This is a genomic window from Mycobacterium sp. ACS4331 (assembly GCF_001667265.1).
Classification (GTDB): Bacteria; Actinomycetota; Actinomycetes; order Mycobacteriales; family Mycobacteriaceae; genus Mycobacterium.
On sequence record NZ_LZHW01000006.1, the window covers coordinates 1 to 57,671 of the forward strand.

The window sequence follows — 57,671 nt, forward strand, 5'->3', positions numbered from 1 at the left end:
CTCGGGGGTCTCGATCGCCCTGGCTTCTACCTTCGCCTCGCCCGTCGCCCTCCGGGTGCTGGAGCACGGCACGGTGGGGACGCTGGGGTTCGTCCTGGTGGTGGCGATCGGCCTACCGGGTTTGGTCGGCTACCTGATGATGAAGCGGGAGTTGGCGCGGGATGCAGCAACACTCGTTCATGCGGTGATTCAGCGCCGGTCATCCAGCCGGACTGGCCTGGCACGGGCGAAGTCGGTGGGCTGGCAGGTGGCCGCTGGATCGGGAGAGGAGTTCAGAACTACGGCACCGGAGCCCCCGCTGCCCTAGTTCCCCCGCGCTCAGAAGAGGCTCCTGAACAGCCCACCTGGGACTTTGTGTTCGGCAGGCTCTTCTGGGCGCCCGCCTGGCTTCAGCCCGACACGATCAGGTTGATCACCGAGCCGATGATCACCGCACCGAACAGGTAGGACAGCAGGGCGTGGGTCAGGGCGGCCTTGCGCATCGCCGCCGTGGTCAGGTTGGTGTCGGAGATCGCGAAGCTCACGCCCACCGCGTAGGCGACATAGGCGAAGTCGCTGTACTGCGGCCGGTCCGGTTTGGTGGCGCTGTTGAAGTCGATCCCTGCGGGCTCGCCGCTGAAGTACAGCTTGGCGTAGGTGAGTGCGTAGAGCGTGTGAATCGCGAACCAGGAGATCACTACGCTGGCCACGGCCACCCACTCCGCCGCGGCCCTGGAGTGCCCCGGCCCGGAGTTCGCCAGCAGCATTCCGACACCGGCAAGGCTGGCCACCGCTCCGGTCCCGACGAGTGCGAACACCAGGTCGACGGGCGGCTCCTCACCTCCCGCATGCTCGGCGGTCTCCTCCGGTGTCATCGTCCACAGCGAGCCCCAGGTCAACACCATGTATGTCACGGCGAGGACATCCCAGCCGAACAGCAATACCGCCCAGTGCCATATGCGGGCCGCTGCGCCGGCGATGGCGGCGCCCCCGAGCACCGCAGCGATGAGCAGCCGCAGCTTGGGGTGGCCCGCAAACGGCAGCCGGAACCGGCCTCGCTCTGCCATGCCCCCAGTCAAGCAGTCATGTGCGTGTCACGGCTCAGTCTTCGCCGTCCCAGTTGTAGTCGTGGCAGCCGATTTCGGCGCTGTACATCCACGGACCGCCGAAGAACTCCAGGGTTCCTGTGGTTCGCACGATGACACGAACGCGGTGCACCTCGTCATCGTCATGGACCCGCTCCATGAAACGTGCGAGGTGCGCAAGCTCCCAGCCGCTGACGACCAACTCCATCAGCACATTAGTGATGAATCCCGGCTCCGGCTCCGGCTCCGGCTCCGGCTCGTCAAAGCTGACCGTGCACCTCGCGGTATCCGGCCCTCCCTCACAATCATGTGCACCGCCCAGCCACGAAAAGTGTGCGACCGCACGGCACCTGCCGCAGACCGGCCATTGGATGAGTGACGACGACAAGCAACCCCCCGGTGTGTTTGACCACCCCCATTCTACCGGTGCATTACGACACATCTGATTCTCCGCCAACGGTTTTGGGCTCGGAACAACCGTGGATGGTCTCGAACCGCCTCGTCAGTGCGATGTCCATCCGCCCGGCACCGCTAACACCGAAACCGGGTTACCGACGACGCTTCCAGACCCCCAGACCGTCACGATCCTCGACCCCGAGGCAGGCCACCGCCTCCGGTGTGCATATGCTCAACGGCCGCACAACGCCTTGACGTGCACCTCCACACGCCTTGACTAGTTGCGCTAATTAACCTTTCGTGTCACACAGGTGATTCACAGTAACTCCGGCAGCCTTTGCCGCGGACGACTTTCAGCAAACTCACGTCAGACAGTGACCGATCTGACATATTCCGGCTTGGAGGCCCGGCCGGACCTTCGGACGCAGGAGTGTCCCCTTACTCCACCTGGAGATGTGCTCATGGAGGGTGCAAAGAACGTTTCGCGATTGAGTGGCCTGACTCTGGCTGTCGGACTGGGTATCGCGGTGTCAAGCGGCCAGGGCGTGGCTAACGCCGAGACCGATTCCACCGACACCGGATCTCCGGGTTCGACGGCATCGTCGCGATCATCGGATACCGAATCATCCACTCCCCCAGACGCATCGCCGGGTGACGAGCAGAAGCGCAGCGTCACGAGTCGCCTGCGCACCCGCGATGCCACAGAATCGACCGAAACGACTCGACCCTCGCCTCGCGACCTGTCACCACGGCGACTGAAGCTCCGTGAGGACATCCGCCTGGCACTCACGCGTGCGACAGCGGCCACCGACGCCGAGCCCACGCAGCCGGCGGACTCCGGCTCGGGCACAACGACTCCGGGCGGGGACACCGGCAGTCCCGCATCCCCTGCGCCTGAGCCCGATCTCGAGATTCCGGACGCCGAACCGAACACTGCGCCGATCGACACATCGGCGCCGAGTCCCGACCCGGCAACCGTGATGGAGCTCGCCCTCGGCGACCGGACGGCCGTCACGGCATCCACTCTGGCGACACGGCGCGCCGACCTCGCCAGAATGAGAGGCACCGACCCCGGCAGCGCGGCGCGGGTGCTGAGCGAAAGGTTCTCGGCCCTCACGGTGAACACCGTGGCGCCTGCGGTGTATTCGGCGGTGCCGCAGGCCACCGCGCAGACTCAGACCACCTCCGACCCGATCACCGTGACCAGCAGCCCGAAGCTGTCGCCCATCGCTGCGGTCATCGCGGTGCCGGCGCGCATCGTGAGTGGCCTGTTGGCGTTGGTCGGCCTGGGCCCGACCGCGGCACCGGGCGCCCCCGCGTCGCCGATCACCAAGCTCGTCGAACTCGCCTGGGTGGCACTGCGCCGGGTCAACAGCTTCTTCTTCAACTCCACACCCACCGCGACGGTCACCCTGGTGGACCCGTCGGTGACGGGCGTCGTCACCGGACAGGTCGTCGGTCACGATAAGGATGGCGACCGGCTGGAGTACCGGGTGGTCGAGGATCCGACGAACGGCACCGTCGAACTGCACGCCGACGGTTCGTTCACCTACACCGCCACCGTGCGACCGGACGGCACCCTCGGCGGACCGGACACCTTCCGAGTCGCGGTCGTCGACAAGGGATTCCATCTGCACGGCCTGCTCGGATTCCTCAAGCCGTTCGGCGGCCACGCCACCGTCGTCAGGGTCGATCTCGATGCCACGCCGGTCAACGAGGCTCCCGTCATCGAGCTGATCGGAACACATGTCCCAGCGAACGGCGGAGTGATCACCGGTACCGTCCGAATCACCGACGATGGCGCAACGCTTCCCACAGTGACTGTCACACAACCGGACCCACAACTCGGCACCGTCACCATTGACCACGTCGACGGTGACACCTGGCAGTGGAAGCTCACACCGGACCCGGCCCTACCCGCGTCGGAGACTGCCGTCTCGTTCGCCATCACTGCGGATGATGGACGGGCCACCACCACGCTGCCCGTCGAGGTCACGATTCCCGCGCCGACTCCCATCGTCGTCGACATTCAGATCATCTATCTGCCATCGATCGTGGTGACCCCACCTGCCCCGCCGGCGACAATTGAACTGCCCGAGGGACAGCTGCTGGTGACCCTGAACACCGGTTCGTTGTATATCCCCGGGCCATCCACCAGCCAGACCATCGATCTGACGTCGGGTTCACTCGTGTACCCGCCGCCGGCAGGTTCTAGCGACTTGCTGGTGCTCAACCCGGATCTCACGATCAGCACCGGCGCCATCGTCGGCTCGCAGTTGCAGCTGACCGGAACGGGTATCACCCTGAATGAGACACCGACCTCGCTGACTTTGGTCGGCGGGAACCTCACTACCGGTGGAGCCCTGGTCACCACCTCCGGGTCACAACTGACCGTACAAGGGATGAACGATTTCCCGGTGATCGTCAACGGGGTTGAGGTCTTTACGGCGGACGCCGCCTTCAAGGAGGTCGTGGTGGTCGGGTCAACCAACACTGTCGCCGCGACGAGTCCATACGCGATGTCATTCCTTCAGGTGGGGTTCAACCTCGGCTCGCGGGCGGCGCTGAGCGACGCACCGAGTTCGCGCATCAGTGTTGAGGTGATCGAGGTCGTCGACTTCGATGGCGGTCTCGTGGGCAAGCTCGCCACCCATGGGAACTCAACCTTCGTGACGGTCACCTACGACGGCATCACGTATCTGAAGAAGTACGACGATACGTGGTACTCGACTGAGCTGGAATTGCCAGGCGCCGTGAGCAGCATTGCCATCAGTGAGGACGGCACCCGTGGTTACCTGGTCGACGACGCGGCGGGCACCGTCACGGTCATCGAAATCATGGAGCACTACTACGGGATGAACGTGATCGACACGATCCACACCGGGCCCGGACACGTGTCGGCACTGTCGAATGGACGCTTTGCCGTCACCAACCCCACAACCGGAACCGTCACGATCGTTCAGCTGGACTGAGATCCGCAGTGCCTGGCCCGTCGCCGCTCAGATCCCCAGGCGCCGGGCCAGGTCTGCTCCCCCGACTTCACGGATGAACTCCGGGTCACCGCACACCACGAGTTGGTCACGCGCACGGGACAATCCGACGTAGAGCCGTTCCCGGGACCGGTCGAATCGGCTCTGCTCGTTGACCACCAGCACCACGCAGCGCCGTTCCAGACCCTTGAACCCCAGGACATGTCCGTAGAACACCTGGTCGGTGTCCCAGAACGTGTCCCAGTAGGCCTTGTTGCCCTCGCGTTGACGTTCGGCCTGTTCGGGGTGGCGACTGCCGGTGGTCAGCAGCGCGATGTCCTCGGGACGCCACCCCTCGTCGAACAGCAGCTCGACCTGATCGTCACCGACGCCCAGGGCCTCGTCCCGGTCGCAGGCGACGAACTTCACCGCAGGCCCCTCCCCGCCCAGGAACCGCATCGGGTGATCGACCAGCGGCTGAAAGGCGTTGGCGATTTGGCGGGTGTTGCGCAGGTTGTGGTCGAGGATCAGCGGCACCAGCGCCACCGGCGGTGAGCCGTGCCGGTTGAACACCCGCTGGCCCTCGTCGCTGAACACATACAACCCACCCTCCAACGGGTCGCGCAGCGCGCCGAGCAGCGGGTCCCACCACGCGTCGGCGAAGTCCTGCGACTCGTCGACCACCACCGAGTCGAAGCGCTGGCCGGGCTCGAGTTGTGCTGCCAGATCTGCCATTTGGCTGGGCAGGTCGTGCTCCCAGAACTGCACGGTCTGCTCGTTGCGCAGCGCCTCGTCGGGCCCTTCCGGTGCACCCCACTGCACGCCGAGGGCATGGAACTCGCCGACGTAGGCGGGCTGCTGACGGCGGGGCCAGGTCGCGGTGATGCGCTCCAGGTACGACGCCAGCCCGTGCGAATAGCAGACCAGCGCGACCCGCTCACCGCGCTGCGCCAACCGGCGGGCCTGCTCCATCGCCAGGAAGGTCTTGCCGCTGCCCGCGCCGCCGCGCACCTCGATCCGGGTGAGCAGGCGGGCCGCGTTGAGGATGACGGCCTGGTGTTCGGTGAGCGCGTCGGCGGCGTCCTCGTTGGCCAGGGCGCGGGCGACGACGTCGCGTTGCGGCAGTCCCCGGCCGCTGAGCGCGGTCCCGAGTTGGTCGATGCCGTCACGGGTCAGCAGCGGGCGGTCGAGTTTCTGCCTGAGAAGCAGGTCGCGCAGCTTCTCGACGAGGGTCGGCAGATCGTTGCGGTCGATGACCTTCCAGCGCGGGCACTCGGGAAGGCCGAAGTCCTCGGGCAGCTCGGTGTTGGGCAGCACGACGACGTGGTCCCAACGCAGCCTGCCCTGCGTCCAGCGGGGATCTTTCTCGACGAAATCCCGCAGCGCATAACATGCTTCGCGGGCCTGGCGGACCGGCTCGATGGTGAACTGACGGCCGCCGCGGATCTGTCGCCAGCCCTCGCCGTCGTGCCACACCTCACCGCCCTTGACCTCCAGGCACACGATGCCGGCACCCTCGAGCCCGACGACGAAGTCGACCTCGTGGTCCTTGAGGTGGTCGGTGACCCGCTGCCCTGGCACGACAAGGTCATTCGGCGCGAGCTGATCGACAAGCGCCTGCCAGGTGCGACGTTCGGCGGCGTTGGCCAACCGAGGCGGTTCGTTGGTTGTGACGGTCATGCATGCTCCCCCGTGAGCGAATCTGCTTTCGGGCACGGTAACCGATGGGGTCGACAATGGACGCGAGGACTTGTCGGTGTGGCCTGTCATCATGCATCGAGCAGGCCGAGGGGCCGCACGTAATGGAGGGGGAATCATGAGGGTTCAGTCGATGTCGGTGGTCGCGGCGATGGTGTTCGGGGGCGCGCTCGCGCTGGCACCGGTCGCGGCGGCCGATTCGTGGACGATGCCGAATCTGATCGGCTCGGATCTCCAGGGCGCGCAGGACGCCATTCAGTCGCTGACCGACGACAAGGTGTGGTTCAGCGACTCGGTCGATCTGACCGGCCAGGACCGGATGCAGATCAACGACCGCGCTTGGGTGGTGTGCAGTTCCACCCCGCCGCCCGGGGCGACGTTCACCGAGAGCACCGCGGTCACGTTCGGCGTGGTGCGCAAGGACAGCGAGCAGTGTCCGGCCCGGTGAGTGGGGTGCCCCAGAGCCGGTGCGCGTCGTTGGTGATCGTCACGCCCCGGCCTGCCCCGTGACCATCAGATCGAGTCCGCTCAGGATGCCCGGTTCGGCCGCACACACCGCGGGGACGGCGTTGATCACGCGGGCCGCGGTGGCCACTGAGCCGGGAAGCTGACCGCCCTTGAGCGCGAAGTCGACCTCCACCGGTGGCTCACCATCGACGGAGATGCGGGTGAGCCGGCGGACATCGGAGCCGGGCGGGATCATCGGAGCCCAGTCCTCGATCGCCTCGTCGACCATCGACCAGACCGACGAGAACTGCACGCGCACCCGCCCGTCCACGAGGCCGCTGAACGTCATTCGGACACTGCCGATGGTGCCGGCCGGGATGTCACCAACCTCGAATCGTCGGTCCCGGTCGGTCACCGCGACATCTCGACGCTCCTCCACGCTGTCCAGCTGCAGCCCGATGCCTGCGGCCAGCAGACGCATCGGCGTGCCGAAAGCCGCGACCATCGCGCCCGGCGGATACACCTGCGCGTCCTGCTCGGGGGTGCGGCCGAACCCGAGCATCGCGAAGAACCCCGGTACGTTGTACGCCCCGCAGAGGATCCGCTCTGCCACTGTGACTTTGGTTGGCAGCGCGCTCATGCTGGCCGCGTGCACGGCCAGCATGTCGGTCGCGAATCCCGGCGCGATGCCGGTGGCGAAGATCGAGGACCGGCCCCGCGCGCAGGCCTCCGACAGCCTCTGCTGTGACTCGTCGTCCAAGGACGCCGGATGGAACAGCGCGTGATAGGACGGCGTGACGATGTTGGTCCCGCTGGCCAGCATCGTGCACAGCTGGTCGACGACATCGTCCGGCGACCGTTCGGAGGTCGCGCCGAAGTACGTCACGCAGTCCGCGTCGAGGGCCAGGAAGTCCTCCAGGCTGTCGGTCGCGATGACTCCGGCCGGCGGTGCACCCACCAGTTCACCGGAGTCGCGACCCTCCTTGCCCGGGGTGGTGACGAGATGCCCGACCAGTTCCAGCCGAGGCGAGCGCAGAATCTGCCGCAGCGCGATCGATCCGGTGTAACCGGTGCCGACGTGCGCCACCCGGTACTTCTCTGCCATGTCGACGAACCTCCCCCGTGGCCGATACGACATCGGCCAGCCTACGGACACGACGGGCCCGCCGACGCCGATTCGCCGTCGCGGCGCCGGGCATCGTGTTGGATGGCGGTGTGTCACTCGCAAGCCGCAGCCTGGTGATTCCCGCGACGGTGCCGGCCATCTGGGAGGTGCTGGCCGACTTCGGGGCGATCAGCGCGTGGGCCGGGGTCGACCACTCGTGTGTGCTCAACGCCCGCCCCGAGATGCTGGGCACCACCCGCCGCATCCAGTTCGGCCGCAACACCGTCGTCGAGCGCATCACCGACGTCGAACCACAGCGCACCCTGGCGTACGCCGTCGAAGGCCTGCCTCGGCAGATGGGCGCGGTGAGTAACCGGTGGACGCTGGAACCGGTGGGCGATCGCACGAAGGTGACGGTCACCAGCAGCGTCGAGGCCGGAACCGGACCGCTGGCGCGGCTCGTCGAGCGGATCGCCGTGCGGGGTATGGCACGCAAGTCGGAGACCATGCTGGCCGGGTTGGCCCGCACGATGGGAGCGAAAGCATGACCGATCGACCCGACATCATCATCGTGATGACCGACGAGGAGCGGGCCATCCCGCCCTACGAGTCCCCCGAGGTGCTGGCCTGGCGGCAGCGCACGTTGGCCGGGCGGCGCTGGTTCGACGAGCACGGTGTCAGCTTCACCCGGCACTACACCGGGTCGCTGGCGTGCGTGCCGAGCCGTCCCACGCTGTTCACCGGCCAGTACCCGGACCTGCACGGCGTCACCCAGACCGACGGCATCGGTAAACGCTACGACGATTCGCGGCTGCGGTGGCTGCGCCGCGGCGAGGTGCCGACGCTGGGCAACTGGTTCCGCGCGGCCGGCTATGACACGCACTACGACGGCAAATGGCACATCTCGCACGCCGACCTCACCGACCCCAAGACCGGACAGCCGCTGGCCACCAACGACGACGACGGCGTGGTGGACGCACAAGCGGTGCAGGCGTATCTGGATGCCGACCCGCTGGGGCCGTTCGGCTTCTCCGGGTGGGTGGGACCGGAGCCGCACGGAGCGGCCATGTCCAACAGCGGTTTTCGGCGGGACCCGCTGTTCGCCGACCGGATCGTGGCCTGGCTGGAAGACCGCTACGCGCGCCGCCGCGCGGGCGACCCGGCGGCGCTGCGGCCGTTCCTGCTGGTGGCCAGTTTCGTCAATCCGCATGACATCGTGCTGTTTCCGGCGTGGGTGCGCCGCATGCCGCTGGCACCCTCCCCCGCGGATCCGCCGCACGTCCCCGAAGCCCCGACCGCGAACGAGGATCTGCGCGGTAAACCCGCCGCGCAGATCGCCTTCCGCGAGGCCTACTACTCGGGCTACGGCCCAGCGCCGGTGGTCGAACGCACCTACCGCCGCAGGGCGCAGCAGTACCGCGACTTCTACTATCGGCTGCACGCCGAGGTCGACGGACCACTGGACCGGGTGCGCCGCGCGGTCACCGACGGCGGCTCCGAGAACGCCGTGCTGGTGCGGACTTCCGATCACGGCGATCTGCTCGGCGCGCACGGCGGCCTGCACCAGAAGTGGTTCAACCTCTACGACGAGGCGACCCGGGTGCCGTTCGTCATCGCCCGGATCGGGTCCCAGGCGACCAGCGCGCGGCAGGTCGAAGCGCCCACCTCGCACGTCGACCTGGTGCCGACCCTGCTGGGCGCGGCGGGTGTCGACGTCGAGGCCGCGGCCGCGCAGTTGCGCGCGTCGTTCAGCGAGGTGCACCCACTGCCGGGCCGTGACCTGATGCCGGTGGTGGACGGCGCGTCCGCCGACGAGCACCGGCCCATCTATCTGATGACGCGCGACAACGTGCTCGAGGGCGACACCGGGGCGTCCGGTGTGGCGCGCAAGCTTGGCCGCGACACCAATCCGCCTGCGCCGCTGCGGATCAAGGTGCCCGCGCATGTCGCCGCCAATTTCGAGGGCCTGGTGCTGCGGGTCGAGGATGCCGATGCGCCCGGCGGCTGTGGGCATCTGTGGAAGCTGGTGCGCACGTTCGACGATCCGGCGACGTGGACCGAGCCCGGCGTGCGACACCTGGCCGCCGACGGCCTGGGCGGCGAGGCGTATCGCAGTGACCCACTGGATGACCAGTGGGAGCTGTATGACCTGACCGCCGATCCCATCGAGGCCCAGAACCGTTGGGCTGACCCGGCACTGCATGAGCTGCGTGCGCATCTTCGGATGCAGCTCAAGCAGGTGCGGGCGGCCTCGGTGCCGGAGCGCAATCAGCCCTGGCCGTACGCCGACCGTCGACCGCCGGCTGAGGGGCAGGGGCCAGTGGGCCGGATCCGGCAGCGAATGGGGTTGTGACGTCTCACCCGGCCAGGTCCAGCACCTCGTCGAAACCCGCGACCAGGCATTCGTGGAAGACGTCGAAATCCGGTATCGCGCCGGTGTCGACGTCGATGCCCAGCGAGCATGTGTCGACGTAGCTGAGCAGCGTGACGTTGACGGCCGCGCCGACGGTCGGGCCGAACGCGTACTGCATCACCAGCTTCGCGCCCCCGAGGAACACCGGCACCGGAATGCCGGGGACGTCGCTGGCCAGGAAGTCGACGTTGCGCAGTATGGAGCCGATGTACCAGCGCGGCATCAGGTTCAGCGCGCTCGCGATCCACTCGGTGTAGGGCAGCGACCGCTCCCGGCGCACCTTGGCGGTCTGCCGGTGAATCGCAGCGATGCGCTCGGCCGGGTCGGCGACACCGACCGGAACATCGAAGCGCATCAACGTGATCCGGTTGCCGCCCATCGCGTCGCCCTCGGCACGCAGGCTGATCGGCATGGTCAAGTGCAGATCACCCACCGCGACGCCGTGCTTGTCGTGGTAAATCCGCAGCCCCCCGGCCAACCCGGCGACGAACGCGTCGTTGAGGGCACCGCCGCTGCGGTGCGCCGCCTCCCGCAGCGCACCCAGGGGCACCTGATGCACGCCGAGGCGGCGGGTCAGCGAACGCTGCGTCATCAGCGGGGACCCGGTGCGGGTCACCGGGCGCACGGTGCGGTAGACCGACGCTGCGGTCGCCAGCGCGGATCCGACGGCAGCCCGCGGTCGGCGGACGCTGCGGTACAGCAGTCCCGGGGTCGCCGCCAGTGCTCCCGCCATCGTTGCCGCGGTGAGCTTCACGTCGTGACCGAGCACGCTGCGGTACTCACCCCACCACGGGGTCGCGGGCACCACCTTCGCGGGCAGCAGCGGTTCGGTGTCCGTGGACTCCGCGGAGGTGTCGAACATGATCATCCCGATCTGCACGCCCCCGACACCGTCAGTGAGGGCGTGGTGGAATTTGCACAGCACCGCCGCCCGGCCGTCGTCGAGACCGTCGATCAGCGTGACCTTCCACAGCGGGCGGGCCCGGTCGAAGTCCTCCATCGCGGCGACCCTCGCCAGTTCCAGCACCCCGTCGAGGGTGCCGGGCGCGGGCGCCGCCACATGCCGGATGTGGAAGTCGAGGTCGAAGTCCGGGGCGTCCTCCCACCGCAGGGACCCCGGCAGCGCCGACTCGACGACCCGCTGCCGGAACATCGGCAGCCTGCGACTGATCAGATCCATGCGGGCGCGGACGTGGTCCCAGTTCGGCGACTTCTCCAGCAGCAGAACGGTGACCACCGTCGACCGCAGGCGTGGATCGCTCTCCATCGCCCAGGTGAACGCATCGCTGCTGCGCATGAATTCGCTCATGGTGCCCTCCCGGGCTCGAATCTACGGTCAGAGTCCCCCCGAGAACAGGGGCCAAAGTGCTCTTTTGGCCCGAATGTGGCCCTAGTCTCGGCGATGATCGCCGCCGCCACCACCGGCACCGCCGCCGCCACCTCCGGGGTCAGTCCGACTCCGTGCCCGCAATCCGCGACGTCCACGGTGTAGAGCACCACTCGGGAGGGGTTGCGGCGCAGCACCTCTCCCAGTCGCAGGGCGGCGGCGACGCCGACGCCGTGGGAACTGGTCGTATGTGTGGTCGCGACGGCGTCGGGGGTCACGCGCCGAACCCGGCCGGGTGTCCCGGCTGGGCTCATGGTCGCATCGACGATCACGGCCAAATCGGCCCCCACCCACAGGTCCAGAAGCTCGGAGGGATCCCGCACACCCGCGAACACGCGGACCTGTGGTGGTGCGGTCCGGGCGATGTCGTCGGCGATGAGGAGGCCGACGCCGTCGTCGCGGCGATGGGCGTTGCCCAGGCTGATCACCACCGCGCGCGGTGTCATCGGCGGTCGACCGTCAGGGTCAGGAAGTGCGCGGCACAGGAGATGCACGGGTCATGGTTGCGAATGCCGCGCTCGCACAACGCCGTCAGCGCCGCATCGTCGAGGTCGGCGTTGCCATCGATCAGCCGCCGCAGGTCATCCTCGATGGCGCCCTGGTTCTGGGCGGTCGGCGGGATGATCTGCGCGGTGCGGATCAGCCCGTCGTCGCCGATCTCGTAGCGGTGATACAGCAGCCCCCGGGGTGCTTCGCTGACACCGTGCCCCACCCCGGCCCGCGCCGGCACGTCCTGGAACGGCCGCGGCGGCCGCTGGTAGTCGTCGATGATCCGGATCGCCTCTTCGACCGCGTACACCACCTCGACCGCCCGAACGACGATGCTGCGAAACGGGTTTCGACACTCCGCGCCAAGCCCGGCCTCGGCGGCGACCTGGCGGACCAGCGGAGACAGCAGCGCCGAGTTCAGCGAGTAGCGGGCCAGCGGTCCGGTCAGGTGACGACCGCCGTCGAGAGTGGACTGCAGCGCGGTCGAATGCGCCACCTGCTCCTCAACCACGTGATCGGTGAAATCGGCCACCGCGAAGGGGGTTCCGGCGCTACGCGCGATGACGCCCTGTTCGATCGCGTACCGGTCCGGCCGGCTCAGCGCCAGAAACTCGTGGTCGACCTCCAGGTCGGGAAAGTCGAATCCCGACACCCACTGCGCCGTGGCCAGTGCGTCGTCGAGGGCGCGCCGCAGCAGTTCGCGCAGCGGCCGCAGGTCGGCCCGCTCGGGCACGGCGTAGAACCCGCCGAGCCGGACGTTGACCGGGTGGATCGCACGCCCGCCGAGGTGTTCCATGAGCTGGTTGCCGACCTTCTTCAGCGCCAGACCGCGTTCGACGGCCTCGGGGTGTTCGCGGGCCAGGCTGATCACGTCGGGATGGCCGAGGAAGTCCGGGGCGTGCAGCAGGCAGATGTGCAGCACGTGGCTGTGGATCCACTCCCCGCAGTAGAGCAGCCGGCGCAGCTCCTGCAACCGCGGGTCCAGGGTGATCCCACAGGCGTCTTCGAGCGCGTTGCAGGCACTGACCTGGTAGGCGACCGGGCAGATGCCACAGATCCTGGCGGTGATGTCAGGTGGTTCGGTGTGGGCTCGGCCCCGCAGGAACGCCTCGAAGAACCGGGGTGGCTCGTAGATGTTGAGCTCCACTCGTTCGACGGCCGCGCCGTTGAATCGGATGTGCAGGGCGCCCTCGCCTTCGACGCGGGTGAGCGCGCCGACGGTCAATGTGCGGTCTCCACTTGTCATTCGGCTGACCGTTCGGCGGTGAACTGGGTGACGTTGAAGGTCGAGAAGCTGCGGTCGACGTCGGCCTCGGACATGCCGTCGCGGCGCAGCAGCGGAATGAAGGCCGGCATGTTGGGAGTGGCGGTGGGACCGAAGCATCCGTAGCAGCCGCGGTGCACCGACGGACACAGCGCGCCGCAGCCGGCGTGGGTCACCGGGCCCAGGCACGGAATCCCCTCCGCCACCGTCACACACGTCACGCCGCGCCGTTTGCATTCGGTGCACACCGTCGCGGCCGGCAGCCGCGGTTTGCGTCCGATCAGGAGCGCGGAGAGGGTGTCGAGCAGTTGGTGGCGATCGATCGGGCAGCCGCGCAGTTCGTAGTCGACGGTGACGTGGGCGGACGCCGGTGTGGAGGTGGCCAGGGTGTCGATGTAGTCCGGTCGGGCGTAGACGATGGACGCGAACTCGGCCACGTCAGCGAAGTTCCGCAGCGCCTGGATGCCGCCCGCGGTCGCGCAGGCGCCGATGGCCACGAGGGTCTTTGACTGGTCCCGGATTTCGTGGATGCGGCGTTCGTCGGCGGCGGTGGTGACCGAACCCTCCACCAGCGACACGTCGTACGGGCCGCCGACCATCGCGCTCGAGGCTTCGGCGAACGTCGCGATGTCGACCTGCCCGGCCAGGGTCAGCAGTTCGTCCTCGCAGTCCAGCAGGGTCAGCTGACAGCCGTCGCACGAGGCGAACTTCCACACGGCCACGGTCGGGTTCGCCATCTACAGCTCCCTCACCCTCAGCAGCGGTCCCGCGGCGTCCCAGCCCACCACCGGGCCGTCGCGGCACAGCAGCAGCGGGCCCAGTTGACAGTGCCCGCACCAGCCCACGCCGCACTGCATGTTGCGTTCCAGCGAGACCCGGATGGCGTTGGGCGCCAGCCCCTTTTCCAGCAGCACCTGGGCGCTGCTGCGCATCATGGCCTCCGGGCCACACACGAAGGCCGTGGTGTGCCGCGGGTCGAGGGTCAATCGCCGCAGCGGCTGGGTCACCAGCCCGGTCTCCCCCGTCCATCCCTGCACGGGCACATCGATCGTCATGTCGACCTCGATCAGGCCTGCGTGCGCCCATGCGTCGAGTTCAGTGATGAACAGGAAGTCGTTGCGCGCGCGGGCGCCGACGATCAGCACCACGCGGCCGTACCCCTCCCGGTCGGCCAGCACGTCGAGCACCACCGGTCGCAGCGGTGCCAGGCCGACTCCGCCGGCGACGATGACGACGTCACCCCCACAGGCGCGGTGCAGGTTCCATCCGGTTCCGAAAGGCCCTCGGACACCGATGATGTCGCCCGGGCTGGCGGCGTACAGCGCGTGGCTGACGGCCCCGACATCGCGGATGGTGTGGGTGATGGTGCCGTCGGGCTTCGACAGGTGGCCGCTGACCGAGATCGCGACCTCGCCGACGCCGAAGGCGTAGAGCATCATGAACTGCCCCGGTTGCGGGGTCGCGATCCGTTGCCGCACCGGCGTGAGTTCCAGCGTCGCGGTGTCGCGGTTCTCCTGCACCCGGGAGCTGACCCGGTGCGGGACCGGGTCCATCGCCGAAACAGGTGCTGCCACAGACGTTGTCACGGTGTCAGTCATGGTCGTCCGGAGTCTGGGCGGCCGGGGACAGGTCGGCCAGGGTGGCGAAAGTGGCCATCTCCTCGGTGATGTCGATGCCGGTGGGACACCATGCGATGCAGCGGCCGCAGCCGACGCAGCCGGAGGTGCCGAACTGGTCGTGCCAGGTGCCGAGTTTGTGGGTCAGCCACTGGCGGTAGCGTGCCGCACCGGTCTGCCGCACCGGTCCCTCGTGCAGCAGCGAGAAGTCGAGTTCGAAGCAGGACGCCCAGTTCAACCATCGTTCGGCGTGCTGTCCGGTCAGGTCGGAGACGTCCTCGGTGCTGGTGCAGAAGCAGGTCGGGCAGACCATGGTGCAGTTCCCACATGTCAGGCAGCGGCTGGCGACCTCCTCCCAGTGCGGCGATTCGCGGGACTGCACCAGCAGGTTGCGCAGGTCCCGGTCCGGCATCTGCCGTCCCATCTTCTGCGCGGCGGCGGCGACTTCGGCTCGGGCACCGTCGATCTCGTCTTGGCGCGCGGTGCGGTGCGAGACCGCGGCGAGCACATCGGCGCCCGCCGGGCTGCCGACGTCGACCAGGTAGTGGCAGTCGGCGCCGTCGATGCGTTCGGTGAGCGCCAGGTCGTAGCCCGGGCCGACGTCGGGGCCGGTGCCCATGGAGGCGCAGAAGCACAGGCCGCCGGGTTCGGTGCAGTTGACGGCGACCACGAAGAGCCGCCGGTGCCGGTTCTGGAACCCGGTGTCGGGGTGTGCGGCGCGGCCCAGCACCCGGTCCAGGGTCGCGATCGCGGCGAGGTCGCAGCCCCGCACGCCGAGGAAGGCGTAGGCCGGTTCGAGTGGCTCGCCGTCCACGGTGTCGGCACCGGCCGCGGTGCCGTCTGTTCCGCCGCCTGGGGTGCCTGACCAGATGCGCTGCCGGGGTGGGTGCAGGAACTGTTTCCAGGACTGCGGACCGGCCGAGTGGCCGAAGCAGGCGTCGTCGTCGCGTCGGCGCAGCCGGTAGTGCCCGGGTGCGGTGTCGACGCCCCAGCCGTAGGGCAGGTCGTCGGCGGAGTCCAGTTCGGCCAGCACGATCGCGTTGTCGCGGCGAACCGGTCCCACCACGCGGTAGCCGCGGTCGTGCAGTGCGGCCACCAGCCCGCGCAGACCCGCTCGGTCGAGCACAGCCTGGTCGCCCAACGTTTGACTCATCGTTCGATGGTCGAACCCGCAGGTCGCGGGCACAAGGGTATTTAGTCAGCAGCGCAAACCGGCTGGAGTCCGGTGCCCAAGATGGGGACTTTCGTCCCTAGTGGCGTTTCCGGGCTCGGGAAAACATGTGGAGGTATTTCAGACACCGGACTGGGGAGGACGGTAAATGGTGGCAGCGCGGGGTGCCGACGACACGGTGCGCGAACTGGATGTGATCGCCGAGGGGTTCCTCGGCTCGGAGTTCGCCGAACCCAACTACGCCAGTTGGCCGATCGAGCGTCGCCTCGACGCGTATCTGCGCCACATTCGTCGTCTCACCAGCGTCGATCACCACAACGGGTCGGTCTGTGAGGCACTGCTCGAACGCGTGATGACCCATATCGGGCGAGCCCGCCGAGCAGGGCCCAGAGCCGCCGGCAGCGGACTTGGGGGGGCCCGCGGCCGGCGGCACCCGACTACTGGGCGTTGGCGTTCGCGGCCGGTTGCGGCAGGGGGTAGGACAGGTCGATGTCGTGTTCGTCGTAGGCGCGCAGGATCGCCGCGCGCAGCCGCCGCTGCACCGACCACTGGGCGTTCGGCCGGGTCTTGACGGTCATCCGCAGCGTGACCAGGCCCGGCGACAACTCCTGGACGCCGAGCATTTCGGGTTCATCGATCACCTTGGCGGCCAGCGCGGGATCCTTGACCGCGTCCTGGGCGGCCTCCAGCGCCACTGACTCCGCCAGGCTCAGGTCCGCCGACATCGCGACCGGCAGCTCCAACCGGGCGACCGCGAAGTCCTGGCTCATGTTTCCGACTCGGGCGATCTCGCCGTTGCGGACGTACCAGAGGGTGCCGTCGACGTCACGCACGGTGGTGACCCGCAGTCCGACACTCTCGACCTCTCCGGAGGCGTCGCCGAGGTCGACGATGTCGCCGACGCCGTACTGGTCCTCCAGCAGCATGAACACGCCCGTGACGAAGTCGCGGACCAGGTTCTGCGCACCGAAACCGATGGCCAGACCGACCACCCCGGCCGAGGCGATGAACGGCGCGATGTCGACCCCCATCACGTTGAGCACCGTGAGCACAAACCACACCAGCAGCACGATCGACACCACGGACTTCAGCACCGAGCCGATGGTCTGGGCGCGCTGCTGACGCCGCGCCGCGGCGCGGGCGGCGCTCGCCGGCGAGGGCACCCGCTCACGCAGGGTGCGCAGCAGCGCCGGTCTCTTCTCCACGGTCTGCGCGTCGTCGTCGGCGGCGCGTGCGCGTCTGGTGGTGGCCCGGTCGATCATCCGGTGCAGCACGTAGCGCGCCACCAGCACGACCAGCAGGTACGCCGTGACTCTGATGGGGACCTCGATCAGCCAGTGCCGACTTGTGTCGGTCCATTCGAAGGCCAGGGTGTAAACATCCATCAGGGCCGCGTACCCAGGACCAGTGGGGGGCTAATCGGACTACGGTGGATCTCGGAGATTGAGGGGGTGGGTCAATGATCGAGGTGCTGACCGATCTGCCGGAGGGTGTGAGCGGGATTCGGGTTTCGGGCCGGCTCAGCGGTGACGATCTTCGGGCGTTCGAACCGAAGATGCAGGATCTGCTGGGGACGGGTGAGATCAGGTTCGTCGAGGTGATCGACGACTACGCGGGCTTCGGCCCGGGCGGGCTGGCAGAGGACATGAAGCTGGGCTTCGGTCTGCTGTTCAAACACCACGCGGCGTTCAAGCGGATCGCCGTGGTGACCGACACCGACTGGATCAAGCACACGCTGCACGTGATGGCCTGGATGGTGCCGGGCGAGCTGAAGCTCTTCGGGCTCTCCGAGCTGGAGCAGGCCGCGGCGTGGGCCGCGGGCTGAGTTCAGTCAACGTTACCCAGGAATAACCTCCACGGGCCGCGCGCTGTGTCCCAGCGGAGGTGCCGCCATGCCTGAGGTGATCCCGTTCTCTGGGGTGCGACTTCGTTACCCCAGTTCGAAGAACTTCGACGCGCTCCTGGCAGCGCTGCACGCCGCGGTGGGGTCCGAACCCGCGCCGGTCGGTGAAATCGCCGTTCAGGCCTCTGACTGGGACGTCTTCGAGCGCTCCGTCCAGCGTTACGTCGGACCGTTCGGATTCATGGTGTTCACTGCGATCGACCATGGGGCGTGGATCGAGAAGGCCGGCATCGACCGCAAGGTGCTGCGGGTGGTGATCGGCAACCCGCTGATCGCGATCACGATGCTGCGCCACGATGTCACGGCCGGCTTGTTCGCTCCCGTGGAACTGCTGCTGACCTCCGAGGCGTCCGGCAGTGCGCTGACGTATGTGGTGCCGTCGTCGTTGATGGTGGTTGCGGACAACCCGGCGTTGTTGGAGGCGGCGACGGCGTTGGATGAGAAGTTGGCGGCGTTGGCGGTCGCGGTGACGGAGTAGACGCTCGTCGGTGGGACCGCCGGGGCGGCAACTCACCTCTCACCGAGGGTGATTCATGTCGAGCGTGTGGCGCTGAGGTGGACACCCTCCGGCTGCGCGGCGTCATCATCTGTTGACGCCAGGTGTTCGCCCACCCACGTACAGAGCTCGGGCCGCGGTGCTGACGACCGGTCAGCGCGAACGACTATATGGCGCAACCACATCAGACCAGCCACGTTCCTACGTCTGAGATCACGATCGCCGTCTCCACATATGACGCGGTGGACATCGTCCGGACGGGATCCTCGGCCACTGCCGCTTCCAACAACTCGGCGTCGGGCTCGTCGGTCAACATAGCGAAGAGGGCAGGTGTGATGACCATCAGGACGGCAGCCCCCGGTCGTCGTAAGCCGCGATCTCCTCCGCCGAGCGGTCGTCCACCAACGGCAACGCTGCACAGCGACGACGGATCGCGGCGAGGTCCTCACGCAGCAGGACGACCTGGGCACGGCCCGCCGTCCGCGCCAGCCGCTCACGCAGTGCCACCACCACCGCCTCAGTCAGCGTCTCCCCCGTCCGCGCCGCCAGTTCTCGGGCCAGCCGGTCGGCTTCGGGATCCTTGATACTCAGAGCCATTTCTCGATCATGGATACTTGTCATGATTCTAGATAGCTGCTGGTCACACCACCTATATCGCGGATTCCAGCACATCCGCCAATGGTGAGGGAACCTTCGGGTACGCCCGACGCGCGCTGAGCCAGATCCTGTCGCGCACAAGTTTGGACACACTGCCGGTCCGCCTCGTGATATCTGTCTGTGAGGTTGTAACACGAGGCACCGACATGGGAGTGGCGTGATGGACGCATTCGACCCGCTGCTGCTCGGGCAGCGCGTCGTCGCGATCCTGGAGACCGGGATGCGCACCGCCACCTACAAGCTCGCGACGTTGATGGCGCTGATCGAGCACTGCGTCGAGAACCTGCCCACCGATCCGGATGCCACGCTGGACGTGCCCCTCCCCGCCCTGGCGCACCGCGTTCTGGAGATCTACTGGCAGCAGGTGCGTCCCTTCGACGGGCACGAGCTGCGGCAGTCCACGCAGCCGAAGGCCCGGATTCTGGCCGCCACCATGGCATTACGGGACGCTTCCGCTTCACGCGGTGGCGCCACGACGCAGCGCAGTGGGTTGTCGGTCGACATCGCGCGCCTGCGCGCGCCCGAGGCGTATCAGCGCGCGATCGACGACATCACCCTGTGCCTGGCCCAGCAGCCACTGCACCGACTGCAGAAGCTGCCGGGGGCGTCCGCCAGTGATGCGTTCCTCTACGACGACTCGTTCCTGCACGACCAGGTGAGCCGCCGGACACTGCGTTCTCATGGTGACGCGATCGTGCTCAATCCTGGTGTCGCCCATGGATTGGCGCGCCTGGCGGGGCTGCTCAAGCCTGCGCTGGAGATCATGTGGGTCGAGGACGTGCGGCGGATGAACCGGTTCCTCGACGCCGAGGTTCCCGACGTCGCCGGGCACCTGTTCGGACGTGAGCGCACCGCAATGGCGGTGGTGCGAGAGCCGTTCAAGGAGGTTTTCGGCCCGCACTGCTTCTACTGTGGGACACACCTTCCCGCCGACAACCCCATCGACCATGTACTGCCGTGGTCACTGGTGGGCATCGACGGACTCGCGAATCTGGTGCTCGCCTGCGTGCGGTGCAACGGCGACAAGAGCGGTGCGCTGCCGGCGGTGACGATCGTCGACCGCGTGCTGGAGCGCGACCTGGCGGTGCTCGAGCAGGTGGCGTCGAGTCTGCAGTGGCCGACGCAGCATTCGCGAGTGGTCGCCGCGGCGCGGGGCATCTACCGCGGTCAGCCCGCCGGGGTGCCGACGTGGGCGGGATACCGGCGACGGGAACGGTTGGACATCAGCTTTCCGCCGTGGTGGGTGGGGCCGTAGCGTTCCTGCGCGGTTCTTGTCGGTGGGGTGTTCTAACCTCTGACGCGTAAGCGCGATCCAAGGGGGGGAATCATGCGCGGACGTGTCCTGATGGCTGCTGTTTCGGCGGCGTGCGGGTCGGTGGTGTTGGCCGGTCCGGCGACTGCCGACCAGTACGACTTCATCTCCGATCTCGACAACTCGGGCGTGTGGTACGAGTCGATGTCCGACATGATCGACATCGGCAAGGAGCTGTGCCATGAACTGCGGCATGGTGTTTCGCCGGGGCTGGTGTTCGGCAAGCTGGTCAACACCGGCTTCGCACCAGGCGAGGCAGGCATCGTGTTGCTGTCAGCGGTGAACAACATGTGCCTGGACGTCAAGCCCGATGTCGTCGGATGGGTTCGGGACATCGGCTACACCGGTCCGGTGTGAGGAGAACCGGCGCTTGTCCGCCTCGTGGGTTACCCTGTGGGAGCTTCACGAGACGCCGTCGACAAGCTCCGACTGGATGGCGCGCCAACCCCACGCTCGTGGGTGGCTCGGATGACGAAGTGACCCGCACCAGCCGGTGCCGGTAAGAGCGCCTCCGTGTGGAGGCCCGGACCCCCGGGAGGTTTCTGATGAATCTGACTGCGATACAGCGCGACCGAGCTGTGGGCGTGCTGCTCGGCACCGCCGCCGGCGACGCCCTCGGAGCGGGATATGAGTTCGACCGTCCGCTCGCCGCCGATCAGCCGGTGGGCATGATCGGCGGCGGACTCGGCCCGTTCGCGCCCGCTGAGTGGACCGACGACACGTCCATGGCGATCGCCATCGCCGAGATCGCCGCCACCGGCGCCGACCTGCGGGACGAGAAGTCACTCGACTGTGTGGTCGAACGCTGGGAGAGGTGGTCGCGCACCGCGCCCGATGTCGGGGTGCAGACCCGGTCAGTGCTGTCCACGGCGGCCGCACAGGGCATCTGCGCGCGGACCGCGCGCGAGGCGTCCGAGGCGCGACATCTTCAGACCGGTCGCGCTGCCGGCAACGGGTCGTTGATGCGGACCGCTCCGGTGGCGGTGGCCTACCTCGACGACGAGGCCGCGTTGGTGGACGCCGCCCGCACGGTCAGCGAACTGACCCATTTCGACCCAGACGCCGGCGACGCCTGTGTGCTGTGGTGCGCGGCGATCCGTCACGCGGTGCTCACCGGTCAGATCGATGTGCGAATCGGGTTGGGGCACATCACCTCTGACCGCCGCCGGCTGTGGGAGGCCCGCCTGGCCGAGGCCGAGAACTCACCCCCGTCGGCGTTCACCGGCAACAACGGCTGGGTCGTCGCGGCGTTGCAGGGCGCCTGGTCGGCGATCAGCACCACCCCGGTGCCCGTACACGATCCCGGCGCAGGCAGTTTCCGCGCGGATCATCTTCGCCTGGCATCGAAGGCCGCGGTGCGCGGCGGCGGGGACACCGACACCGTGGCCGCGATCGCGGGCGCCCTGCTCGGTGCCGCCCATGGAGCGTCTGCGGTGCCGTCGCAGTGGCGGCTGATGCTGCACGGCTGGCCCGGACTGCGGACCCGCGGTCTGGTGCAGTTGGCCGACCGCATCGTGAACAAGGGTGAGCCGGATCGGTTCGACCACACCTACGCGGTGGGACGTGGAACGCCTCAGCCCGTGCGCCATCCGCACGACGACAAGGTGTGGATCGGCGCTGCGCACTCACTGCACAGCCTGGACACCGACATCGACGCGGTGGTGTCGCTGTGCCGAGTCGCCGACGGGCACGTCCCGGCGGAGGCGACCCATCTCGATGTGCGGCTGATCGATCAGGTCGGTGAGAACGCGAACCTTGATTTCGTCCTTGTGGACACGGTGCGGGCCATCGAGCATCTGCGCGCCGAGGGGCGCACCGTGTTCGTGCATTGTGCTGCGGCGCAGAGCCGTACGCCGACGGTGGCTGCGCTGTACGGGGCTCGACGTCAGGGCTTGCCGATCGATCAGGCGCTGCGCGAGGTGTGCGCGGTGTTGCCCTTGGCTGAGCCGAATCCGGAGTTCCGGGCGGCGCTGCGACGGTTGGACGCTGCCGAGGCGGTGCGGTGAGCAAGCCGAAGTCGTCAACGGTGTGGTCGGGGGCCGTCCCCCATGCGGCGGGATGAAGTGTGCGGCAAAGCTTACGTGGCTAGCCTGTCGGCATGGGGGGAACCAAGGGCGAGTCGTCTCCTGAGCCCGGGACGCCCTGATGATGCTCTACGACTCGGTGCCCGCCGCTGTCGCGGCCGAGACCGACGACTTCACCACGCTGCCCATTGCGCGATTACCGGAATGGCTCACCGCCGTGAACCGCTCTCGTGGTGTTGAAGGGCGACGGAGCGGGCAACTGGTACGTACTGACGGGATACATGGAGCCATGAACGACGACGCAGTTTCCGAAACGATTCGGCAGTTCTTCGGCGGCAACTTCCACCAGGACTGGGACCTGGTGGCCGCCGAATGGGAAGGCGTCGTCGACCAATACGCCGCCGGCAAGAGCCCGACGCGACTGTCGGCCTTGGCCCGAGAAATTGACACTCTGCGTGCCACGCACGACGAAGAAGCCCTCACAGTGTTGATGCCCCGTCAAGCGCTCTCCGCCTACGCTCCTCTGCCGCCAACCACTTACAAAGAGTGGTTGGGACAAATCGCCGACCGCTTGCGGGTGCACGCTCGCGCGGTCGAGAGTGGCGGTACGCCAGAGCTCTGACCGCCGGATCGACTGGATAGCCAAGATGGCCCAGAGACCATTAGCGACGGCTGAAATCTGGCGATCAAGCTCATCGCATTCCCCCAGGGTCCGGAGATCCTCGGCGGAGGACAGAAAGGACTGATCACGATGTATCCCATTGCGGGCGGGAGCGGAGTGGTGGAGATCGAACCGACGTGGACCTGGACGCCGCCATGGGTGAACAACAATGTCCCCATCAACTGAGCCCACCCAAGCAGAGCGCACGCTCGCTGCCGATGTGCTGCAGAAGCTGCTGCGGCACATCGCGATTGAGAACGTGAAGAACGCGAAGAGTCGCCGTCCGGGCCACCACGTCTTTGAGGTGTCTCACGCCTGGACCGAGGGAGCGACCATGTACCTGCTGTACACGACCCCGCCCTCAGACATCACGTGGGGTCTGGTCCGCGACACCAGGAGGTCACTGATCGACCCGGGTCCGTGGAACGACACCGATGATCCTGCCCTCTACTACTACCTGCTCGACCTCGAGGAGGAGTGGCCCGGCCACGTCGCCCTGCGGCCGGGCGACGATCCCGACACCATCCGGTGGTCGGGGTATCCACTCGAAGGTCTCCCAGAACGCGTGTCGGACATCGCTGAGCGATACCGATATACGCCGCCCGTGACGGCTGAAGCGGACACACCGCAGACAGCCCCGCCAGTCATCGAACCTCGCCGGTACGCAGACCCTATGTAGCGGCATCGTCAACGGTCGATCACGGTCTCAGGGTTAATGCGCGATCGGGCGAGATTGACCATAGCCAGGCATATAACGGGGCGTACGCCGCATTTGCCGCTAACCTTCACCATGGCGGAGCCCTGATCACTGTCAGCCAACAGGTGAGTGAATGAACAAGCGCAAGCCCGACATCGCCTGGCACTCCGAGACGCCGGCGGTGGGTAAGCCGCGTCTGGCATTCGTGCACGACATACTGCGCTACGCACAGGGTGCGAATCAGAGTGACGTCGACGTCGACGGGTACGTCAACTACCACTGGCTGACGAGTCCGGAAGCACTTGGACGTCCGAAGATCATGCTGGAAGCGGGCATCAATTCACCAGCGGAAGTGGTGGGTCCAGATGGCTCTCGGCGGCCATTGATCGCGATCCGGTCGAGCCCGTGGAAGGCGGGCCACGAGACGAACCCTTGGCACGATGAGTTCGATCTGGACCACGGACATGTCCGGTATTTCGGTGATCACAAGCCGTCCACGGTCGGACTCCCCGGGGCGACCAAGGGCAACAGGCTACTGCTCGAAGCGGCCCGGCTCCATGCAGGGACGACCCGGGAGGAACGGCTGCTCGCACCTCCGCTGCTGATCTTCAGAGCTGTCACGATTCGCCGAGACGGCAAGACTTTGGTGAAGGGCCACGTGGAATTCTGCGGTGCCGCCCTCATCGAACGGTTGGAGCACGTGGTGCAGCGCGACCCGGAATCGGGTCGCAGCTTTCCGAACGTCTCACTCGATCTTGCCGTCATCTCGGGCGGAGAAACTGATGGGATCGACTTCCGCTGGGTGGATGACCGCAGGAATCCTGAACTCACCGCTGAGGAAGCCCTCCGCTACGCCCCTGAGGCCTGGAAGCAGTGGGTGAAGAAGGGGCGCATCGCCATCCCTGCAATCCGTCGGCGAGTTCTCGCCAGCACCGTTCGCACCAGCAGGGAGCAGCAGCCGGAAAGCGGTTCCCCGGAGGCGGACACCCTCAGTACGCTCTACCAGTTCTACGACGGTCGGAAGCACGCCTTCGAGTTGTTGGCCGCCCGGGTCGCCGCGGAGGTCTTTCGCGAGTCGGGTGCCCGATACAAGGAGGGTTGGCTGTCCAGGTCCTCCGGTGACGGCGGGGTCGACTTCATCGGCCGGCTCGACGTCGGCCCACTCAATGGGAGCACCCCCGTTGTCGTACTCGGACAAGCCAAGTGCATTCAACCGAACTCGTCGATCTCTCCCGAGCAGGTCGCCCGCGTCGTGGCGCGTCTGCGCCGGGGGTGGATCGGCGTGTATGTGACCACGGGATCGTTCTCACGCCAAGCCCAGGTCGAGATCATCGATGACCAGTACCCGATGGTGCTTGTTGCCGGCGGAACGCTCGCGGCGACTGTTCGGCGGATGGTGCAAGCGAACTATGGCGGCGATATCGAGGCCTTGCTGTTGTCCACAGTCGACGAGTACAGCGCAGCCGTGACGCACCGACGGCCAGAAGAGGTCATCTCCATGTGAAGTTAAATCGACCCATCGGCCAGACGTCCAAAGACGACCAGGATTGCGTGCGGCGACCTCGTGTTTCTTCACTCGTCGAGTGTGTGTAAGGGGCAAGTTGAGCGGCATCAGCTGACTCTTCATTCTCAGATCCGGGCACACAACCAGCTTGCCGTGGTGATCCGCAACATCCCGGACAAACGGACTTCCGCTTGTGTCGCGCCTACCCAGTCGCCTCGATGACCGAGCCGACAGCGCAGATTCGATCTGGAGACGGCCCCCGACACGACACGAAGGGTGCTGACGGCTAGCTAGTGACCCAGTGTCGTCAGCACCGCCCCAATGAGCGCAGCCGGCTCGTCCTCGACAGCCGCAGCGCCCGCCGCTTTGAGCGCGTCTCGCCTCTGGTCAGCGTTGATTGTGTAGACGACAACCGGAAGGTGCGGACGCTGGGCGGTGATCTCTTCCACCAATTTCTTCCCATTGTCCGGATCACCGCCACGGCCCAAATCGGTGATCACCACGTCGAATTGGGTCTGATTCAAGTAACGTCGCGCTGCCGCGTTCGAAGTTGCGGTAGCTATGAAGCATCCGGCCTCAATCAAGGCGACAGACTCGTACACATTATTGTCCGGCTCATCGTCCACCCACAGCACCTTCCGAAGCCGGACACGCGACAACGACTCCACGTTTGTGCGTACCTGCTTGGAGGCCATTCGAGCCGACTCGCCGCGCTCCTCAGCAGCTTTCCCGGCGGCATCGACGACTTTGGCCTTCTGAGCAGGGTCGAACTCGAACTCGAGCTTAATCAGCGCCCCCACACTCAGTTTCGATTTGGTCGACACCCCTTTGGCGACCGCAAAGAAGAGAAGCGCAAATACGAGCGCAATAAGGACTATGGCAAGAAGCATCTCTCCAGAACTCAAGGTTGCCATCCTTCATCTACATCGCACGCCATGCGAGGGTCTAGTTTCAGAATGCACTGGCAGTCATCCGACCACAACACGGCCAAGCGTCAATCGCAATACGTGCGATCTGAGACGCATAAGTTTCGTGTGCCGTAGCGGTTCGGCATGAGCTGAGCTGTCCGGGACGGCATACTTGACTGGTGGCATCGAGCCGGTCATCGGCGAAGTCCATCGAGTCCAGTCGGCGGTGGTGGAGATGCAGCGGGGCAGCGGCGCTGGCGCCCGCGGAGCCAATATCATTGGCCCTGCTTCACACAGCGATGACTTCATGCCTCGATGTCGATGCGGTCAAGGGCGGAGCGCTGGTTCGGCGAGAGTCGGATTCAGCCGCGGAATACGTCTCATCGACCTGATGAAGCAGCGGCTGATTCACGAGTTAAGACGCCGAAACAATTCGCACGGACGCCCTCGTCGTCCCGACGTGGTGACGCCGGTATCGCTAGCCTGCAATCCATCGAACGCCGAAATGGGTCCCGTTGCAACGCACTCCCATCCATGGTTCACCGCCCTGCTTGCGCAGGCTACGGGTCGGCGACCTTCTCCAGGACAGTCGGGCGCTGTTGCAGCACAGCGACATCGGGAAACTGGGCGAGCAACGCACATACGAAGGCCGACCGCTTGACGTTGAGTTCCTTGAGTAACTCGACCTGGCTCAGGTTTCCGCGCTCGCACAGGCGCTTCCATGCGGTCACGATCATCCACGCGGGGACTAACTGGGGTCCTGAGCGCCGGGCACGCGACCTCTCCGTCTCCACCCACACCCCACCGCGGTCGACCGACGATATCCAGTTGGGTCGCTTGATGCTCAACGTCGGTATCTCGTGACTTACCTCGGCCACGGAGGTGATCCGGTCCAACAGATCGTCGTCGAATTCGATCGAGGTCACGTTCTTCCTCCGGTCCGCTCGTCGCGGTGCGCCGCGCCCCCATTTAGGAGTGTGTCCTGAGCTTCGCACCAACCGCGGCACGCTGGGACGACTGCCCCGCAGTCAATTCCATCGAGGCCGAGTTGCGAAAGACCAAGGTGATGACGGTTGAGGCAGTTCGCCTCGATTACCAGCGCAAACGAGCCTCTGGCGATGCAACGATTGCTCAGGCTGGCACAAATTTACAGCAGAGTGAAGACGCCCGTTTGGACGCAGAGCGCAACCTCGTCCGGTTCCAGTCGGTGACGTTCTCCAACTTCATCAGATCGTAGAAGAACGGCGGCAGCAGCTACATCCACTCAGAGGCTCCCGCGACTCACAACTCCCAGACCTGATCCGGATCATCAAGTGCCGCGCGGATTTTGCTTAAGTCACCCAGGTCTGCAAGCGGTGATGTCTTCGCGATGTCGACGATGCTTTTGACCATGAGATGTACGGTCTCGCCGTCTTGAGCCTCCAGTGCGTCGTCGAGGCGAGTGAACATGGCTTCGAAATTCGACCGACGTTCCGCGAAGACTTGGGCGAAGTAGTCGCGCAGAATCGATTCGGCCGCCTTGATGCGCTGGACCTCGGTTGCTTCATAGGCCGCAATCCGCTTGCGCTTCGTGCTTTCCACCTGGTGCACTGCGATGCATTCGTGTGCAGCGTTGACGATCTCGTTCAGCGCGTTGAAGCCCTGCAGCGCAGAAACAGCACCACCGCTCCGGTTCATGACCTTGGTTGTGTGCACTCTCTGGTTGTCAGACATCGTCGCCCTCCTCCACCATCGGCCGATACTTCACGGTGACTTCCTCACTGCTGGCGGTCAGGTCGCCGGTCTCGTCGACAATTGGTGCCGCGGCGACGTCTCGGACAGCGACCGCCAAGGTCATTGCATGCTGGAATCGGGACGCATGTTCGGCGGGTTCGAAGGGTTCTGATTCAAGGAGATCCAGTGCAGCAACTGCACGTTCGCGCAAGGCCGTCAAAACGTCGCGCAACTCCTCGGTCCTCGAATCAATTGCCGACAGCTTGGCATCCAGCTCATCCAACTCGGCAATAGCCACTGCGATTCGGGCGCACTCCTCGCGAGCCTTCGTCAACGCTCTGTCCCCCTGGGTATGGGCGACAAACCCTCCCACGAGCAGAGCAGGGCCGAGCGTCACGAAGTTGAGGGCTGTCGCCCCCAGTGCCATTCCACCGCCACCAGACGCCAGACTTCCTCCACCGAGAAACGCCATCGTGGCGTTCTGTGCCGCCACGCCGGACAAACCCGATATTGCCGTGCCGGTACTGGCGACCCCCAGCATGCCAGCGGCAGCGGTGACGCCAGAGCCCGCACCAACGGCCGTTGCCGCGGAGCCGACTGCGCCTGCGATCCACGAGGCAGCATTGACATCCAGCCCCGCCAAGCCCGGAATCTGGTTCATAGTTGCGTCGAGCCCCTCGACCAACAAACGTTCGTTCTCACGAACCTGTTTTTGATGGCGCCGCAGAAACTCAGCCATCCGCACAACGACGTCGGTCAGCGCCTGCTGCTGCTCCTGACCAAGATCCGCAAGCGACTCGTTGGTCTCGGCAACTCGTGCCTCAGACTTCGCCCGGCAGTCCTCGTAACGCTTACCAGCGTCCTTGAGCTGCGACTGTGCCTTCTTGAAATCTAGGGCGGCTTTGCCCCCGAGCGCCAGTCCGCTGCCGCCAGTGACCGCTCCAATCGCGATCAGCGCGACCGGTATCAACGGCAGAACCATCAACTCCCCCTAACCTACGAACCGATAGTGTCACATCAGTCAGCCGATGGCGCCACGAAACTTTCACTTTGAAAAGACAAACGCGCACGCACCCGCCTGAATCGTCGTGCACGCGGGACACCCCCGATCCGTCGCTTACAGCTTCGGTTTCGGCTTCGATGTCGCGCTCAGTTGTACATTCGCCATGGCACAATGAACACGAGCAGATGGGCGTCGACCTGACCATCACCGACTGGATGCGCCGACCGGGGCCGGTTGCACCAGCGACTCGGATCGGCCGTCCCCAGCAGGCATGGAACCGTAGTGTGGCGAAATGGCACTTGTCCGTTCGTTGAAACCCGATAAGCACCCAGCTCGCCCGCCTCGCACCGAGGCCGATTGTCTGTACACCACACTCCGGACTTCGTCGGGGATGAAACTGCTCCGTCTGGCGACGTTGGGCTCCGATGACCGCAAGTCTCATCCAAAGCCCAGCCAGATCATCGAACTGAACGAGGTGATCGCCGAGCAGCTCGTGCATGTGATTGCCGAGACCTTCCCTGGAATAGCAATTTCAAAGAAGACGATGTGACGAAAGAGGGGCTCTCAGTCACCGAAGAGCAATGAGCCCTTGGCGATGCTTGCGCATTCAACGGAACGCATCACCGGAATCATCCTCATGGCAGTGATTTTGGACCTTCAGCCCCACCCAGACAAAGGCTCCACATGGCGAGACGCCGTGTAAGGCCGCCTCCGCCCAGCGTTTGATTGAAACTATTGACAGAGTCCATCTGGCCAGAGAACATCGGAACTTCGGCGCGAGCACAGCCGGGTACCCGCTCGGAATGTGCGCCTTGGGCCGCACCAATTTGGATGGCGACTGAAGCAGCCAGTCACCGCGTTTCGCACTTCCGAATGTCGGTTACCACCAGTATGGTCACCTACGTTTTGAATTTGACGCGCTCGACAAGGGGGACAATCGGTGGACGCGTTCGGTGTCCTGCGGGAGGTGTTGGACGACTACGAGAATTTCGTCAAGGGCTTCCTTGAGATCAAGGACGACCAGATCCGCAGCAAGGTCGAGGCAGAGATCGATGGCGGTCTCCTGTGGCCCGAGCCGTGGCTCGCCCTCAACCCTGCATTCGAACCAGGCGGCTCCGTCAGCGATCTCGTGAAGCAGAGAACCCTCCACGCAGAAGCACAGAACATCTTCCGCACCCGGACTGACCTTGATCCGACCGGTCAGGAGATCACGTTCCATCGCCACCAAACCGATGCCTTCCAGCTGGCCGCAAAGCAGGAGTCCTACGTCCTGACCACCGGCACCGGCTCAGGCAAGTCGATGTCCTACATCGTGCCGATCGTCGATCGCGTGCTGCGCGAGGGGTCGGGCAAAGGTGTCCGCGCCATCATCGTCTATCCGATGAACGCCCTGGCCAACAGCCAGCGCAATGAGCTGGAGAAGTTCCTGGGCAAGACGAACCCCAAGGTCAGCTTCGCCCGATACACCGGTCAGGAGAACCGGGAGGAGCGTGAGAAGACCCTTGCCTCTCCCCCGGACATCCTGCTGACCAACTACGTCATGTTGGAACTGATGCTCACCCGCCCGAAGGAGCGCAAGAACCTCATCAGCAGCGCGGCGAACCTGTCATTTCTGGTTCTCGACGAGTTGCACACCTATCGCGGCCGGCAGGGCGCCGATGTGGCGATGCTGGTGCGCCGGTTGCGCGGCGCCGTCACATCGAACGACATCCAGTGCATCGGGACCAGCGCGACCCTCGCCGGCCCGGGCACCAAGGCCGAGCAGCGCCAGCAGGTCGCCGAACTGGCGACCAGAATCTTCGGCATCGAGATCCCCGCCACCAACATCGTTGGGGAGACCCTCCGCCGCGCGACGACCGGCGACACCGATTCCGCCGCGCTCACAGCCCGCCTGGCACAACCGACACCGACGGACTGGCAGGCACTGCAGTGCGACCCGCTGGCCATCTGGACCGAACAGCATTTCGGCCTGCACACCGACGACGAGGGCAAGCTCGCCCGACGCCCGCCGTCCAAGCTCAAAGACGCCGCCCAGAAGCTGCACGAGGAGACCGGCGTTGACGGAGCGACCTGCGAGCAGCGGTTGCAGGAGCTGCTGCTCGCCGGGTCGAAAGCGCGCGATCCGCGGGGCCGCGCCTTGTTCGCCTTCAAACTGCATCAGTTCATCGGCAAAGGCGACACCGTCTACACCACGTTGGAACCCGCCGAGAAGCGATACCTCACCACGCAGTATCAGCGCAGCGCACCCAACCGGCCCCTCGGCCAGCCCCTGTTCCCGCTCGCGTTCTGCCGTGAGTGCGGTCAGGAGTTCCTGGTCGTCAACCTCGAGCGTGGCGGCGAGAACTTCAGCCCCCGCATCCCCAACTCCGATCTGGTCGAACACCCCGACGCCGAAGGCCTGTTGTTCCTGACGAAGGAGCCGTGGCCGGACCCGAGCGATCCTGCCCTGCTCGAGCTGGTACCGGAGGACTGGGTCGTGTCCAGCGGGTCCGGCCAGGCGCTGGACAAAACCCGGGTTTCCAAGTTGCCCAACTCATTACGTGTCGACGAGTTCGGCACCATCACCGGTGACGGGATGCCGGTGGCTTTCTTTGAGCGCCTTGAATTCTGCCCATCATGCAAGACCAGTTACGAAAGTACCCGCCAGTCTCAGTTCTCCCGCGTGGCCAGCCTCGGCACGGAGGGGCGCGCCAGCGCCGTGACGGTGCTGTCCCAATCTGTCGTACGAACCCTGCGCGGCGAAGACGATCTCGATGCGGAAGCTCGGAAGTTCTTGGCGTTCAGCGACAACCGCCAGGATGCAAGCCTGCAGGCCGGCCACTTCAATGACTTCGTTCTGGTCGGCCTCATCCGCTCGGCTCTCTACCGCGCGGCGGCCGACCACCAGGAACGCGAGGGCGAACCCCTCACCGATGAGAACCTGGGCCCCGAAGTCGTCAAAGCGCTCAGTGGGCAGGGATTGAAGTTCTTCGCCCGCGACGAGGACACAGCCGACGAGCCCATCCCCCGCAAGAAGATCGCCCGAGCGCTGCGCGATGTGGTGACCTATCGATTGTGGGCCGACCTCAAACGCGGCTGGCGCATCACCATGCCCAACCTGGAGCAGACCGGGCAGCTACGCCTGGCCTACGAGGGCGTCGACGAGCTCGCCGCCAACGACGACAAATGGGCAGGCTGCGGGGAACCCCTAGCCAGCGCCGGCACCGAGACGCGACGTGAAGTGATGCACGTCCTCCTCGACGAACTGCGCCGAAACCTATGCATCGACACCGAATTCCTCACCGACGAGAAGTTCGACGCCGTCCGCCGGGCCAGCCGGGAATGGCTGAAAGACCCGTGGGCCATCTCCGATGAAGCCGGGATGTACAGCGGCCTGGCCTACCCCGGTGGCCGGCCCAAGAACGTGGCTGGTATCGGGGCGGACCTGCACCTGTCCGGCTTGGGCGCGTTCGGGCGCTGGCTGCGCCGCCCCAACCGCTTCCCCGCATTCCAGCATGCACTGAACACCGCCGACGCCCAGGCGATCATCGAGCACCTGATGGAGGTCATGGCCAAGGTAGGCATTCTGGTCCGCATCGCGGTACCCAAGCGGCCCACCGGCTACCAGCTGCGCGCTGATCTCATCGCCTGGCATCCCGGCGAAGGTCGGCACCGGGCACCGGACCCCATCCGCAGCAACCAGACCGAAGGCCGCGTCAACCCGTACTTCAAAGCCCTCTATGCCGAGACCGCCAAATCACTCGTCGGCTTGGAGGCCCGTGAACACACCGCGCAGGTCGAGCCGTCGAAGCGCCAGAAACGCGAAGAAGAATTCGGCGAGGCCCGGCTGCCGGTGTTGTACTGCTCCCCCACCATGGAACTCGGCGTCGACATCAAGAGCCTCAATGTGGTCGGCATGCGCAATGTTCCACCCACCCCGGCCAACTACGCGCAGCGTTCCGGACGGGCCGGCCGATCCGGCCAGCCGGCGATCGCGCTGACCTACTGCGCCACCGGCAACGCGCACGACGCCTACTACTTCCGCCGCAGTCAGGACATGGTCGCCGGAGCGGTGGCACCCCCGCGGCTGGAGCTGGGCAACCAGGATCTGGTACGCGCCCACGCCCACTCCATCTGGCTGGTGAAGTGCGGCCTGGACCTCAAGGCCAGCATGGTCGACCTATTGGAGATCGACCAGCCGGGACAGCCGTTACGCGCAGAAGTGCTCGCGACCATCGAGTCGAAATCCAGCCGTGCCGAGGCGATCACTGCGATCACCGCAGTGCTGGAGGCCGCCTCCGAGGTCACCAGCGCCCCGTGGTGGACGGACACCTGGGTCACCGACACCGTCGACAAAGCACCGGCCCGTTTCAACAATGCCGCCGACCGCTGGCGCGGTCTGTACAACGAAGCGCAGAACGAGCTCGACCAGGCCAACCAGACACTGAAGACCATCGGCGCGTCGGAAGCCTCCAAACAGCGTGCTCGCGGACGGATTTCGGAGGCGCGGGCCGCACTCGACCTGCTCAAGGGCCAGGTCGACGACGTGCTGCAGGGCGACTTCTACACCTACCGCTACTTCGCGTCGGAAGGCTTCCTACCGGGCTACTCCTTCCCACGACTCCCGCTGTCGGCGTTCATCCCGGCCGAACGCCGCACCCGCAGCGGCGGGGAGGGCGATTTCATCCAGCGCCCACGATTCGTGGCGATCAGCGAGTTCGGGCCCGGCGCGTTCATCTATCACGAAGGCGCCCGGTACGAAGTGAACCGGGTCAGCCTGCCCGCCCGCGAAGACGGCACCGGTGTGCACATCAGCGAGATCAAACGCTGCGGCGCCTGCGGGTACCTGCACGAGTCCACCGAGCCCGACCTCTGCCAGCATTGCGGCAGCCCGTTCGGCATCGAGGCCACCATGGGCAACCTGATGCGGCTGCTGTCGGTCAAGACACGCCGCCGTGACCGCATCAGCGCCGATGAAGAGGAACGCCAGCGCGCCGGTCACGAGATCGTGACGACCATTCGCTTTGTGCCACACGGGGTTCGGGCCGGACAACTCACCAGCACCATCACCGAGGACGGGCACGAACTCGGCACCATGACCTACGGCGACACCGCGTTGATCCGCCGGATGAACGTCGGCCTGCGCCGCCGCAAGGACAAAGATGTCCGAGGTTACGTGCTGGACACCGTCGAAGGCCGCTGGTGCAAGGAAGCCGACCTGGCCAAGAACGTGCACGGTGAGGCGCCGCGGTACCAGCGGGTGATCCCCTATGTCGAGGACCACCGCAACGCCCTGCTGCTCCATCTGGATCCCTCGATCGGGACCGATCAGCGGATGGCCGCAATGTATGCGCTCAAGCGCGGCATCGAAGCCGTCTACCAGCTGGAGGGCTCCGAACTCGCGGTCGAAGCCCTGCCCTCCAACACCGGCGACGACGCGTGGTCACGACTGCTGTTCTTCGAAGCTGCCGAAGGTGGGGCCGGCGTGCTGCGACGCTTGGCCGCCGAGGACGGGCAGCTCACGCGGGTGGCACGAAAAGCACTGGAAATTCTGCACTTCGATCCCGACACGGGGGAAGACCGCAAACGCGCCCCCCACGCGACCGAAGACTGCGCGCAAGCGTGCTACGACTGCCTGCTGTCCTACAGCAACCAGTGGGACCACCAGCACCTGGACCGACACTGCGTGCGCGATCTGCTCAAGCGGATCGCCGTGTCCACCGTCGCCGTCGGGGCCGGCGGTGAGGCGCCGGACACTCAACTCGAGCGACTCGAGCAGGCCTGCGACAGCGAGCTGGAGAAGAAGTTCCTGGCATTGCTCGTCCAGCATGGCTACCGGCTGCCCGATCACGCCCAGCAGATCGTCACCGGCTTCTACGTCCGGCCCGATTTCGCCTACCACGTCGACGGTATGGACGTCGCCGTCTTTGTCGATGGCCCCCATCACGATGCAGCCCATCAGCAGGAGAAGGACGAACAGGCGCGCATGAAGCTCGAAGACGAGGCCGGTTGGCTGGTGCTGCGGTTCCACCACCAGGACGGCGAAGCTGGCTGGCTCACGACGATCGCCGAACACCGCGGCATCTTCGGCGAAGCCAAGGCCAACGCATGACGCCGCTCGACTACCCGGCCGGCAGCCTGGTCAATGCCCGTGGCCGCGACTGGCTGGTGCTGCCCGGCTCCCCCGAGGGAACACTGCTCGTCCGCCCGCTCGGCGGACACGAGCACGAAACCACCGTGCTGCTGCCCGACATCGACGACTTCGCCGCCGCCACCTTCGAACCACCCACGGTCGACGACCGCGGCGACGCCGGGCGGGCCCGCCTGCTGCGCGACGCACTGCGGCTCTCCTTCAGTGCGAGCGGCGGCCCGTTCCGATCGTTCGCTCGCCTGGCCGTCACCCCCCGCAACTACCAGCTGGTTCCGCTGATGATGTCGGCCAACCAGGACGTCACCCGGCTGTTGATCGCCGACGGCGTCGGCATCGGCAAGACCGTCGAGGCCGGACTGATCGCCGCCGAGCTGCTGGCCACCGGCGAAACGCAACGATTGGCGGTGCTGTGCTCTCCGCAACTGGCCCCACAGTGGCAGAGCGAGCTTCGGCACAAGTTCGGCATCGACGCGAAGCTGCTGCTGCCGTCCACGGTCAACCGGCTGATGCGCAGCGTCCCATTCGGCTCCAACCTCTACCAACATCATCCGCATCTGGTGATCTCCACCGACTTCATCAAACAGAAGACCCGGCGCGACGAGTTCGCCCTGCACTGCCCGGAATTGGTGATCGTCGATGAAGCCCACACCTGTGTCGCAGCGGCCGGGGTCGGCACATCAAGCCAGGCCCACCTGCGCTACGCCCTGCTGCGTAAACTCGCCGACGACAAGGACCGGCACCTGGTGCTGCTGACCGCGACCCCGCACAGCGGCGACGACACCGCGTGGCAGTCGCTGATCGGTCTGCTCGACGACCGGCTCGGCGACCTGCCGGCCGACCTCTCGGGGCGTGACCGCGAAGATGACCGCAAGCTGCTCGCCAGGTACATGATCCAGCGCCAGCGCGCCGACATTCGCGAGTACCTCAACGAGGACACCCCGTTTCCGGAGCGGGAGACCACCGAATCCGCATACAAGCTCACCGCCGGATATCGCCAACTGTTCGACGACGTGATGGATTACGTCCGTGAGCAGGTCACCGACCCCAAGCTCAGCGCGGTGCGCCAGCGCGTCCGCTGGTGGTCAGCGATCGCGCTGCTGCGGTGTCTGGCGTCCAGTCCGGCCGCAGCCGAGCAGACGTTGCTCAACCGCTCCGCGGTCGCCACCGCCGACGACGAGCGGGAGGTGGACGCCTACGCCGAACCGCGCGTGCTCGACACCGACCTTGACGACACGGCGGAAGCCGAGGACGTCACCGTCGGCGCCGACACCGGCGACAGTGACGAGACCGACACCAAGGCACGGAAGCGCCTGCGTGAGTTGGCCGCACAGGCCGCGGCTCTCAAAGGGCCACGCTCCGACGCCAAGCTCAAGCGCCTCATTCCGCTGCTGAAGGAACTGATTGGCGAGGGCTACCATCCCATCGTCTTCTGTCGTTACATCCCAACCGCCGACTACCTCGCCGAACACCTGGGCACGGCACTGGCGAAGATCAAGGACCTCAGGATCGACGCGGTGACCGGGACGCTTCCGCCGGAGGAACGTGAGACCCGCGTCGACACCCTGAGCGCCCACGACGGCCCCCGGCTGCTCATTGCGACCGACTGCCTGTCGGAGGGCATCAATCTGCAGGACGGTTTCACCGCCGTCGTGCATTACGACCTGGCGTGGAACCCGACGCGCCACGAACAGCGTGAAGGCCGCGTCGACCGGTTCGGCCAGCAGGCACCCACCGTGCGCACTGTGACCTACTACGGCGAGGACAACGGCATCGACGGCCTGGTGTTGGAAGTCCTGATCCGGCGCCATGAGAACATCAAGCGCAGCATCGGCGTCGCGGTGCCGATCCCGGTCGATTCCACCACCGTGATGAAGGCGATCTGGGAGTCGCTGCTGTTGCGGGGCAAACAAGCCGAACAGCTGACCCTGGACTTCGGCGCGGCCACCTCCCAGTCACTGGCTGATCAGGTTGAGGTCGAATGGACCAACGCCGCCGAACGGGAGAAGGTGTCCCGCTCGCGGTTCCGCCAAGCCGGACTCAAACCCGACACCGTCGAAGCGGCTCTGACCGAGGTGCGACGCGCACTCGGCGGGCCGGCCGACGTCGAAACCTTCACCCGCACAGCGCTGTCGCTGTTGGGCGCACCGATCAACGACACCGATGACGGGTTCACCGCGGTCATCGGCACCCTGCCGGCGGCAGTACGCGACCAACTCCCACCGGCCAAGGGGGGCCGGCTTCATTTCCACCGTTCGCTGCCGGTGCCGGCCGGGCACAGTGTGCTGACCCGGACCGATGCGACGGTGGATGCGCTGTCGCGGTATGTCCTCGACGCCGCGCTCGACTCCCGGCTCGACCCGGCCGCCCGGCCCGCGCGCCGCGCCGGGGTGATGCGGACCCGCGACGTCGGCAAGGTGACGACACTGCTGATGGTGCGCCACCGGCTGGAGATCACCCTCCCGGGCTCGGCCACCACCGTCACCCAGGTCGCTGAGGAAGCCAAGTTCTTGGCGTTCACCGCGACCGGGGACACCCTGACCTGGTTGCCGCAGACCGAGGTCGACGCACTGTTGACTCTCAAACCATCTGGCAACGTGGATGATTCGCTGGCGCGGATGCAGTTGGGGCGTGCCCTGGGCCGTTTGGACGCGCTCACCGAGCACCTCACCACGACCGGTCGGGAGGCGGCGAAGGACTTGGTGTCCGAGCATCAGGCGGTACGCAGCGCCTCCAAGGCCGGCGGCCGCGCGCCGACTGTGCGGTTCCTACCGCCCGCGGATGTCCTCGGCGTCTACGTGTTCCTGCCGGAGGCGGGTGCCCGATGAGCGCGCTGAACGTCTTCAAGGCTGTCCGTACGGTCGGCACCGCGCTGCCCGCCGAGGCGGTCCCGCGCGCCAACGAACTGCGGATGCCCGGTCAGACCGCCGAGGCCTATCAACTGTCGCCGGGGATGGCGGTCAACGGTGCCATCGCCCGCGCCTGGGAGGCCATGCTGGCCGCGCACCGCGCCTGGCGCGCCGCGCTGGAGCGGCTGCCCGAAGGGGATGCCGCCACAAAGATCACCCGGGACAAGTGGCTGTTGCCCCTGCTCTACGAACTCGGTTGGGGCCGTCCCGATGTCATCAGCGGCGGGCTTGCTGTGCCGCCCGGGCTCGGCGAGACCGAGGCCCCGCACTTCCCCATCTCCCATCGGGTCGCCTGGCCAGACGCTGCCAGCGCCGCAGCCTGGGTGCCGCTGCATCTGGTCGGTGCGGGCGTGGACCTGGACACCAAGACCGCCGGGGTCACCGCACGCGCACCGCAGGCCATGGTGCAGGACTACCTCAACCGCGAAGACCGCGCCCTGTGGGCGATCGTGTCCAACGGACACCAGCTGCGTCTGCTGCGTGACGCCTCAAGCCTCACCCGGCAGTCCTTCGTCGAATTCGACCTCGACGCCATCTTCACCGACCAGCTCTACGCCGACTTCCGGGTGCTGTTCCTGACCGTGCATGCCAGCCGGTTTGCGCCCCGCCTCGATGACAAGGCGGCCAAGGCCATAACACCCGACGCCGACAGCGACGGCTCTGCCGAAGACGCCGACATCGAGGTCACCGAACCCAAGCTGGACAACTGCTGGCTGGAGCGCTGGCGCACCACCGCCATCGACGACGGCGCCCGCGCACTGCTGAACCTGCAGCACGGCATCGCCGCCGCACTGCAGGAGCTCGGAACCGGGTTCGTCGCGCACCCCGCCAACGTGGCACTGCGGGAGACCCTGGCCGCGGCCACCGACGCCGACCGCGACCTGCAGCGTGCCCTGCTGCGCATCGCCTACCGGTTGATCGTGCTGTTCGTGGTCGAGGACCGTGACCTGCTGCACCGCTCCGATGCCCCAGAGAGCGCACGCACCCTGTATGCGGACTATTTCTCCACGGCACGGTTGCGCCGGGTGGCGGCCGAGCCGATCGGCGGCTGGCACACCGACCTGTGGGAAGCGCACCAGATCGTCACCGACGCACTGGCCGGCGACGGCCTGCCCGCCCTCGGACTGAGCGGTCTGGGCGCGAGCCTGTATTCACGGGACGCGCTGAGCATTCTCGATGGCGCGAAACTGCCCAACCGGGCGTTGTTGGCTGCGGTGCGAGCACTGGCCCAGATCGACGACCCGGTCACCGGGCTGCCGCGCCCGGTCGACTACCGCAACCTCGACAGCGAAGAACTCGGCGGCATGTATGAGGGTCTGCTGGCCTACACGCCGCGCTATCATGCCGACGAGCGAACCTTCACCCTGGACGTGGCGACCGGCAACGACCGCAAGAAGTCCGGCTCCTACTACACCCCCTCCGAGCTCATCGCGTTGGTCCTCGACGAGGCACTCGACCCGCTGATCGACGAGGCCATCCGAGGGGCCGATCCCGAGCGGGCGCTTCTCGATCTCACGGTGGTCGACCCAGCGTGTGGCAGTGGGCATTTCGTGGTCGCCGCGGCACGGCGCATCGCCGCCGCCCTGGCTACCGTGCGCACCGGCGAGACCGAACCCACCCCCGCCGCGCTGCGGGCGGCCACCGCCGATGTGATCGAGCGCTGCGTCTACGGCGTGGACCTCAACGACCTGGCCATCGAGATCACCAAGGTGGCGCTCTGGCTGGAAGCGTTCGACGCCGACCGTCCCTTCCCCTTCCTCGACGCGCACTTTCGGGTCGGCAATGCGCTGCTGGGCACCACGCCGGAATTGTTGCGGCACAACATTCCCGACACCGCTTTCGTCGCTCTCGGAGATGACGACAAGGACTGGACCAAGAAGCTCAAGGCCCGCAACAAGGCCGAACGCCTAGCCGACCAAGGTCAACTTGCGTTGAGTTTCGGCTCCGAAACCCTCAACGTCGAAACCAGCCAGTTCACCAAGGCCGCGCACGACGCCGACACCGGCACTGTCGCCTCCGTCGCCGCACTGCGTGCCCGCGCCGACGCCTGGCGCCGCCTGGAGGCCGACCCGGAACTGGTGGCCGCCAAACTGGTGGCCGATGCCTGGTGCGCGGCGTTCGTGCAACCCAAGACCGGTGCGACCACCTCCGGGCAGGGCATCACCCACGCCACCATGCGTGCACTGTCCGAAGCCCCGGAATCCGTACCGGACACCCTCGTCAGCCAGATCGATGCCCTGGCCCGGCAGTACCGGTTCTTCCACTGGCACTTGGAGTTCCCCGGCATCTTCACGGTCCCCGATGACGGCAGCGCCGACCCAGACACCGGCTGGACGGGTGGTTTCTCCTGTGTGGTCGGCAACCCGCCGTGGGAGCGGGTGAAGATCCAGGACAAGGAGTTCTTCGGAAACGCGGGCCGTCCCGACATCGAAAGCGCGGCGACCGCGGCGATCCGCAAGAAGATGATCGACAACCTCGCCGACACCGATCCCGATCTGTACCGTGCCTACCGTGCCGCGCTGCGGCAATCGGACGGCACCGCGCACCTGCTGCTCAAGAGTGGCCGCCACCCGTTCACCGGTCAGGGTGACGTCAACACCTACAGCGTCTTCGCCGAAACCATGCGCACCGTCACCCACCCCGAGGGTGCGGCCGGCATCATCACCCCGACCGGATTGGCCACCGACAAGACCACTTCGCCGTTCTTCGCCGACACGCTGAGCAATCACCGCCTCTATGCGTTCTACGATTTCGAGAACGAAGCCAAGATATTCCGAGATGTCCACAATCAGTTGCGATTCGCCGTCACGACGATGACCGGAGTGTCGCGCAAGGTCGAGCGAACGCGCTTCGCCTTTTACACCCGCTACATGTCCGACGTTCCCGAGCGCAGATTTGAACTCGCCGCCAAGGAAGTTCTGGCTCTCAACCCGAATACCGGCACCTTGCCGATGTTCCGAAGCCGGAAGGACGCCGACATCACCCTCGGCATCTACTCGCGTCATCCCGTACTAATCCGTGATGACGACCCCGACGGCAACCCGTGGGGACTATCCTTCGCGACGTTATTTCACATGGCCAACGACTCCGAGCTGTTCCACACGCCGGACGACCTCGCTGACGCCGAATTCAACGGCTGGTCCTACACCCGCGGCAACAAGGAGTACGTGCCGCTGTACGAGGCGAAGATGCTCAGCCACTTCGACCACCGATACGCAACCTATAAGGGCGCGACCCAGGCGCAGTTGAATAAGGGGACTCTGCCGCGGCTGACCGATGAGCAGCACGACGATCCGGAGCTTGAATCGCTGGCGCGGTATTGGGTAGGGCGCTCCGAAGCGGACGCCAAGCTCGTCGACCGTTGGGATCGCGGTTGGCTGCTCGGCTGGCGCGATATCACTAACGCAAGTAACGAAAGGACATTCGTGCCGTCTGTGCTACCTACATCTGGTGTCGGCCATGTCTTTCCGGTGGCGTTCCCTCATGATTCGGTGACCTCGGTCCGGCTTCACGGACTCTGGTCTAGCGCTGTGTTCGACTTTGTTGCACGGCAGAAGTTGAGCGGAACACACATGACCTACAACATCGTGAAGCAGCTTGCGTGCCCGTCTCCCGAAGTGTTCCAGAAGCCGACTCCCTGGCGCCACAGTAAGCATCTCGAAACATGGTTGAAGCCCTACGTTCTCGAGCTTTCCTACACGTCACGCCGGCTGGCGCCATATGCTCAAGACCTCGGAGACACCGGTCCGCCATTCCGCTGGGATTCCGAGCGCCGTGCGCTCCTCCGCGCAGATCTCGACGCGGGGTTCCTTCACATCTACGTCTTGGATCGAGATGAAGCCGAGCATGTCCTCGACTCGTTCCCCGTCGTCCGCAAGTACGAGGAACGCGACTTCGGCGAGTACCGCACCAAGCGCCTGGTGCTGGAAGCCTACGACCGCATGGCCGAGGCGATCGCCAATGGCGGCACTGGCTGGAATCCGCTCGCGGACCCGCCCGCCGGTCACGGACCTCGCCATCCCGAATAATCAAGCAAGGGAACAATATGCCAAACTTCGTCCTCAACGTGGGCCTAGTGAACGGTGTAGACCAACTCAAGGAACTCGGCCGCTATCGCTTCGCCGAGGTACTCGGCAAGTTCGGCGTCGCGATTCCCCCGAACAGTCCGGATCGCAAAGATATCGCACCACCCGATTGGATCGACGCGTCATGACCGAAGCTGGCGCAAGCCCTCCTGAGTGCAAAATTCAGTTCCCGAACGAGTACTTCCACTCGGTGTCAATCAGAATGCTGTGGCATCCCGACGGCGGCGTCAACCCGGACAAGGTTGTTAACCCGGCAGACGGCAGCCTGCGGCCTGACGTCCGGCCGTGTACGCAGGGCACCGGATTCTTCTATCGTTTCGACGGGAGGAACTATCTCGTGACGGCCCGGCACTGCTTCACAGATCGGGCCTGGCGCACAAACGAATACCTGATACCTCCTGTAACTCCGACGCACCTAACCATGACCTTGCGCACCAAGCCGCACTCCGACATCTTGGACGCCAACCACCTCGGCGTCGTCGACTTCTGCCTCAAACTGGTCGATGAAGACGAGAACCCGTTGTGGCTCGAACACCCCCGCGGCTATCAGATAGATATCGCAGCTCGCCCACTCGATGACCTCCCCGTAGACGAATTGCTGTTCCTCCCGCTTGAGCCGAAAGACGCTGCCTACGGAACCGACCCGCGGTTTTGGGTTACCGATGACGTCTACACCGTTGGATTCCCATTCGGTCTAGACCACGGATTCCTCTGGCCCATATGGATGCGCGGCACGGTAGCGTCCGAGCCTACGCTCTACTTCCCGTACAAGGGAGAAGAGTATCCGCTTTTCTTGGTGGATGCTCGCACCCGTCCGGGACAATCCGGCTCACCCGTGTTTCTGCGCAGGCGCCATTTCACCGACATCGCCTCCGATGATCTCCTACCTCGTCTGCGGCTCGTCGGGATCTACTCAGGACGCCTGAACGAAGAATCGGAGCTCGGATTCGCTTGGCATGTAGGAGAACTCGACAAGCTGTGCAAAGCCAAACAGTACGCGACGAAGAGCAAGTCTTAGTTCGGTTGGGAGAGCAGAATGCCACTTGCCATCGATAAGGGATTCATCACCGACCTCGCCAAGCTGGAGAAGCCTGTCGCGAAGCGGGTTGCCGAGGTGTTCGATGAGTTCGACGCCGCCACCCACACCGGGCTGCATCTGGAGAAGATCGCCAACGCCCGCAACCCGCGGTTCCGCTCCATCCGCATCGACCAGGCGTGGCGCGGCATCGTGCTCGCTCCCGTCACCGGGGACGTCTACACCCTGCTGAAAGTGCTGCACCACGACGACGCGTACGCCTGGGCGCAACGCAGCAATGTCTCCGTCAACTCCGCCACCGGCGGCATCGAGATCCGCGACGAAGCCGAACTCGACCGCCAGATACCCGAGATGGAACAGGCCGCCAAGAGCGCCGGCACCCCGATCTTCGCCCACATCAAAGACGGCGAACTCACCAAACTCGGCATCGATGACAAAGTGCTGGCCTTCGCGCGCACCGTCACCGACGCTGCCCAACTCGATGCCGCGAAATCTTTTCTCCCCGAAACCCAGTGGGATGTGCTGTTCGGGCTCGCCGCCGGTTACACCCCGGAAGAGGTATGGGCTGACTTGGGTGCGCAGATCCTCAATGAGCCCGTCGACACTGAGGACATCGACGCCGCCATCCTGCGCAGCAACGGCCGCGTCGTCCTGGTTTCCGGCCCCGACGAACTGATGGACGTCTTCGCCTACCCATTCGCCACCTGGCGGGTGTACCTGCACCCCACCCAGCGCGCCGTCGTCGACGCCAGCTATAAGGGCCCGGCCCGCGTCACCGGCGGCCCGGGCACCGGCAAGACCGTCGTCGCCCTGCACCGCGCGCACATGCTCGCCAAACGCGGCGACGGCAAGGTCCTGGTCACCACCTTCACCTCGACACTGTCCGAAACTCTGCAAACCGGCCTGGACATGCTCATCGATGATGAAAACGCCGAGGCGCGGATCGCGGTGTCGCACGTCGACCGGATCGCGCATCGTGTCTTCCGCAAGGTCCACGGCGCACCGCACCTGCTCGGCGCCGAGGACGAGAAGGCGCTGTGGGCCGGGCTGATCGGCGAACTCGGACTCAGTTTCACCCCGGTGTTTTTGTCCGAGGAATGGCGACAGGTGGTGCTGGCCCGGCGCATCAGCACCGCGGACGAATATCTGGCTGCCAAGCGGACCGGCCGCGGCCGCGCCCTCGGACCGGCCCAACGAGCTCAGGTGTGGCAGGCGATCTGGGAGTTCGAGCAGACACTGACCCAACAGGGCGTCTGGACGCATGAGACCATCCGGCGAGAGGCGACCAGACTGCTCGAGGAATCGTCAGAAAAACCGTTCCGCCACGTCATCATCGACGAAGCCCAGGACCTCAGTCCCGACCAGTGGCGGCTGCTGCGCGCAGCCGTCGCCGAAGCTCCCGACGACATCTTCATCGCCGGGGACACCCACCAACGCATCTACGACAACCGGGTCAGTCTCCGCGAGGTCGGCATCAACATCGCCGGCCGGTCCTCACGCCTGAACATCAACTACCGCACGACCGCCGAGATTCTCGGGTGGAGCCTGGGCCTGCTGCGCGGCGAACCGATCGACGACATGGAAGGCGGTTTGGACTCGATCGCCGGCTGCAAGTCCTATGTGCACGGACTCGCGCCGGCACTGAGCGGCAATCCGAGTGCAGACGCCGAAGCGCAGTTCATCGCCACCAGGGTCCGAGACTGGGTCGACGGCGGCGTCGCACCATCGGAGATCGGAATCGCCGTGCGCTCCAAATGGCTGACCTCCAAGATCGAAAGCGCGCTGCGCAAGGCCGGTGTGGACGCCATCGACCTGGCCAAGGCCTCCGATGACGACGACGCGGTTCGGGTGGGGACGATGCACCGCGTGAAGGGCCTGGAGTTCCGCTGCATGGTCGTCGCCGGTGTCGGCGACAAGCTCGTCCCCGCCGTCAACGCCGTCACGCCGATATCGGATGACCGGCAAACCCATCAACTAGACCTGGAACGGGAACGCTGCCTACTCTTCGTGGCCTGCACCCGGGCCCGCGAGGAGTTGCTCGTCACCTGGCACGGTGAGCCCAGTCCGTTTCTGACTGCCCTCGACAAGAACTGAACAGGAGTGCCCGCATGACCCGACTCTCGACGCTGCTCGACGAAATCGACTCCGGCGTAGTACTTCTCCCGGAATTCCAACGCGGCTACGTTTGGAACCGCGACCAGGTCCGCGGTCTCATGCGCTCGCTGTACCGCGGCTACCCCGTCGGCGGGTTGCTGGTGTGGGAAACGACCTCGGACGACATCACGGTGCGCGGTGCTACCGGCGGCAGCGGCACCCGGCAGCTTCTCCTCGATGGCCAGCAGCGGGTCACGTCGATGTATGGCGTCGTCCGCGGTGCGCCACCGCCATTCTTCGAGGGCGACAAGAATGCGTTCACCGGGTTGCACTTCAATGTGGAAACCGAGTCCTTCGAGTTCTACGCGCCGACGAAGATGGCCGGCGACCCGACCTGGGTCAACGTCACCGAGCTCTTCCGCAAAGGCCCCTTCGAGTACCTGACCGCATTCCCCGATGTCGAACGCGAGGTGCTCAATACTTACCTTGAGCGCCTGAACCGGATCAAGGAGATCGAGAACCGCAACTTCAACTCAGAGAAGATCACCGGGGCGGGTAAGACGGTCGAGGAAGTCGTCGACATCTTCAACAAGGTCAACTCCGGCGGCACCAAACTGTCCAAGGGCGATCTCGCGTTGGCGAAACTCTGTGCGGAGTGGCCGGACGCCCGCAAGGAGCTGCGGGACAGCCTGGATCGGTGGAAGAAGGCCGGCTTCCGGTTCTCTTTGGACTGGTTGCTGCGCAATGCGACGGCGGTTGCCACCGGCCGGGCGCTGTTCTCCTCGTTGACCGACGTGTCAGCCGTTGAGTTCGAGTCGGCGCTGGGAAAGTCGGTGAGCCACATCGGCACGTTCCTCGACGCTGCATCCGGTCGCCTCGGCCTCGACCACGACCGGGTTCTCATGGGCCGCTATGCCACTCCTGTCATCACCCGACTGCTTCAGTTTAATGGCGGCGGATTCACCGACAGCGCGCACCGCGACAAGGTCTTGTACTGGTATGTGCATTCGGCACTGTGGGGCCGATTCAGCGGCTCGACGGAAACCTACCTACAACAGGACTACGACGCCGTCGAACGTGGCGGGGTGGACGCGCTGATCTCCACGCTGGAACGCGTCCGCGGCGGCCACCTGGCGGTGGGCCCCGATGACTTCTCCGGCTCGACCCGCGGGTCACGGTTCTATCCCCTGCTGTACCTGCTCACTCGTGTCGACGGTGCGCGTGATTTCGGTAGCGGATTGGAACTGCGCGCCGAGCTGCTGGGCAAGCTGACCTCGCTGCAGGTGCATCACATTTTCCCTAAAGCGTTGTTGCGCAAGCACGGGTTCGACCGCAACGAGATCAATGCGATCGCGAACTTCTGCTTCCTCACACAAGACACCAACATCAAGATCGGAATGCGCGATCCGGCCGAATACCTACCGGAAGTACAGGCCAAGCATCCTGGTGCGCTCGAGTCGCAGTGGATTCCGACGGATCCCGACCTGTGGCAGGTCGAGCGGTATAAGGACTTCCTAGCTGCTCGCCGCGAACTGTTGGCCGCGTCGGCGCAGGCATTCCTGGAAAGCCTGCGCAATCCCGAGGGGTCACACGACGCCGTGGTTCTGGAACGTCTGCAGGTCGCAGACGAAGTCATCGACGACCCCCGCGGTGTGCAGGTACGGGCCCTGATCACTGAGCTTGAAAGCCGCGGCTTTGCATCCCCGATCGTGGATACAGAAATCCCCGATCCGATCAGTGGTGCAGAACTTGCTGTCGCCGAGGCATTTTGGCCCGAAGGCCTACAACCTGGAGTCGGCTCACCGGTGGTGCTTGAACTCGATCCCGAGGACGCCGACCTACCGCGGTTGGAAGAACTCGGGTATCAGGTATTCACCTCGGTGGATGCACTGCTGGGCTTCGTCGAGAACGAGGGAATCCTTGCTGCGGGCGATCAGCCGGTGCAGGTCGTCAATGAGACCGAGAGCCCTGAAACGGGCCTGCACACGGAGTTCGCGCAGCGCATGAAAGATGTCTACGACCGCGGCCGAACTGAAGCCAATTACACCGCAAGCTACTACCTCAGCATGCTGGCACAGTTTGGTCCGCTGGAGACTGCACACCGACTCCTCGGGTCGCCCGCCATTTCCGACGGGTTTGCAGAGCTCTGGGAACGCGGGCGACTCGACCTCACTGTGGAGGCGGTGGTGGGGGATCCCAAATTCTCGGCTCTCTTCGGTGAGGAGGAGATTGCCGTGGCGCGCCGCCGGCTGGAGCAGTTTGGATATGTCCCCACGACTGGCTAATCGTGCCCCATGTCCTTATGGTTCCCAATCGCCTCGGCGAGCCACCGTGCTTCCTCCCGATCGCGCCGCAGATGCGCACGGAAGTTCCTGCCTACTCGAACGGAATAGTAGTCGCGTCCTTCCTTCGGCCACTGCTTGAAGTCGAGACTCTTCAGGGATGTCGACCGGGCCAACTGATACTTGGTCGATTCCCATCGGGACTGGATGCTGCGATCCAACCTCCGAACGGTGCGTTGGAACTTCTCCGTCTCTTCAATGTCGTCGACTATCTGGAAATACGAAGGGCGAATGCCAAGTTCTTGCAGTAGCCCGGTCGGGTCATAGATCGTGATGGGGCAACGAGTCCAGTCGATCCTGGTGGGCCCCGGGTAGAAGGTAAGCCTTTCGAGCGCGTGGGGGGCCTTCCAGGTAGCCGACGATGCTTGGTGATAATCGTCGGACAGTCTTCTGCACTGCTCCAGGTACGCATCACGCGACTTGGCGAATTCCGGCCCGTCGTTGTAGCCGGCGGGCTGCCTGTTGGTGCAGAAATCGCGGAGAGCTGCGTACGCACCGGACGCGTTCGACAGCAGCCGGGTCGGATGCCTGAATCCCCGCAGCATGTACGCGTTGGCCAGACCCTCCTCAAGCTCCACGTAGCCGTTGGAATTTCGGTACTTCCTTGACTGCCAGTACACCTCGACGCCGGTCGCCAACTCCCAGTTGGCGACCATGCAGTCAACTTCGAAGTGGAACAGCTCATGGCGAAGGATGGCGTGAAACGCGAGCTCCAACTTCCGTTCGAAGGAAGATTCAATCCACCGAAACACTGCACTGCGAGCCATCCGACTCCTTCGATCGGAATACCGATCCCGTACTGGCTATGGAGCTGGTGGAACGTCAGATACCAACCCAGCGCGTCAATCCCACGGATCTGGTGGAGCTGTTGGAGCTTACTCATCCTCTGCTCGCCCAGCACATTCCTGAGGTCGTCGTCGGTGGTGTCAGGTGGAACTTCGAAGGCGACCGGCGGTTCGTCGACCACACCGTCCTCCGCAGGGTCGTCCAGCATGGCTTCGTAACTGTCTGACATGTGCATACGCCGGTCAGGATCCGATATCGGTATCGGAAGTCCCGGGTTGTCCCCCGTCCCGGCATCCTCGGGAGAGGGTTCAAGGCGAAGAGCTCCGGGTACCTGTTCGAGGCCATTTCGGATTGAACGCACAGACGGCAGATTCATACTGAGGGTGTTGTCTTTCTCGTATTGGTGGGGACGGCCGTTCGGCCTCATGTCACGTCATGCACCAAGCAGGTTCAAGGCGGCTCGCCTCGAAAGCTGTTCATGCACACGCCCGTTGCGATAGGTGCGCAGGCATCCGTAGCATGAGGTCTCCTCACCGCAGTCGCAGTTCGTCACCCGCTTGACGGCGGCCCCCAGGACCACGGCGATGTTCTCCGCGATCCGTTTCGCGGAACCCGCACCACCGGGGACCGTGTCGAACAAGACGATGCTGCGCCGGTGGTCAGGACTCCAGGACAACGCTCCGTCGATGTCGTCTCGGCTGATCTCCAGCGCGTACGAAGCGCCTTCCAAGATCGCGTAGAGCGCAGAGACCCAATTCGCCTCGTGGTCCTTGGAGTAGGGGACGCCGTCGAAGGTGAATTCGGCGACGTCGGACTGGTATCGGTGGCCCAGCGCAATCGTCTCCAGCGGCCCAGTGCAGTCCTTCCCGTTGTCCGGCCGCTCGTGCTTCTTGGCTCGCTTTCCGCGCACCACGCCCGTCGCCCAGCCGCACCACTGACACATCTGGAAGCCGTCCCCGGCCCCGTCCGACACGGCAGCCAGCCAGGCGCGAACACCGGCTCGCGCCTTGACCCTCAGCCCGCTGGGCGAGGACCAGTGGTACTGAGCCACCTCATCACCATGTGTTTCGACATAGCTGCCGCCGTGCCAGCGTCGTTCCGGTGGTGCGGTGCCGACATCCGACGGTTGTGGCGCGGCGATGAACCCGAACTCTGGGATGATGAGGGTCCTGCTGGGCTTGAACCCCTCACCGCAGCTCGGGCATGGGTCCCCCTCAGTGAAGGTGCCGCCATACTCGAAACGGTTGCATGTTGGGCAGATCCGGTACCTCTTCCGCTCGAGCTCCTTGCCAGGACGCTTCTTCAAACCAGCGGACCTCCAGACCTTTCCACCGGCTACGACCTCATTTCCTGGGGCGTAATCGAAGATCGCCAGGCTGAGGTCCCGGTCGAGTTCCAGTTTGCTGCCCACCGCATCGGCAGAGAACAGGGTGCTCAACCCGACAGTGTCGACCGGGAATCCGTATTTCGGCAGAATGTTGCGATTGGCCAGGAAGCCGATGAGGTTCCGCCCTGTGACGGTGTTCTTGGTGTCTTCGAAGCGCTTGGCCAATCCGAACTTGCGTGCTTTGACCAACTCGTCGATCCGCAGTTCGAGTTCGTTGACGTCGTTGCGCACCTGCTGCTCCGACTTCTCCAGCAGCTCAACCAGCTGACTCACCCAACTGGCACCAGCCACGTCAATCTCATCCTGGACGGCGGGAGGAAGTGCCTCACGCAGTGCTTCCGTGACGGTCGTCGGTGCCGGGTTCAAATAGTCCCGCACCCGTCCTGCTGCTGATGGGCCCCCGTCGGCAGCAGGCGCGAAAAACTCTCCCACTCTCGTCCATCGCTCGTTGCGGTTCTCGTAGCAGTGCCTGAAGTAGGACGCCAAAGCAATCGAATGAGCATGCCGGCGTGCGATGCGGGCGTTCTCGACAGGCACCCAGGGAATCCTCATCCGCCCTGCGATCATCGCGATCGGCTCCTGGTATTGGGCCAGATCATGGGCCGAGCGGTTGGCGTAGGTGACCACCAACGCGGCCGAGGCAGCACGACGGCCGGCTCGCCCAGCTCGCTGCACATAGTTGGCAGTCTTGGGCGGCATGTTGCGCATCACCACGGACTGCAGGTCACCGACATCGACGCCGAGTTCGAAGGTTGTCGAGCAAGACAACACATTGACTGCGCCGTTGATGAATTCCCGCTGAATGGCAGCGGCCTCCTTGGCTTTCCACTGCGCGGTGTGCTCACGCGCTGTCAACGGCGCAGTCTTCATCGTCTGATACACGGCACGGTAGTGGTTCGCGTCTGTATCAGGGGCGGGCAGCTCGAATGATTCGAGACGGCCTGTGCACCGACTGTTCGGGCAAACACCCGTCACCGAGAACGCCGTCAACAGACGGCAGGTGCCGCACTGGTACCACTGGCAGTTGACGCCGTTGGTCACCGAGAGCTTGTTGTGGTCGAGCTGATAGAGCTGCCCGAGAACACGGTCAGATTCCGCCACCAGGTACCCGCCAGTCTCAAGGAGCTTCCAACATCCCTCAAGAACGCGCTCGGCCGGAGTGCTGTTCGACAGAGCGGCAAGTACCTTCCGCACAAAGGTGATGCGACTGTTCGTCGTCCCAGTCCCGCTGGGACTCCAACTGATCACCTGTTTCGCCCTGTCCGAGCCGGTGGAACGCATCCTCACACGTGTGTTCCGTGGGGCGAATCGCTCGTCTTTGACGTTCACGCGATCGAGCACGCTGATGGCACCCTGCAGCCGAACCGTCTTCACGAGTTCGTTCAGAAGAGCCCACCCCTCCTCCTCTGTGAGGCCGAGGGATGTGAAGCCGCTCATCCTGATGGGCGCATCCTGCCGAAGAGACAGCCGCATCAGACCGAGCCCTTCGAGGGACTGCCGCGTCTCCAGGGTCATGAACTCACCGGAGATCCACTGGTTGATTTCCTGGGTGATCTCGATCTGGCCTGTCCCCCGCGGGAAGTGACTGGCGGCTTCGGCCTTCTCGCGGGTCAAGATGGCGAGATCGCCGACTGTCATCTCGCCGCGGGCCACCGCCGGATCACGCAGCGCCTCAGTGATGTATCGACGCTCGAGCATGCGGGAGTATGTGCGGTCCAGATAGGGCGCCGCGAACGCCGCTGCCTGCCGTGAGTCCGAGAACATCAGGAGCTTGCGGCCTCCGCCGACCTGGTCCGCGGCAGCGCCCGACGCCTCAGGCAACTGCTGGTACAGAGCCGTCGTGACCACTGCCGGTGCAGCATTCACATCGGTGCGGAGGCGGCGAATACCCTGCCGCGACTGGGTTCCGCACTCGGTGCACCGCGTCATCACCCGCTTCGCGCGGGGATGCTCCCTCACCAACAGCGTTTCGGCCCGCCCGCATGCCGGGCACGTCGTGCATCCTGCATCGGCCAACAGGCCGCATCCGATGCACAGTGCCCGCATCGTCGGATCCACGGTGGACGACTTCGGCTCGTCGTCTCCCAACGTGAGCTCGTCCTCGTCAACGACGACATCACTGAGGTCATCGGTGAGAACGAGCCAGTTCACCGACCGGTCCGCCGCCTTCGAGGGAACGAAATACTCCTTGCCCTCCCGGTGCTCCAGGTCACCGGCCAAGTGCACCGCACCGCATCGGCTGCAGGTTCCGAACTCGAACACTGCACTGCCAGTCTTCGGGTCCACTTCGTGCCGCCCCAGGAAAATGCTTGGACCGTCGTCGTTGAAGCTGACGAAGGCTCCCTCGGTGGCGCGAACGAACAGGTGGTAGCGAGCAGACAGCACCGGATAGTCAGCGGCGTCATGGGTGCGGCTGCCCAGATCGACCAAAGCGTCGAGCTTTTCGGCAGACTGCTCGTCACCGGGCCACAACAGGTCACGGAGCCGACGGACGTCGATCGGACCAGAACTGAGGGCTTCCTTGAGCTCCACCATCGAACGTTCTTGGGACAGAGCCTGAAATGGTTCAACCGTCGGAGGAATCACATCACTGAGGTCGAGCTTCTCCTCCCTCAAGGCCATCAGTTGCTCACCGGTCAACTCCCACGTGGCGGTCGGCGTGTGCTGCTTCCGTACCGGCTCGACAAGGTCCTGTCGCTGCGCGTCGCCCTCGACATACTCGAAGGTCGCGTCGAAGAGGTTCGACGCGAACTCCATCGCCTCACTACACGGGTCGTTGCGCACTGAGCCAGTGAGCGAGGCGGAGGTGGCGATGCACTGCAGTGTGGACTTGGGAGCCACCCGCTGTTTCAACCGCCGGATCAGCAGCGCGACCTCGGATCCTTGAGCGCCGTCGTACACGTGCGCCTCGTCCATCACGATGAAGCGCCAGGTACCCGAATGCGGACCGTCGAACAGGTCCATATCCTTTGGGCGCAGGAGCAGGTATTCCAGCATGGCGTAGTTGGTGAGCAGCAGATGCGGTGGAGAGCTGCGCATCTCGTCACGGCTCAACAGTTCGTTGGGCAACCGCACCGACCCCGGGTTGCTCTGCAGAAAGTCGATCTCGGCGTTGCGGGCGTCATCGAGCGTCTCGCCGGTGTAGCGGCCGAAGGTGATTTCCGGCAACGCGGACAACACTTCTCGCAGGCGTTTCAGCTGGTCGTTCGCCAGGGCATTCATCGGGTAAAGCAACAGGGCGCGGACCCCCGGCCCGAGCGCTCCTCGGGCGGACTCTTCAAGGAGCGCGTTGATGATCGGGATGAGGAAGCTCTCTGTCTTTCCCGATCCGGTACCGGTGCTCACCACCAGATTGCGTCCGGTGACGAATTTGCGGACCGCCGTCTCCTGGTGGACGTACAACGGCCGGTCGATGGAGAACGACGGGCTGTCGATGCGTGCGAAGTCGGGATGAAGCACTCCCTCGTCAATGAGCTGGCGGCACGTTCCAGCAGTCTCATAGGGGGGCGTCATCTCCAGGATCGGCCCCTTGGTGAGCAGAGAGCTCTGGTCGATCTCGGCGTCGAAGGCTGCGGCCAACCGCTCGTCGCGGGGAGCGAGGAGCGTCTTCAGGTAACGCTTGTAACTCCCCTCGATCTCCTTCGCAGTCTCCAGCGGGTCGAGCCGATCGATCATTTGTCCTCTCCAGTCAGATCCCCGTGGCGTTGATACAGCACCACGGCCTCAGCGATGAGCAGGTCGTTGGCCACCATCGTCGGGCACAGTTGAGCCAACCGCGCCCAGTCCCCCAGTAGCCCGGAATTCAGATAGCGGCCCTCGATGCGTCGGTGTGCCTCAAGCCGGGCGAGGAACGCCAGCGTCAGTGATTCCACGGACATCAACATCCAAGGTCGCTCCGACAAGTCGATTCCTTGCAGTCGGTCGATGCGAAGCGTGATCGCCTCGTGTGCGCGCAGTGACGCGTGTTTGATCGGGTTCACCACCAGGGCCGTCTGCTTAGCGAAGTTGGGTGACCAGCCGGAGGACATCCATTCGGTACGCCTGCATAACGCTTCGTACACACCCACACGCAGGCTGTCGGAATCCAGCTGTGCGCGTGGCACCTGCTGAATCTCTTTCAGCTTGGCTTCAACCCGATTCACTGGCACGACGCTCATTTCCAACACGCGTGAGTCGAAACTCGCCTCCCGGGACCGTGTGGTTCTCCCGGTCTGCAACAGCTCAATCAAAACCGCGCCGCCTCGCTCCCTCAGATACGCAAGGGTTTCAGAACGTTCGGCTGCCACCTCGTTCCTGCGGATGAACAGCGAACGGAGGTCTGCGAGTTCGACCATGCAGCCGACCCACGGATGCCAGTGGAGTTCGTTCAGGGTTTCTTCCGTGGAGAAATTGTGATTGACGAGTTCACTGCGAATCAGCATGGCCATCTTCTCTCCCGCGGGGATCGTGCTGTCCCCGAGGCATTCCAACGCCTTTCTCGGATCGCCTGTCAACAACGCGATCAGACCGGCGAAGCGCTCCGAATTTCCGTCAGCGTGAAGTCGCGCCAGCGCGGCCCATACTTCGGGCACGGCGCCGATTTCCACTGGGGCCCGACGAACGGTGCCGAGGTAGCGGGACAGCTTCACTTGAGCTGGCGTCCCGTCCTCGCGCCACCCCAACTGCTCCACGGTGAAAGCCGTTTCGGGCGGAACCGCGGGTGGTTCGAGGAAAACCCAGGGATCGTCAATGAATAATTGGCAACGGAGTTCACCGGCGTCAATGAGATGTCCTGGGAGTTCCGCCTTCCCGTCGACGACAGACAACACTTCCGCAGACCGCCACGGAGCCGTCGTGCTCCACACATAGACGGCCACGTCGTCCACTGCCGCAGCATTGGCGAAATGCAACGTCCGCTCTTCGAGGCGCACACCTGAGGCGAGCCGGCGCGGCTGGGCGCGTAGAACGGTCACCTCAACGGGGTAGGCCTCGGTGTACAAGATCGCAACCACTTGGCCGGAAGGATGATTGCGCACTGTGTCGGCGAACTGCTGAGTGCGCGCCTCAAACACATCGCCTTGACGCCGTCTCGGCACGGCGTCGACGTGCAGAAGGTCACCGAACTCGGAGTAGTAGCCGAATTGGACGCGGTCCACGCCTGGTGCGCGGATTGCGACAAATCGGTCCTCCGTGAAGTCTTCTGGGTCGCACACGTCCGCGGTCATTCGCCACGCCACGGGAACGCCGACTTCGCCACTTCGGATCTCGACGTGAGGCGGTTTGAGCAACACCGCAGCGGTCGTGTCCTGACCGGTCAGCTCGAGTTTCACCTCGATGTCTCGCGCCCCGAAATCCCTTGAGCCGGAAGGCGAAACCACCAGGCCACCGCCGACAACGTTAGCCGTACAGAGCGTCAGTCCGGCAGCCGTCGGAACTCGGATCGCCGGCTCGAACGCCGCACCAAGTCCTTCGGCAAGGAACAGGACGCAGCGGGCGTCCGAACCCATCGGTCCTGTCACGAGGATCTCGAACAGCCCCAGTTGGGGTTCGTCCGCATCGTCGAACGGATCAACACAGGTGTCAACGTCCTCGCTGCGCCATCTCTCATCGACGAGCCACTCGGAGTCACCGAGACGACGGACCCGGACATTCCAGAGGGGCGCAGGGTCGGTGCGCGTTGCTGGGAGGATCACCCAGGGTCGTTCGCCGTAAACAGTGCGGCCGTCCAAGGCGACCACACCTGGGACTGCGGGACCCAGTTCAAATCGTGGGCGCACGTCCTTGCGAACCCATCGCGATGATCCCACGCGCGTTTCGTCCCGCATCAGCTGGAGTCCATCGACGTCGTCGAGCTCAACGAATGCGCTACGCCATCCGAGCCATCCAGCAGGGCAGCCACTGTCCTGATAGCTCACCGGCTCTGAAGTTCCGGTATCGACCAGCTGATGGTCGTCGGGAAAGACTGCCCACACGGAATCCTTCAAACCGTCGCCCCTGGCGATCCATCGGCCGTTCTGGTCGAACGTCAGCAACGGATCTGTCTGTACGACCAGCCCTAGGGAGGTCGCAGAGCCAAACGCAGGGTGGGAGATGATCGTTTCGCGGATAGGCCCTGGCACCGGTGCACGTGCAACAGCGGTGTTGGCCTCAGCACCCCATCGACGTGCGACGTGAACGTCTCGTACCTGCCCATCGAACGACACTCGCCATGGCAGGTCTGCATCCGCCTGCGGGGTGGGCAGCGTCAGGACAATCTCGTCGTCGTCGACGAGGTAGGCGAACGCTGGCCGTAAGGCTTTGGCCGCCGTAAGACCTCTGCGCTCGAAATGCAGCGGCTTATCCTTCAACTGCTCGATGAGCTCATTGAGCAGCACGGTGGGCAGGCCAGTCGTGGACGAGTCCAGGTCTCGATCAAAGAACTGTGGGTCCGCGGTCGCGTCCTCGATGAACTCGATGATGCGGTCCAGGATGTCTGCCGCGAATTCAGCGCCATTCACCAAGAAGTTGCGCACCGGCACATCGAGCGCGGCAGATCGATGCTCTTTACCGGGCTCCTGCAGCCATTCCATGAGTGCTGCGCCAGTTGCCGGCCGGCCCTGTGTGATGTGGTCGTTGATGACAATCAACAGGTCCCGCAGGCAGTGCACGGGAATGCCGGCGTGCAGCGCGAACATCATCACGTACTTGCGTGTGCTCTCGCTCTCGATATCCGGGAACCGTGCCAGAGCAAACTTGTCGAGAAGATCGACGACATGGCGCCTGATCTCGTTCTCAAAATCAACATCGCGCGAAATGCCCAGCTCTTCCCAGAAGCTCTCCCAATAGGCTCCGTGGTCGTAAGCGAGCGATGCATGCCCGACGAGGATCATCAGTGTCAACGCGGGATACCGCTCGATGATCTTGGAATACGGCACACCCCTGTTCACCATGTGCCGAGCAGCCGCACCGTACTTACTCTGCGCGTCTCGAACCTCGTCGGCGGTGAAATCAGCTTCGATGACGAGGTTGATCGGCTGCAATCTCCCCCGCCACTCGTAGTCGGCGTCACTCATCCAATCCGACAACGACATCCCACAGTCCCCCAACCGTTAATTGACTTCCGCGACACTTTAGGACAGACCGCCGACAAACAACGGCATTACGGCTGGAACCGAGAATGTAATGCGCGACCAAGATGCGCGGTCAGGGCGCCTCGCTCAACTCCACCGACACCCGGTACAGCAGCCAAGTCATCTGGACGCCGCGGATCGCGGCCAGTTCCTGGGCCTGCGCGTGCAGGTTGCGATCGGGCTGGCCTGTGACGATGAGCAACCGGGCTCCGGGCCGGCCCTCCTTCTCGGCCTGTGCGCGCAGCGCGTCCATGTATTTCGTCGACTGGGCGACGATGCCTTGATCGGGTGCCGCGTGCTTAAGTTCGATTCCGACCAATTCGCGCGTCTTCTTGTCCTCGGCAAGCAGATCCACGATGCATCCCGCGGCGATCCGAACCTCACGGCCCCGCAACCTCAACCCATTCTTGCGCACGTACGACAGGGCGGCGAAGTTCCGTTCCAAGAAATCGGAGAGTCCGAACTCGGTCGGAAAAAGCACTCGAGTCGGCTGGATGCCCGGGCAGCGGATGTTCGAGATCGTAGAAGTGAATTCGGGTGTCGCGGGTGTTCATCGGGTCGGTCAGATCGGGGTGTGTTCCCACCCCGGCGTCACGAAGCAGGTCGCCGAGCTTCTCGCAGAACTGCGATGACAGGCGCTCGTAGCCGGCCTCTCGGGCAAGACTGCCCAACCTGCTGTCCGAAGTGTGGGACAACGACTGTGGGGGTGGCTGTGCAGCCTCAACGCGGTCACGGCATTTCGCGACCAGCCGCTGAATCTTCTCCTCCGTCGTCAGGCGTGGCGCCATCCCCGTCCCTCCCGTGAATTGATCAAGTCCCGGCGATTCTTACCCAGGACTCGGAGGTCACACGGCCGATCAGGCGAGATTGCCGTAGAGCACCTCCACAAAAAATCCCCCCGATCCAATCCCTCGCCCCGT

42 protein-coding genes, 1 pseudogene and 1 riboswitch are annotated in these 57,671 nt (G+C 65.2%); of the genes and pseudogenes, 22 read left to right on the forward strand and 21 right to left on the reverse strand.

Going from position 1 to position 57,671, the window contains the following annotated elements; all coding sequences use genetic code 11:
* Positions 1-307, forward strand: a 307-nt coding sequence (locus A5727_RS27740; RefSeq protein WP_197507542.1) for an EDR2 domain-containing protein, incomplete at its 5' end; no start/stop codon positions are given.
* An 82-nt stretch (positions 308-389) separates the two neighbouring features.
* Here A5727_RS27740 and A5727_RS00965 read toward each other — a convergent pair.
* Entirely contained in the window at positions 390-1,046 is a 657-nt protein-coding gene (locus A5727_RS00965; protein WP_068243008.1) for a DUF1345 domain-containing protein, read from the reverse strand.
* A 34-nt stretch (positions 1,047-1,080) separates the two neighbouring features.
* On the reverse strand, positions 1,081-1,272 hold the full coding sequence (locus A5727_RS00970; RefSeq protein ID WP_157521152.1) for a hypothetical protein: 192 nt from the start codon (positions 1,270-1,272) through the stop codon (positions 1,081-1,083).
* A 676-nt stretch (positions 1,273-1,948) separates the two neighbouring features.
* Here A5727_RS00970 and A5727_RS00975 point away from each other — a divergent pair.
* Complete coding sequence (locus A5727_RS00975; protein WP_197507543.1) at positions 1,949-4,432, forward strand: Ig-like domain-containing protein; 2,484 nt, start codon at positions 1,949-1,951, stop codon at positions 4,430-4,432.
* Between the two features lie 27 nt (positions 4,433-4,459).
* Here the strand turns inward: A5727_RS00975 and A5727_RS00980 are convergent, their stop codons facing one another.
* Positions 4,460-6,109, reverse strand: coding sequence for an ATP-binding domain-containing protein (locus A5727_RS00980; RefSeq protein ID WP_068243018.1), 1,650 nt, complete (start codon positions 6,107-6,109; stop codon positions 4,460-4,462).
* A 136-nt stretch (positions 6,110-6,245) separates the two neighbouring features.
* Here A5727_RS00980 and A5727_RS00985 point away from each other — a divergent pair, with 136 nt between their 5' ends.
* The gene (locus tag A5727_RS00985) at positions 6,246-6,575 is read left to right on the forward strand and encodes a hypothetical protein (RefSeq protein ID WP_068243022.1); all 330 of its coding nucleotides are present in this window, start codon (positions 6,246-6,248) and stop codon (positions 6,573-6,575) included.
* A 39-nt stretch (positions 6,576-6,614) separates the two neighbouring features.
* On the opposite strand, the gene A5727_RS00990 is transcribed toward A5727_RS00985, so the two are convergent.
* On the reverse strand, positions 6,615-7,679 hold the full coding sequence (locus A5727_RS00990) for an NAD(P)H-dependent amine dehydrogenase family protein (protein ID WP_068243025.1): 1,065 nt from the start codon (positions 7,677-7,679) through the stop codon (positions 6,615-6,617).
* A gap of 92 nt (positions 7,680-7,771) precedes the next feature.
* On the opposite strand from A5727_RS00990, the gene A5727_RS00995 reads away from it, so the two are divergent.
* Positions 7,772-8,227 (forward strand): SRPBCC family protein, encoded by a 456-nt coding sequence (locus A5727_RS00995; protein WP_082949523.1) that lies wholly within the window; start codon positions 7,772-7,774, stop codon positions 8,225-8,227.
* Positions 8,224-10,032, forward strand: a complete 1,809-nt coding sequence (locus tag A5727_RS01000; protein WP_068243031.1) for a sulfatase family protein — start codon at positions 8,224-8,226, stop codon at positions 10,030-10,032. The genes A5727_RS00995 and A5727_RS01000 overlap by 4 nt, the downstream gene beginning before the upstream one ends.
* Positions 10,033-10,036: 4 nt before the next feature.
* Here the strand turns inward: A5727_RS01000 and A5727_RS01005 are convergent, their stop codons facing one another.
* From A5727_RS01005 to A5727_RS01035, 7 genes are all read right to left on the reverse strand, one after another.
* Positions 10,037-11,401 (reverse strand): wax ester/triacylglycerol synthase domain-containing protein, encoded by a 1,365-nt coding sequence (locus A5727_RS01005; RefSeq protein ID WP_068243033.1) that lies wholly within the window; start codon positions 11,399-11,401, stop codon positions 10,037-10,039.
* A complete protein-coding gene (locus tag A5727_RS01010) occupies positions 11,398-11,925 on the reverse strand; it encodes a hydrogenase maturation protease (RefSeq protein ID WP_068243036.1) in 528 nt (175 codons plus the stop codon). Before A5727_RS01010 ends, A5727_RS01005 begins: the two co-directional genes overlap by 4 nt.
* The gene (locus tag A5727_RS01015) at positions 11,922-13,214 is read right to left on the reverse strand and encodes a Ni/Fe hydrogenase subunit alpha (protein ID WP_068243039.1); all 1,293 of its coding nucleotides are present in this window, start codon (positions 13,212-13,214) and stop codon (positions 11,922-11,924) included. Before A5727_RS01015 ends, A5727_RS01010 begins: the two co-directional genes overlap by 4 nt.
* Complete coding sequence (locus A5727_RS01020) at positions 13,211-13,969, reverse strand: NADH-quinone oxidoreductase subunit B family protein (RefSeq protein ID WP_068243042.1); 759 nt, start codon at positions 13,967-13,969, stop codon at positions 13,211-13,213. Before A5727_RS01020 ends, A5727_RS01015 begins: the two co-directional genes overlap by 4 nt.
* Positions 13,970-14,830, reverse strand: coding sequence for an FAD/NAD(P)-binding protein (locus A5727_RS01025; protein WP_068243045.1), 861 nt, complete (start codon positions 14,828-14,830; stop codon positions 13,970-13,972).
* On the reverse strand, positions 14,823-16,001 hold the full coding sequence (locus A5727_RS01030) for a 4Fe-4S dicluster domain-containing protein (RefSeq protein ID WP_068243149.1): 1,179 nt from the start codon (positions 15,999-16,001) through the stop codon (positions 14,823-14,825). Before A5727_RS01030 ends, A5727_RS01025 begins: the two co-directional genes overlap by 8 nt.
* A gap of 455 nt (positions 16,002-16,456) precedes the next feature.
* Positions 16,457-17,404: a mechanosensitive ion channel family protein gene (locus A5727_RS01035; RefSeq protein WP_068243049.1), complete on the reverse strand. Its 948-nt coding sequence runs from the start codon at positions 17,402-17,404 to the stop codon at positions 16,457-16,459.
* Between the two features lie 74 nt (positions 17,405-17,478).
* Here A5727_RS01035 and A5727_RS01040 point away from each other — a divergent pair, with 74 nt between their 5' ends.
* Complete coding sequence (locus A5727_RS01040; protein WP_068243052.1) at positions 17,479-17,844, forward strand: SpoIIAA family protein; 366 nt, start codon at positions 17,479-17,481, stop codon at positions 17,842-17,844.
* Between the two features lie 67 nt (positions 17,845-17,911).
* Positions 17,912-18,400: a DUF302 domain-containing protein gene (locus tag A5727_RS01045; RefSeq protein ID WP_068243056.1), complete on the forward strand. Its 489-nt coding sequence runs from the start codon at positions 17,912-17,914 to the stop codon at positions 18,398-18,400.
* A gap of 229 nt (positions 18,401-18,629) precedes the next feature.
* On the opposite strand, the pseudogene A5727_RS27985 reads toward A5727_RS01045, so the two are convergent.
* Positions 18,630-18,761 (reverse strand): annotated as a pseudogene (locus A5727_RS27985) (type II toxin-antitoxin system VapC family toxin); the annotation flags it as partial.
* Entirely contained in the window at positions 18,761-19,015 is a 255-nt protein-coding gene (locus tag A5727_RS01050) for a type II toxin-antitoxin system VapB family antitoxin (protein WP_068243059.1), read from the reverse strand. The gene A5727_RS01050 and the pseudogene A5727_RS27985, both read right to left, overlap by 1 nt.
* Before the next feature lie 220 nt (positions 19,016-19,235).
* On the opposite strand from A5727_RS01050, the gene A5727_RS01055 reads away from it, so the two are divergent.
* The 6 genes from A5727_RS01055 to A5727_RS01080 all read left to right on the forward strand — a co-directional run bounded on the left by A5727_RS01055 (position 19,236) and on the right by A5727_RS01080 (position 25,273).
* On the forward strand, positions 19,236-20,330 hold the full coding sequence (locus A5727_RS01055; RefSeq protein ID WP_068243062.1) for an HNH endonuclease: 1,095 nt from the start codon (positions 19,236-19,238) through the stop codon (positions 20,328-20,330).
* A 90-nt stretch (positions 20,331-20,420) separates the two neighbouring features.
* Positions 20,421-20,744 (forward strand): DUF732 domain-containing protein, encoded by a 324-nt coding sequence (locus A5727_RS01060; protein WP_231991902.1) that lies wholly within the window; start codon positions 20,421-20,423, stop codon positions 20,742-20,744.
* 43 nt (positions 20,745-20,787) lie between these two features.
* Positions 20,788-20,899, forward strand: a riboswitch (SAM riboswitch).
* A gap of 33 nt (positions 20,900-20,932) precedes the next feature.
* Positions 20,933-22,393 carry an ADP-ribosylglycohydrolase family protein gene (locus tag A5727_RS01065; RefSeq protein WP_068243067.1) on the forward strand — a complete coding sequence of 487 codons (1,461 nt, stop codon included), beginning with the start codon at positions 20,933-20,935 and terminating at the stop codon, positions 22,391-22,393.
* Between the two features lie 139 nt (positions 22,394-22,532).
* Positions 22,533-23,033, forward strand: coding sequence for a contact-dependent growth inhibition system immunity protein (locus tag A5727_RS01070; protein ID WP_231991903.1), 501 nt, complete (start codon positions 22,533-22,535; stop codon positions 23,031-23,033).
* Between the two features lie 208 nt (positions 23,034-23,241).
* On the forward strand, positions 23,242-23,751 hold the full coding sequence (locus tag A5727_RS01075; RefSeq protein WP_068243070.1) for a hypothetical protein: 510 nt from the start codon (positions 23,242-23,244) through the stop codon (positions 23,749-23,751).
* 151 nt (positions 23,752-23,902) lie between these two features.
* Complete coding sequence (locus A5727_RS01080; protein ID WP_068243074.1) at positions 23,903-25,273, forward strand: restriction endonuclease; 1,371 nt, start codon at positions 23,903-23,905, stop codon at positions 25,271-25,273.
* A 290-nt stretch (positions 25,274-25,563) separates the two neighbouring features.
* Here A5727_RS01080 and A5727_RS01085 read toward each other — a convergent pair whose 3' ends face one another.
* The 4 genes from A5727_RS01085 to A5727_RS01100 all read right to left on the reverse strand — a co-directional run bounded on the left by A5727_RS01085 (position 25,564) and on the right by A5727_RS01100 (position 28,876).
* Entirely contained in the window at positions 25,564-26,178 is a 615-nt protein-coding gene (locus tag A5727_RS01085) for a response regulator (RefSeq protein WP_197507544.1), read from the reverse strand.
* A gap of 563 nt (positions 26,179-26,741) precedes the next feature.
* A complete protein-coding gene (locus A5727_RS01090; RefSeq protein WP_068243081.1) occupies positions 26,742-27,107 on the reverse strand; it encodes a hypothetical protein in 366 nt (121 codons plus the stop codon).
* Positions 27,108-27,462: 355 nt separating this feature from the next.
* Complete coding sequence (locus A5727_RS01095; protein WP_068243085.1) at positions 27,463-27,894, reverse strand: hypothetical protein; 432 nt, start codon at positions 27,892-27,894, stop codon at positions 27,463-27,465.
* Positions 27,887-28,876, reverse strand: a complete 990-nt coding sequence (locus tag A5727_RS01100; protein ID WP_068243088.1) for a hypothetical protein — start codon at positions 28,874-28,876, stop codon at positions 27,887-27,889. The genes A5727_RS01095 and A5727_RS01100 overlap by 8 nt, the downstream gene beginning before the upstream one ends.
* A 313-nt stretch (positions 28,877-29,189) precedes the next feature.
* On the opposite strand from A5727_RS01100, the gene A5727_RS01105 reads away from it, so the two are divergent.
* The 8 genes from A5727_RS01105 (at position 29,190) to A5727_RS01135 (ending at position 47,433) form a co-directional block, all read left to right on the forward strand.
* A complete protein-coding gene (locus A5727_RS01105; RefSeq protein ID WP_068243091.1) occupies positions 29,190-29,447 on the forward strand; it encodes a hypothetical protein in 258 nt (85 codons plus the stop codon).
* A gap of 390 nt (positions 29,448-29,837) precedes the next feature.
* Positions 29,838-34,988, forward strand: coding sequence for a DEAD/DEAH box helicase (locus A5727_RS01110; protein ID WP_068243093.1), 5,151 nt, complete (start codon positions 29,838-29,840; stop codon positions 34,986-34,988).
* Positions 34,985-37,852 (forward strand): DUF8741 domain-containing protein, encoded by a 2,868-nt coding sequence (locus A5727_RS01115; RefSeq protein WP_068243096.1) that lies wholly within the window; start codon positions 34,985-34,987, stop codon positions 37,850-37,852. The genes A5727_RS01110 and A5727_RS01115 overlap by 4 nt, the downstream gene beginning before the upstream one ends.
* Positions 37,849-41,961, forward strand: a complete 4,113-nt coding sequence (locus A5727_RS01120) for an Eco57I restriction-modification methylase domain-containing protein (RefSeq protein ID WP_068243099.1) — start codon at positions 37,849-37,851, stop codon at positions 41,959-41,961. Before A5727_RS01115 ends, A5727_RS01120 begins: the two co-directional genes overlap by 4 nt.
* Before the next feature lie 17 nt (positions 41,962-41,978).
* Positions 41,979-42,146: a hypothetical protein gene (locus tag A5727_RS27745; RefSeq protein WP_197507545.1), complete on the forward strand. Its 168-nt coding sequence runs from the start codon at positions 41,979-41,981 to the stop codon at positions 42,144-42,146.
* Positions 42,143-43,036, forward strand: coding sequence for a S1 family peptidase (locus A5727_RS01125; protein WP_197507546.1), 894 nt, complete (start codon positions 42,143-42,145; stop codon positions 43,034-43,036). Before A5727_RS27745 ends, A5727_RS01125 begins: the two co-directional genes overlap by 4 nt.
* 18 nt (positions 43,037-43,054) lie before the next feature.
* Positions 43,055-45,148 carry a UvrD-helicase domain-containing protein gene (locus A5727_RS01130; RefSeq protein WP_068243106.1) on the forward strand — a complete coding sequence of 698 codons (2,094 nt, stop codon included), beginning with the start codon at positions 43,055-43,057 and terminating at the stop codon, positions 45,146-45,148.
* 14 nt (positions 45,149-45,162) lie between these two features.
* On the forward strand, positions 45,163-47,433 hold the full coding sequence (locus A5727_RS01135) for a GmrSD restriction endonuclease domain-containing protein (RefSeq protein WP_068243109.1): 2,271 nt from the start codon (positions 45,163-45,165) through the stop codon (positions 47,431-47,433).
* On the opposite strand, the gene A5727_RS01140 is transcribed toward A5727_RS01135, so the two are convergent.
* On the reverse strand, positions 47,430-48,257 hold the full coding sequence (locus A5727_RS01140) for a hypothetical protein (protein WP_231991904.1): 828 nt from the start codon (positions 48,255-48,257) through the stop codon (positions 47,430-47,432). The genes A5727_RS01135 and A5727_RS01140 overlap by 4 nt on opposite strands.
* 38 nt (positions 48,258-48,295) lie before the next feature.
* Between A5727_RS01140 and A5727_RS27990 the strand changes: the two genes are divergently transcribed.
* Positions 48,296-48,502: a hypothetical protein gene (locus tag A5727_RS27990; protein ID WP_068243117.1), complete on the forward strand. Its 207-nt coding sequence runs from the start codon at positions 48,296-48,298 to the stop codon at positions 48,500-48,502.
* Between the two features lie 207 nt (positions 48,503-48,709).
* Here A5727_RS27990 and A5727_RS01150 read toward each other — a convergent pair whose 3' ends face one another.
* The 3 genes from A5727_RS01150 to A5727_RS01160 all read right to left on the reverse strand — a co-directional run bounded on the left by A5727_RS01150 (position 48,710) and on the right by A5727_RS01160 (position 57,232).
* A complete protein-coding gene (locus A5727_RS01150) occupies positions 48,710-53,338 on the reverse strand; it encodes a DEAD/DEAH box helicase family protein (protein WP_068243120.1) in 4,629 nt (1,542 codons plus the stop codon).
* Positions 53,335-56,694, reverse strand: coding sequence for a hypothetical protein (locus tag A5727_RS01155; RefSeq protein ID WP_231991905.1), 3,360 nt, complete (start codon positions 56,692-56,694; stop codon positions 53,335-53,337). The genes A5727_RS01150 and A5727_RS01155 overlap by 4 nt, the downstream gene beginning before the upstream one ends.
* 130 nt (positions 56,695-56,824) lie before the next feature.
* The gene (locus A5727_RS01160) at positions 56,825-57,232 is read right to left on the reverse strand and encodes an endonuclease NucS domain-containing protein (RefSeq protein WP_068243126.1); all 408 of its coding nucleotides are present in this window, start codon (positions 57,230-57,232) and stop codon (positions 56,825-56,827) included.
* Positions 57,233-57,671: the final 439 nt, after the last annotated feature.

What these genes read in the sequence shown, in the direction of transcription:
- A5727_RS01030 (WP_068243149.1), bottom strand. Translation starts at nt 16,001, where the DNA reads ATGAGTCAAACGTTGGGCGACCAGGCTGTGCTCGACCGAGCGGGTCTG.
- A5727_RS01015 (WP_068243039.1), bottom strand. Translation starts at nt 13,214, where the DNA reads ATGACAAGTGGAGACCGCACATTGACCGTCGGCGCGCTCACCCGCGTC.
- A5727_RS00970 (WP_157521152.1), bottom strand. Translation starts at nt 1,272, where the DNA reads ATGGAGTTGGTCGTCAGCGGCTGGGAGCTTGCGCACCTCGCACGTTTC.
- A5727_RS01045 (WP_068243056.1), top strand. Translation starts at nt 17,912, where the DNA reads ATGCCTGAGGTGATCCCGTTCTCTGGGGTGCGACTTCGTTACCCCAGT.
- A5727_RS01095 (WP_068243085.1), bottom strand. Translation starts at nt 27,894, where the DNA reads ATGTCTGACAACCAGAGAGTGCACACAACCAAGGTCATGAACCGGAGC.
- A5727_RS01120 (WP_068243099.1), top strand. Translation starts at nt 37,849, where the DNA reads ATGAGCGCGCTGAACGTCTTCAAGGCTGTCCGTACGGTCGGCACCGCG.
- A5727_RS01000 (WP_068243031.1), top strand. Translation starts at nt 8,224, where the DNA reads ATGACCGATCGACCCGACATCATCATCGTGATGACCGACGAGGAGCGG.
- A5727_RS01075 (WP_068243070.1), top strand. Translation starts at nt 23,242, where the DNA reads ATGTCCCCATCAACTGAGCCCACCCAAGCAGAGCGCACGCTCGCTGCC.
- A5727_RS01105 (WP_068243091.1), top strand. Translation starts at nt 29,190, where the DNA reads ATGGCACTTGTCCGTTCGTTGAAACCCGATAAGCACCCAGCTCGCCCG.
- A5727_RS01025 (WP_068243045.1), bottom strand. Translation starts at nt 14,830, where the DNA reads ATGACTGACACCGTGACAACGTCTGTGGCAGCACCTGTTTCGGCGATG.
- A5727_RS01080 (WP_068243074.1), top strand. Translation starts at nt 23,903, where the DNA reads ATGAACAAGCGCAAGCCCGACATCGCCTGGCACTCCGAGACGCCGGCG.
- A5727_RS27745 (WP_197507545.1), top strand. Translation starts at nt 41,979, where the DNA reads ATGCCAAACTTCGTCCTCAACGTGGGCCTAGTGAACGGTGTAGACCAA.
- A5727_RS01060 (WP_231991902.1), top strand. Translation starts at nt 20,421, where the DNA reads ATGGCTGCTGTTTCGGCGGCGTGCGGGTCGGTGGTGTTGGCCGGTCCG.
- A5727_RS01100 (WP_068243088.1), bottom strand. Translation starts at nt 28,876, where the DNA reads ATGGTTCTGCCGTTGATACCGGTCGCGCTGATCGCGATTGGAGCGGTC.
- A5727_RS01125 (WP_197507546.1), top strand. Translation starts at nt 42,143, where the DNA reads ATGACCGAAGCTGGCGCAAGCCCTCCTGAGTGCAAAATTCAGTTCCCG.
- A5727_RS01055 (WP_068243062.1), top strand. Translation starts at nt 19,236, where the DNA reads ATGGACGCATTCGACCCGCTGCTGCTCGGGCAGCGCGTCGTCGCGATC.
- A5727_RS00980 (WP_068243018.1), bottom strand. Translation starts at nt 6,109, where the DNA reads ATGACCGTCACAACCAACGAACCGCCTCGGTTGGCCAACGCCGCCGAA.
- A5727_RS01035 (WP_068243049.1), bottom strand. Translation starts at nt 17,404, where the DNA reads ATGGATGTTTACACCCTGGCCTTCGAATGGACCGACACAAGTCGGCAC.
- A5727_RS01130 (WP_068243106.1), top strand. Translation starts at nt 43,055, where the DNA reads ATGCCACTTGCCATCGATAAGGGATTCATCACCGACCTCGCCAAGCTG.
- A5727_RS01155 (WP_231991905.1), bottom strand. Translation starts at nt 56,694, where the DNA reads ATGAGTGACGCCGACTACGAGTGGCGGGGGAGATTGCAGCCGATCAAC.
- A5727_RS00965 (WP_068243008.1), bottom strand. Translation starts at nt 1,046, where the DNA reads ATGGCAGAGCGAGGCCGGTTCCGGCTGCCGTTTGCGGGCCACCCCAAG.
- A5727_RS27990 (WP_068243117.1), top strand. Translation starts at nt 48,296, where the DNA reads ATGGAGCTGGTGGAACGTCAGATACCAACCCAGCGCGTCAATCCCACG.
- A5727_RS01140 (WP_231991904.1), bottom strand. Translation starts at nt 48,257, where the DNA reads ATGGCTCGCAGTGCAGTGTTTCGGTGGATTGAATCTTCCTTCGAACGG.
- A5727_RS01050 (WP_068243059.1), bottom strand. Translation starts at nt 19,015, where the DNA reads ATGGCTCTGAGTATCAAGGATCCCGAAGCCGACCGGCTGGCCCGAGAA.
- A5727_RS00985 (WP_068243022.1), top strand. Translation starts at nt 6,246, where the DNA reads ATGAGGGTTCAGTCGATGTCGGTGGTCGCGGCGATGGTGTTCGGGGGC.
- A5727_RS01005 (WP_068243033.1), bottom strand. Translation starts at nt 11,401, where the DNA reads ATGAGCGAATTCATGCGCAGCAGCGATGCGTTCACCTGGGCGATGGAG.
- A5727_RS01150 (WP_068243120.1), bottom strand. Translation starts at nt 53,338, where the DNA reads ATGATCGATCGGCTCGACCCGCTGGAGACTGCGAAGGAGATCGAGGGG.
- A5727_RS01135 (WP_068243109.1), top strand. Translation starts at nt 45,163, where the DNA reads ATGACCCGACTCTCGACGCTGCTCGACGAAATCGACTCCGGCGTAGTA.
- A5727_RS01040 (WP_068243052.1), top strand. Translation starts at nt 17,479, where the DNA reads ATGATCGAGGTGCTGACCGATCTGCCGGAGGGTGTGAGCGGGATTCGG.
- A5727_RS00990 (WP_068243025.1), bottom strand. Translation starts at nt 7,679, where the DNA reads ATGGCAGAGAAGTACCGGGTGGCGCACGTCGGCACCGGTTACACCGGA.
- A5727_RS01020 (WP_068243042.1), bottom strand. Translation starts at nt 13,969, where the DNA reads ATGGCGAACCCGACCGTGGCCGTGTGGAAGTTCGCCTCGTGCGACGGC.
- A5727_RS01065 (WP_068243067.1), top strand. Translation starts at nt 20,933, where the DNA reads ATGAATCTGACTGCGATACAGCGCGACCGAGCTGTGGGCGTGCTGCTC.
- A5727_RS01070 (WP_231991903.1), top strand. Translation starts at nt 22,533, where the DNA reads ATGATGCTCTACGACTCGGTGCCCGCCGCTGTCGCGGCCGAGACCGAC.
- A5727_RS01115 (WP_068243096.1), top strand. Translation starts at nt 34,985, where the DNA reads ATGACGCCGCTCGACTACCCGGCCGGCAGCCTGGTCAATGCCCGTGGC.
- A5727_RS01010 (WP_068243036.1), bottom strand. Translation starts at nt 11,925, where the DNA reads ATGACACCGCGCGCGGTGGTGATCAGCCTGGGCAACGCCCATCGCCGC.